This is a genomic window from Streptomyces sp. NPDC021115, from assembly GCF_044333065.1.
In the GTDB taxonomy this organism is placed as follows: domain Bacteria; phylum Actinomycetota; class Actinomycetes; order Streptomycetales; family Streptomycetaceae; genus Streptomyces.
Genome location: NZ_JBIRQF010000007.1, coordinates 347,217 through 404,700, shown reverse-complemented (window position 1 = coordinate 404,700; position 57,484 = coordinate 347,217). Strand labels below are relative to the sequence as shown.

The 57,484-nt window shown below is 68.3% G+C and carries 49 protein-coding genes and 2 pseudogenes; 27 read left to right on the top strand and 24 right to left on the bottom strand.

Features of this window, described 5'->3' with window-relative positions:
* Positions 1-20 precede the first annotated feature (20 nt).
* Positions 21-374, top strand: a pseudogene (locus tag ACH4TL_RS24155) (lysine--tRNA ligase); the annotation flags it as partial.
* A 366-nt stretch (positions 375-740) separates the two neighbouring features.
* Here the strand turns inward: ACH4TL_RS24155 and ACH4TL_RS24150 are convergent.
* Positions 741-1,820, bottom strand: a complete 1,080-nt coding sequence (locus tag ACH4TL_RS24150) for an integrase core domain-containing protein (protein WP_398317688.1) — start codon at positions 1,818-1,820, stop codon at positions 741-743.
* A gap of 74 nt (positions 1,821-1,894) precedes the next feature.
* Here ACH4TL_RS24150 and ACH4TL_RS24145 point away from each other — a divergent pair, with 74 nt between their 5' ends.
* The 3 genes from ACH4TL_RS24145 (at position 1,895) to ACH4TL_RS24135 (ending at position 5,025) form a co-directional block, all read left to right on the top strand.
* On the top strand, positions 1,895-2,317 hold the full coding sequence (locus tag ACH4TL_RS24145) for a hypothetical protein (RefSeq protein WP_398317685.1): 423 nt from the start codon (positions 1,895-1,897) through the stop codon (positions 2,315-2,317).
* A 20-nt stretch (positions 2,318-2,337) separates the two neighbouring features.
* The gene (locus ACH4TL_RS24140; RefSeq protein ID WP_398317682.1) at positions 2,338-3,207 is read left to right on the top strand and encodes an SDR family oxidoreductase; all 870 of its coding nucleotides are present in this window, start codon (positions 2,338-2,340) and stop codon (positions 3,205-3,207) included.
* 294 nt (positions 3,208-3,501) lie between these two features.
* On the top strand, positions 3,502-5,025 hold the full coding sequence (locus tag ACH4TL_RS24135; RefSeq protein ID WP_398317679.1) for a gamma-glutamyltransferase: 1,524 nt from the start codon (positions 3,502-3,504) through the stop codon (positions 5,023-5,025).
* A gap of 195 nt (positions 5,026-5,220) precedes the next feature.
* Here the strand turns inward: ACH4TL_RS24135 and ACH4TL_RS24130 are convergent, their stop codons facing one another.
* The 5 genes from ACH4TL_RS24130 to ACH4TL_RS24110 form a co-directional block, all read right to left on the bottom strand.
* The gene (locus ACH4TL_RS24130; RefSeq protein ID WP_398317676.1) at positions 5,221-6,465 is read right to left on the bottom strand and encodes a PP2C family protein-serine/threonine phosphatase; all 1,245 of its coding nucleotides are present in this window, start codon (positions 6,463-6,465) and stop codon (positions 5,221-5,223) included.
* 941 nt (positions 6,466-7,406) lie between these two features.
* On the bottom strand, positions 7,407-8,315 hold the full coding sequence (locus ACH4TL_RS24125; protein ID WP_398317673.1) for an SDR family oxidoreductase: 909 nt from the start codon (positions 8,313-8,315) through the stop codon (positions 7,407-7,409).
* 496 nt (positions 8,316-8,811) lie between these two features.
* Positions 8,812-9,291, bottom strand: coding sequence for a MarR family winged helix-turn-helix transcriptional regulator (locus tag ACH4TL_RS24120; RefSeq protein ID WP_398317670.1), 480 nt, complete (start codon positions 9,289-9,291; stop codon positions 8,812-8,814).
* A gap of 8 nt (positions 9,292-9,299) precedes the next feature.
* Positions 9,300-10,361 carry an alkene reductase gene (locus ACH4TL_RS24115; RefSeq protein ID WP_398317667.1) on the bottom strand — a complete coding sequence of 354 codons (1,062 nt, stop codon included), beginning with the start codon at positions 10,359-10,361 and terminating at the stop codon, positions 9,300-9,302.
* Positions 10,362-10,414: 53 nt separating this feature from the next.
* Complete coding sequence (locus ACH4TL_RS24110; protein WP_398317664.1) at positions 10,415-11,320, bottom strand: NADP-dependent oxidoreductase; 906 nt, start codon at positions 11,318-11,320, stop codon at positions 10,415-10,417.
* A 300-nt stretch (positions 11,321-11,620) separates the two neighbouring features.
* On the opposite strand from ACH4TL_RS24110, the gene ACH4TL_RS24105 reads away from it, so the two are divergent.
* Entirely contained in the window at positions 11,621-12,976 is a 1,356-nt protein-coding gene (locus tag ACH4TL_RS24105; RefSeq protein ID WP_398317661.1) for a hypothetical protein, read from the top strand.
* Positions 12,977-13,214: 238 nt separating this feature from the next.
* On the opposite strand, the gene ACH4TL_RS24100 is transcribed toward ACH4TL_RS24105, so the two are convergent.
* On the bottom strand, positions 13,215-13,610 hold the full coding sequence (locus ACH4TL_RS24100) for a hypothetical protein (RefSeq protein WP_398317658.1): 396 nt from the start codon (positions 13,608-13,610) through the stop codon (positions 13,215-13,217).
* A gap of 155 nt (positions 13,611-13,765) precedes the next feature.
* Between ACH4TL_RS24100 and ACH4TL_RS24095 the strand changes: the two genes are divergently transcribed.
* From ACH4TL_RS24095 to ACH4TL_RS24085, 3 genes are all read left to right on the top strand, one after another.
* Positions 13,766-14,068, top strand: a complete 303-nt coding sequence (locus tag ACH4TL_RS24095; RefSeq protein ID WP_398425322.1) for a DUF6233 domain-containing protein — start codon at positions 13,766-13,768, stop codon at positions 14,066-14,068.
* 275 nt (positions 14,069-14,343) lie between these two features.
* Entirely contained in the window at positions 14,344-15,441 is a 1,098-nt protein-coding gene (locus tag ACH4TL_RS24090) for an integrase core domain-containing protein (protein ID WP_398317652.1), read from the top strand.
* Positions 15,442-15,901: 460 nt separating this feature from the next.
* Positions 15,902-16,354, top strand: coding sequence for a lamin tail domain-containing protein (locus ACH4TL_RS24085; protein ID WP_398317649.1), 453 nt, complete (start codon positions 15,902-15,904; stop codon positions 16,352-16,354).
* 48 nt (positions 16,355-16,402) lie between these two features.
* Here ACH4TL_RS24085 and ACH4TL_RS24080 read toward each other — a convergent pair whose 3' ends face one another.
* Positions 16,403-16,735, bottom strand: coding sequence for a hypothetical protein (locus ACH4TL_RS24080; RefSeq protein WP_398317646.1), 333 nt, complete (start codon positions 16,733-16,735; stop codon positions 16,403-16,405).
* Positions 16,736-16,752: 17 nt separating this feature from the next.
* Here ACH4TL_RS24080 and ACH4TL_RS24075 point away from each other — a divergent pair, with 17 nt between their 5' ends.
* Positions 16,753-17,403: an HNH endonuclease family protein gene (locus tag ACH4TL_RS24075; protein WP_398317643.1), complete on the top strand. Its 651-nt coding sequence runs from the start codon at positions 16,753-16,755 to the stop codon at positions 17,401-17,403.
* A 291-nt stretch (positions 17,404-17,694) separates the two neighbouring features.
* Here ACH4TL_RS24075 and ACH4TL_RS24070 read toward each other — a convergent pair.
* Positions 17,695-18,776: pseudogene (locus tag ACH4TL_RS24070) on the bottom strand (integrase core domain-containing protein).
* 118 nt (positions 18,777-18,894) lie between these two features.
* A complete protein-coding gene (locus ACH4TL_RS24065; protein WP_398317640.1) occupies positions 18,895-19,839 on the bottom strand; it encodes an aminoglycoside phosphotransferase family protein in 945 nt (314 codons plus the stop codon).
* 454 nt (positions 19,840-20,293) lie between these two features.
* Here ACH4TL_RS24065 and ACH4TL_RS24060 point away from each other — a divergent pair, with 454 nt between their 5' ends.
* The 4 genes from ACH4TL_RS24060 (at position 20,294) to ACH4TL_RS24045 (ending at position 22,964) form a co-directional block, all read left to right on the top strand.
* Positions 20,294-21,325: a NucA/NucB deoxyribonuclease domain-containing protein gene (locus ACH4TL_RS24060; RefSeq protein WP_398317637.1), complete on the top strand. Its 1,032-nt coding sequence runs from the start codon at positions 20,294-20,296 to the stop codon at positions 21,323-21,325.
* A gap of 84 nt (positions 21,326-21,409) precedes the next feature.
* Entirely contained in the window at positions 21,410-21,907 is a 498-nt protein-coding gene (locus ACH4TL_RS24055; protein ID WP_398317634.1) for a hypothetical protein, read from the top strand.
* Positions 21,908-21,963: 56 nt separating this feature from the next.
* Positions 21,964-22,683 carry an HNH endonuclease family protein gene (locus tag ACH4TL_RS24050; protein ID WP_398317631.1) on the top strand — a complete coding sequence of 240 codons (720 nt, stop codon included), beginning with the start codon at positions 21,964-21,966 and terminating at the stop codon, positions 22,681-22,683.
* On the top strand, positions 22,680-22,964 hold the full coding sequence (locus ACH4TL_RS24045) for a hypothetical protein (protein WP_398317628.1): 285 nt from the start codon (positions 22,680-22,682) through the stop codon (positions 22,962-22,964). The genes ACH4TL_RS24050 and ACH4TL_RS24045 overlap by 4 nt, the downstream gene beginning before the upstream one ends.
* 640 nt (positions 22,965-23,604) lie before the next feature.
* On the opposite strand, the gene ACH4TL_RS24040 is transcribed toward ACH4TL_RS24045, so the two are convergent.
* Positions 23,605-24,153: a hypothetical protein gene (locus ACH4TL_RS24040; RefSeq protein ID WP_398317626.1), complete on the bottom strand. Its 549-nt coding sequence runs from the start codon at positions 24,151-24,153 to the stop codon at positions 23,605-23,607.
* Positions 24,154-24,650: 497 nt separating this feature from the next.
* Here ACH4TL_RS24040 and ACH4TL_RS24035 point away from each other — a divergent pair, with 497 nt between their 5' ends.
* Both ACH4TL_RS24035 and ACH4TL_RS24030 read left to right on the top strand, forming a co-directional pair.
* Positions 24,651-27,257: a DEAD/DEAH box helicase gene (locus tag ACH4TL_RS24035; RefSeq protein WP_398317623.1), complete on the top strand. Its 2,607-nt coding sequence runs from the start codon at positions 24,651-24,653 to the stop codon at positions 27,255-27,257.
* A gap of 310 nt (positions 27,258-27,567) precedes the next feature.
* The gene (locus tag ACH4TL_RS24030) at positions 27,568-28,038 is read left to right on the top strand and encodes a hypothetical protein (protein ID WP_398317620.1); all 471 of its coding nucleotides are present in this window, start codon (positions 27,568-27,570) and stop codon (positions 28,036-28,038) included.
* Between the two features lie 500 nt (positions 28,039-28,538).
* On the opposite strand, the gene ACH4TL_RS24025 is transcribed toward ACH4TL_RS24030, so the two are convergent.
* Complete coding sequence (locus ACH4TL_RS24025; protein ID WP_398317774.1) at positions 28,539-29,210, bottom strand: HNH endonuclease family protein; 672 nt, start codon at positions 29,208-29,210, stop codon at positions 28,539-28,541.
* A gap of 172 nt (positions 29,211-29,382) precedes the next feature.
* Between ACH4TL_RS24025 and ACH4TL_RS24020 the strand changes: the two genes are divergently transcribed.
* Positions 29,383-29,916 carry a hypothetical protein gene (locus tag ACH4TL_RS24020; RefSeq protein WP_398317618.1) on the top strand — a complete coding sequence of 178 codons (534 nt, stop codon included), beginning with the start codon at positions 29,383-29,385 and terminating at the stop codon, positions 29,914-29,916.
* 93 nt (positions 29,917-30,009) lie between these two features.
* Here the strand turns inward: ACH4TL_RS24020 and ACH4TL_RS24015 are convergent, their stop codons facing one another.
* Complete coding sequence (locus tag ACH4TL_RS24015; protein WP_398317616.1) at positions 30,010-30,570, bottom strand: hypothetical protein; 561 nt, start codon at positions 30,568-30,570, stop codon at positions 30,010-30,012.
* A 269-nt stretch (positions 30,571-30,839) separates the two neighbouring features.
* On the opposite strand from ACH4TL_RS24015, the gene ACH4TL_RS24010 reads away from it, so the two are divergent.
* Complete coding sequence (locus tag ACH4TL_RS24010; RefSeq protein WP_398317613.1) at positions 30,840-31,214, top strand: hypothetical protein; 375 nt, start codon at positions 30,840-30,842, stop codon at positions 31,212-31,214.
* A 232-nt stretch (positions 31,215-31,446) separates the two neighbouring features.
* Here ACH4TL_RS24010 and ACH4TL_RS24005 read toward each other — a convergent pair whose 3' ends face one another.
* The 4 genes from ACH4TL_RS24005 to ACH4TL_RS23990 all read right to left on the bottom strand — a co-directional run bounded on the left by ACH4TL_RS24005 (position 31,447) and on the right by ACH4TL_RS23990 (position 35,203).
* A complete protein-coding gene (locus ACH4TL_RS24005; RefSeq protein WP_398317610.1) occupies positions 31,447-32,685 on the bottom strand; it encodes a tyrosine-type recombinase/integrase in 1,239 nt (412 codons plus the stop codon).
* Between the two features lie 109 nt (positions 32,686-32,794).
* Entirely contained in the window at positions 32,795-33,196 is a 402-nt protein-coding gene (locus ACH4TL_RS24000; protein ID WP_398317607.1) for a helix-turn-helix domain-containing protein, read from the bottom strand.
* Between the two features lie 497 nt (positions 33,197-33,693).
* Positions 33,694-34,635, bottom strand: a complete 942-nt coding sequence (locus tag ACH4TL_RS23995; RefSeq protein ID WP_398317604.1) for a TRM11 family SAM-dependent methyltransferase — start codon at positions 34,633-34,635, stop codon at positions 33,694-33,696.
* Positions 34,636-34,654: 19 nt separating this feature from the next.
* Positions 34,655-35,203, bottom strand: coding sequence for a hypothetical protein (locus ACH4TL_RS23990; RefSeq protein ID WP_398317601.1), 549 nt, complete (start codon positions 35,201-35,203; stop codon positions 34,655-34,657).
* Between the two features lie 975 nt (positions 35,204-36,178).
* On the opposite strand from ACH4TL_RS23990, the gene ACH4TL_RS23985 reads away from it, so the two are divergent.
* The 10 genes from ACH4TL_RS23985 (at position 36,179) to ACH4TL_RS23940 (ending at position 48,618) form a co-directional block, all read left to right on the top strand.
* Complete coding sequence (locus ACH4TL_RS23985; RefSeq protein ID WP_398317598.1) at positions 36,179-36,958, top strand: hypothetical protein; 780 nt, start codon at positions 36,179-36,181, stop codon at positions 36,956-36,958.
* Between the two features lie 315 nt (positions 36,959-37,273).
* The gene (locus tag ACH4TL_RS23980) at positions 37,274-37,645 is read left to right on the top strand and encodes a pilin (protein WP_398317595.1); all 372 of its coding nucleotides are present in this window, start codon (positions 37,274-37,276) and stop codon (positions 37,643-37,645) included.
* 272 nt (positions 37,646-37,917) lie between these two features.
* The gene (locus ACH4TL_RS23975; RefSeq protein WP_398317592.1) at positions 37,918-39,579 is read left to right on the top strand and encodes a hypothetical protein; all 1,662 of its coding nucleotides are present in this window, start codon (positions 37,918-37,920) and stop codon (positions 39,577-39,579) included.
* 6 nt (positions 39,580-39,585) lie between these two features.
* Positions 39,586-40,533 carry a PrgI family mobile element protein gene (locus ACH4TL_RS23970; protein ID WP_398317589.1) on the top strand — a complete coding sequence of 316 codons (948 nt, stop codon included), beginning with the start codon at positions 39,586-39,588 and terminating at the stop codon, positions 40,531-40,533.
* Positions 40,530-42,380, top strand: coding sequence for a VirB4 family type IV secretion system protein (locus ACH4TL_RS23965; RefSeq protein WP_398317586.1), 1,851 nt, complete (start codon positions 40,530-40,532; stop codon positions 42,378-42,380). Before ACH4TL_RS23970 ends, ACH4TL_RS23965 begins: the two co-directional genes overlap by 4 nt.
* Entirely contained in the window at positions 42,368-44,776 is a 2,409-nt protein-coding gene (locus tag ACH4TL_RS23960) for a type IV secretory system conjugative DNA transfer family protein (RefSeq protein WP_398317583.1), read from the top strand. The genes ACH4TL_RS23965 and ACH4TL_RS23960 overlap by 13 nt, the downstream gene beginning before the upstream one ends.
* Positions 44,777-44,846: 70 nt before the next feature.
* Complete coding sequence (locus tag ACH4TL_RS23955) at positions 44,847-45,875, top strand: replication-relaxation family protein (protein WP_398317580.1); 1,029 nt, start codon at positions 44,847-44,849, stop codon at positions 45,873-45,875.
* Complete coding sequence (locus tag ACH4TL_RS23950; RefSeq protein WP_398317577.1) at positions 45,875-46,816, top strand: NlpC/P60 family protein; 942 nt, start codon at positions 45,875-45,877, stop codon at positions 46,814-46,816. The genes ACH4TL_RS23955 and ACH4TL_RS23950 overlap by 1 nt, the downstream gene beginning before the upstream one ends.
* Complete coding sequence (locus ACH4TL_RS23945) at positions 46,813-47,700, top strand: hypothetical protein (protein ID WP_398317574.1); 888 nt, start codon at positions 46,813-46,815, stop codon at positions 47,698-47,700. The genes ACH4TL_RS23950 and ACH4TL_RS23945 overlap by 4 nt, the downstream gene beginning before the upstream one ends.
* Before the next feature lie 123 nt (positions 47,701-47,823).
* Entirely contained in the window at positions 47,824-48,618 is a 795-nt protein-coding gene (locus tag ACH4TL_RS23940; protein ID WP_398317571.1) for a hypothetical protein, read from the top strand.
* Between the two features lie 1,240 nt (positions 48,619-49,858).
* On the opposite strand, the gene ACH4TL_RS23935 is transcribed toward ACH4TL_RS23940, so the two are convergent.
* From ACH4TL_RS23935 to ACH4TL_RS23905, 7 genes are all read right to left on the bottom strand, one after another.
* Positions 49,859-50,392, bottom strand: coding sequence for a GNAT family N-acetyltransferase (locus ACH4TL_RS23935; RefSeq protein ID WP_398317568.1), 534 nt, complete (start codon positions 50,390-50,392; stop codon positions 49,859-49,861).
* Between the two features lie 606 nt (positions 50,393-50,998).
* Positions 50,999-51,496, bottom strand: a complete 498-nt coding sequence (locus tag ACH4TL_RS23930) for a hypothetical protein (RefSeq protein WP_398317565.1) — start codon at positions 51,494-51,496, stop codon at positions 50,999-51,001.
* A 211-nt stretch (positions 51,497-51,707) separates the two neighbouring features.
* Positions 51,708-52,112 carry a hypothetical protein gene (locus ACH4TL_RS23925; protein WP_398317562.1) on the bottom strand — a complete coding sequence of 135 codons (405 nt, stop codon included), beginning with the start codon at positions 52,110-52,112 and terminating at the stop codon, positions 51,708-51,710.
* 32 nt (positions 52,113-52,144) lie between these two features.
* Positions 52,145-52,612, bottom strand: a complete 468-nt coding sequence (locus ACH4TL_RS23920; protein ID WP_398317559.1) for a hypothetical protein — start codon at positions 52,610-52,612, stop codon at positions 52,145-52,147.
* Between the two features lie 142 nt (positions 52,613-52,754).
* Positions 52,755-53,471 (bottom strand): DUF317 domain-containing protein, encoded by a 717-nt coding sequence (locus tag ACH4TL_RS23915; protein WP_398317556.1) that lies wholly within the window; start codon positions 53,469-53,471, stop codon positions 52,755-52,757.
* Positions 53,472-54,144: 673 nt separating this feature from the next.
* Positions 54,145-55,956 (bottom strand): VWA domain-containing protein, encoded by a 1,812-nt coding sequence (locus ACH4TL_RS23910; protein ID WP_398317553.1) that lies wholly within the window; start codon positions 55,954-55,956, stop codon positions 54,145-54,147.
* A 44-nt stretch (positions 55,957-56,000) separates the two neighbouring features.
* Positions 56,001-57,023 carry an AAA family ATPase gene (locus ACH4TL_RS23905; protein ID WP_398317771.1) on the bottom strand — a complete coding sequence of 341 codons (1,023 nt, stop codon included), beginning with the start codon at positions 57,021-57,023 and terminating at the stop codon, positions 56,001-56,003.
* Between the last annotated feature and the right edge of the window lie 461 nt (positions 57,024-57,484).

Here is a 57,484-nt window from a genome sequence, read left to right as displayed (position 1 = left end):
GCGGTCAGGCCCCTGAGCACCCGGCCGATCAGGAGACCATCGTGCGGGAGGAGCCAGACGCTGAGCGGCTCGCTCTACTCGACGGGGATGAGCGGGAGTCACTCCGACTACTACTCGACAACCTACAAGCGCATTGGTCGCTAGATGGTCTGACGCATCTGGTGAACTCGGTGCCGCTTGTCCAAGCCGGGTTCCCAGCCGACGCCACGCCCAAGGAGATGCCGCCGGAAATCAAGACCTTCCAGCGGGCGTACGCCGCATTGCTGTACCAGCTGCTGATCGGGCAAGATACCGGGCCCCCTCTACCTACGCTCTTGTTGGAGATCGGCGCCGAGAAGGTGCGTAGGTTGCTGGGGCATTCAGCGGATTTCTGATCCAAGAGCCAGAGCGATGCGCTCGTTCAAGGGATAGGATCACGAGACGGACGCGCCGTGACCTGAAGGGTGTCTTTATTGCCCTACTATGGTTGGCCTGGGGCTTTGCGATCGCCCGAGTATGGGCATGATCAGTGATCGTGGGTCTGCGACTGCTCTACCTGATCTTCTGCCGACTACTGAGCTGCCTCCTCCTGGTGGGCCGCTCGACCGCCGCGAAGAACGCCGAGATCCTTGCCCTTCGTCATGAGGTCGCTGTGCTGCGTCGGCAGGTCGAGCGGCCGCGGCTCTCATGGGCTGATCGTGCCGTGCTCACCGAAGACCGGCCCGGCCCTCGTGGTTGTGGGTGCCGGAATCTGTGTCACCCTATGCGACCTGCGAGTATTCATGGATAAGGCCGCCAAGTCGGTCGCGTCGACGAATGCGAGTGTTGCCCCTGGCGATGGGCGGCTCGGGGCTGGTGAGTTGGTCTGGTGGCCGTTGTCCGAGGAATCGGTGCGGCCGGTGTCTGTTGTAGTGCTTCGCGTACTCGCCGACGACGAGACGCAGGTGGCGTTCTCCGGTGATCAGGACGCGGTCGGTTGCCTCGCGTCGGCATGATCCGATCCAGCGTTCGGCGATGGCGTTCATCCGTGGCACAGCGGGCAGTGTGGGTATCACGCGTATGCCTTCCGCCTGGAAGACGGCGTCGAAGCTGTCGGTGAAGTAGGCGCCGCGGTCCCGGATGAGGAATCTGATCGACTCTGCGCGGTCACCGAGGTCCATGAGGTAGTTCCGCGCTTGCTGGGTGATCCAGGGGCCGGTCGGGTGCCGGGTGACACCGGCGATGTGCACGCGGCGGGTGCCGTGGTCAATGAAGAACAGCACGAACCAGCGCCGCAGGAAGACCGTGTCGATGTGGAAGAGGTCGGTGGCCACGATGGCGGAGGCCTGGGCTTTGAGGAAGGCGGGCCAGGACTGGTTGGTGCGCTGGGGTGCGGGGTCGATCCCGGCCTTCTGCAAGATCTCCCAGACGGTCGAGGCGCCGAGTTTCCGTCCCAGGCCGCGCAGTTCGCCGTGGATCCGTCGATATCCCCACCCCGGGTTCTCCCGTGCCAGGCCCAGGACCAGCTGCCGCAGTGCTTCCGGCGTCGGTGGTCGGCCTGGAGGGCGGTGTGGACAGGTCCACTTCCGGGCGACGAGGCGTGCGTGCCAGCGCAGGACCGACCGTGGAGTGACCAGCAACGCCAGCCGTGCACGCTGCCTCTTGTTCACCATCCGGAGCAGCGCTGCCATGACAGCCCGATCGGTCCAGGAAAATTGAGGTCGTGGCTGGGTGCGTTGCGCGACAGTGAGCTGGTGCCGGAGCATCAAGATCTCGACGTCCTTCGCCGCACTTGACCGGGCAAGCAGCGCAAGCCATCGGAAGAGCTGACACGCGAGCTGATAGACCAGACGTATCGCCACGACCCAGCATGATGCCGCACAGCACTCGCTGGCTTCCTGTGCCCTGGCAGATCCGAATCCGCAGGTCACCTCGGGTGACACAGTTTCCGGCACCCACACGGTCTGGCGGGCTCATCGCCGCGGCGGCGATCTCCCGCTATTCGCCCCTCCTCGACTACATCGCGACCACCGGTATCACCGAGTCCGCGATCCAGGACGAGGTCCGTGACACCCTGGCCCAGGGCCGCTACGCCGGCCAGCGCGGCTTCACCGTCGCCTACTTCCAGACCTCCACCGAGCTGCGCGCGGAGGTCACGGAGGCCGGTCTTACCGATCCCAGCCTCTACGGAATCGAAGGACCCGGCTGGGTGGCGGTCAAGGCCATCGAGAAGTACACCAGCGCCAACCTCATGGGCACGGACATGTACGAAGCGGCCCTCGCTGCGGCGCGCATCGCGGAACCGCACGCGGCCCTCACCGACGCCTCCGCCCACTTTCTCGCCATCACCGGGCCCTGACCGGTCTAGGGTGTCGCCTCATGACGCTGCTGATCGTGGGTGGGTCCGGGTTCCTGGGCACCGAGCTGGTCCGGCAAGCTGTATCGGCGGGGCGCCCAACGGTCGCGACCTATACGACCATCCCCGGCGGTGCTCCAGGGGTTACTTGGCGCAGCCTCGACCTGCGGGATCCAGGGAGCGTGGAAGCGGTCGTGGCCGAGGTGAACCCTCGCGTCATCGTCAATGCATCGAGCGGCGGGGCCGATTGGGCAGTCACAGCCGAGGGCCCCGTCCGCCTCGCGATCGCCGCGGCGAAGGCCGGAAGCAGAATGATCCAGGTCTCCACCGACGCCGTCTTCTCCGGCAAGAGCCACGCTCCCTACGACGAACACTGCAGGCCCGACCCCATCACCCCGTACGGAGCGGCGAAGGCCGCCGCGGAAACGGTGCTTCTGCTCCATCCGGACGCTGCCGTGGCCCGCACCTCGCTGATCATCGGTGACGGACAGTCCGAGCACGAACGCACCGTCCACGAACTGGCCACCGGCACCCGCGAAGGCGTCCTCTTCACAGACGACTTCCGATGCCCGGTCCACGCGAGCGATCTGGCCGCAGCGCTCCTCGAACTCGCGTCGGGCGACACGACCGGCGTCCACCACCTCGGCGGGAGCCAGGCTCTCAGCCGGCACGAGCTCGGCGTGCTCATCGCCCGACGCGACGGACTCGACGCATCGCGACTGCCCACCGGCCTACGGGCCGACAGCACACTTCCCGGGCCCCTCGACATCCGCCTCGACAGCCGCTCGACACAGCGCAAGTTGCGCACCACGCTGCGCGGCGCGCACCAGTTCCTCGCCCCCACGGCCTGGACGCCGCAGCCCGCCGACCGCGCGCCACGCGGGCGCCGGTAGAAGGACGACACACGTGCAGTTCGGCAAGAGCGCATCGGGCGCTTCGGCATTGACGCTGAATACGACTGATGCGGCCAGCCATGGGGATCCGCCACTGTAGTGAGACTGATCAACCCCAACGGACAGTGGGACAGGGTTGAGAGCGCCAGGTCGCAGCGCTGGCCTCTGACACGCGCCGCGAGACCCTACATCAGGTGTGTCCGAACACCAGCCGGATCACTCCCGCCGTGGCCCCATAGACGGTTCAATACCCGGAGCCGGGAGCGGCATGGGGCCCGTGCCAGAGTGATCCGCATGATCCCAGCACACGTTCCCGACGAGCCACCGCTTACCTACGCCGACAGCTTCGACATACCGGTCCTGTTCCGAAATGGGCCTGCGAAGAAGCCCCGGAGGCAGTGGCGGACGGCCAAGCACAAGGCGTGGACCGGGTCGGACGGGTTCCCGGCGACCGACGGCTGGTACGCCCCGACCACCACGTGGCGGGAGATCACCAAGGCTGCCACCGAAGTCGGCCGCGACGTCACCCCGCACCTGCAGAACCAGCCGCGCTACGCACACGGGGAACTCGTCGCCCGGGTCTCCCCGCTGTACGCCTACCTCGGCGCGCACCCCGTCAAGCCCCGGTATCCCGTAGCGGGAGCCAAGGACCGGCGCCTGACCCTAAACCCGGTGTACGCGCACGGCACCGAGCGCAGCGCGAAGAGCGCCGCCGCCTACCGGCTGGGCATGACGATGACCGAGTGGGCATGCCGCTCGCTGCTGGGCCTCGGCCAGACCGAACACCTCGAACTCGGCGGCCCCATCCCCGCCCTGCTCAATACGTTCAAAGACCCGAAGAAGAAGCTGCCCGACCTATGGGGGCACCACGAGGCAGAGGAGCTGTACTGGCTGATCGAGGCCAAGGGCGGCGACGTCGGCCTCGGCACACTCCGCAAGGGGTGGGCGCAGCTGGCGGCCGGCAGCACGGTCCTCGGTGGGTACGCGCACCGCACCGTCCTGGTTGGGGCGTCCGTGCGGCCCGGAGACGACCTCTTCCTCACCATCGACCACAACCTGCACCCCGGCCAGCCACCCCTCACCCCTGCCGGATCTAACACCAACGACGAGGCGGCGGGCCCGGGCAACCTGGAAGACCACCTCGCCGACAGCGACGACGCGCTCATCGGCGCGGCCCGCGCCCAGATGCTCACCTACCTGGCGCTTCGCTCGGCCCCTGCCTCGCAGTTGCGCACCGTCCCCGTTCCCGCCGACCGCGCTTCCCGTCACCGGCGCGCCGGGCTTACCACGCCCCTGGAAGACGATGGCCTCACCCTCGCCATGCGGGCCGACGCCCGCGGAGCAGCACCTCACACCGAGCAGCACACCCTGCGCGCCGGAATCCGCTCCATGGGTCTCGACGACTTCCTGACCTGCCGCATCCCCGGAACCGAGGTCCACCTCGGCATGTCCCGGAAACTGTTCGCCGCCTGTGAGCGCCTCCATGAGGAAGACCTCGCCATCGCGCAGCGCACCCCAGAACTGCGCGTCGAGGACCAGCCGACCACCGACCTGGAACTCAGCGACGAAGCTCAGGAACGACAGCGACTCACTCAGCGGCGGATCTTCCGCGAACAGCAGGAGGAAGCCCGTCAACGGCTGCGCCCCCTGCTCCGCAACGCCTACGAGGAGGGCGCGACGAGCGACTGGAGCGACCTGCTGCGCCGCCCCCAGGAGCCGGATCTCGACCTGGAGGGCGACGAGGGTCTTCTCGAAGCGGCGACGCCGGAAACGTACCTGGCCGTCAGCCGCTACGACCTGCCCCCTGCACGCGCCTAGCCCCGCCACCGCCCGGAGGGCGTGACGAGGGCGTGGCCAGAGAGCCTGCCGCTGTGACTGAGCGCCGTAGTTGGCGAGTCTGAGCGCGATAGTTGGCGGCCGCGAGGGACAAGGATCCCCTCCAAGAGTCGGCTCAGTGGGATGCGGCCGAAGATCGGGAAGTGGTTCGGCCGTGAAGCGGTCCTCAAGGTCGGCTTACTGCATAACGGCGAGGTGGTCGGCAGCGCCCCCGCGCCATTCGATCAAGAACAGGGTCGCGTCGTCGCTGGTGAGCCCACCCCGCTCCGCCATCAGTGCCTGGGAGAGCCAACGCACCTCGGCGCGTACCCCGCACGCCTGGCCCATCATGCGATTGACGCAGCGGATGAGCTGTTCCTCACCGAACGGCTCCTGTCCGGCAACGTGCTCCTCGATGACGCCGTCCGTGAAGCACAGCAGCCGGTCGCCGCGCTGGAGCTGGTGCTCGTTCATCCGGGGCTGCTCGCCGCCGAAGCCGACCGGCAGAGTAGTCGGGCCCTCCAGAGGGTGGAGCACCCGGCCGTCGCGGATCAGCAGCGGTGCCGGGTGGCCCGCGTTGACCCACTGCAGATGGCCCGTCGCGGTGTCCAGACGCATCATCTGCGCGGTGACGAAGCGATCGGGACCGAACTGCTCGTCGATCGCCCGGTCCATGAATGCGTAGATCTCGACCAGGTCGACGTCGGCGCGCCTGGCGTGGCGGTAGGTGCCGATGGCGATGGTGGCCATCGCGGCGGCCCCGAGATCGTGGCCCATCGCATCGATCACGGCCACGTGCAGGACGTTTTCGTTGAGGGCGTAGTCGAAGCTGTCGCCGGCGATGCGGTAGGCGGGTTCGAGCATCCCGGCCAACGCGACCTGCGGAACGGCCATGGACAGTGGCGGCAGCAGGGACCACTGGATCTCGGCGGCCACGCTCATCGGTTCCCGGCGCCGGGCCTGGAAGAACTGGTCGGTGTAGGTGTGCTTGGTGACCACCATGTCGGCGACCAGACCGGCCAGCCTGCGCAGCAGCCGCCGGTCGTCGTCATCGACGGAGTCCAGGGTGACGCCCATCACCCCGACCTGGTCGCTGCCGTCCAGCAACGGCAGGTACATCCGGACGCCGCCGTCGTCACGCGCTACCTCGACGGTAGCCGCCGTCAGGAACGCCGTTCCTGCGTGGGAATCGCTGATCAGCTCGGGCTCGCCGACCACCAGCCGTCGGCCCGGCAGCGGGGCGAGCACCACCTGCGCGTAGTCCTGAAGGAGGATCGAGACGTCACGGCCACCGACCCTGGCCACCTCTTCCGCGATCAGCGGAGCGATCAGCTGCGGCGGCATCTCGTGGGCCCGGTCCAGCAGCACCCCCAACAGACGCTCACCGAACCCCTCCGACCGGTCCACCATGCCCCTGCCGGGCTCGCGCTCACCTTCAGCCATAGCCGCAGAGTGCCGCAGCCGCCTGGCACGGCCAGTCGATTACGCCAAAAGCGGCCACGTCGCGCGCGCGGGGGAAGCGTCGAACGACTGACCAGCTCCAAACGCACAACGGACAAGACGCTACGGCAGCCTTAGACACGTGCTCGTACTCCCCACTGAGAAACAAGAGCACCTCTGGCCGATCTCAACAAGTCCCATCAGCCCGCCAAGTACAACGCTCAGGACTCGCCGACTACGGCGCTCAGTCACAATCCGCCAAGTACAACGCTCAGGGGCCGCCAACTAAAGCGCTCACTCGCCAACTACGGCGCTCAGTCACAGCCGCACTTGCGCCCTGTACCTGCAAGGATGCGCCGTAAATCGAACACATGATGCAATAGCTGGTATGCGTTGCTCTGCTCTTCCCAAGGATCTGGTTGCCGCGCAGTGCGCCTGGGAGCGGACCTACCGGAGCCTTGCCAACCCGGCCAACCGCGGGCGCACGACAGCCTTGCGGAGGCGTCTGCTGGAGCTGTCGGTCCAGGTGTGGTGGCACCCCTACTGGCGTCAGGCCGGGACCGGGCAGCGGGCAACACTGCGCTCCTCGGCGCGGGAGCTGGATCCTGGGGCCGGGTAGATGACCAGCCCGCACGGTGGCCGCCGGACGGGCCGGATCCGTTCCGGCCGAGATAACCCTGACGCTCCCTGACGGGCAGACCTTCTCTAGGGGAGCGACTGTGGCGCGAGGCTACCCTAGAGGGCTCCATGCAGCTCAGCGCCGGTTCCGTTGACGCTAACAGGTGCAACAGGTGTCGCAGTATCGCCAGTTCAGGTTAAGCCCGGCTGCAGCCAGCCCGGACAGGTCCCATTCCTGGTGCGGTAGGAACGTGTGGCGATCTGTCACAGCGGTCCTGCACTCACCGTTGGCCCCGCCCGGGCAGGGGGACCGGGATGCGGGCCCGTCACCGATGCTGCGCCGTGCCCAGCTCGTCGGTGTACCGGCCGAGGGCGTCGTCGGCCGTGGGGACGGGGCCGAACAACTGCTCCTGGCGGCGGGTGTCGGCGACGTAGCGGCCCGTGTGGAACCAGCTGAACATCGCGGCCATGTCCTTGACCAGGGGCATGAAGCGGCCGGCGACGGCTCCTGCGGCGCGGGCGACGGTGGAAGGGACGGCCCACACCTTGATCTTCTTTCCGGCCCGGTTGCCCATCAGGTCGGCCATCTCGCGCATGCTGACCGGACGGTCCCAGCCGATGTCGATGCGCTCACCGTTGTCGGCCTCGGCGTCGACGGCGGCCGCCAGGTAGGCCGCGAGATCGGAGGTGTGGACGAAGGTCAGCGGGACGGTGGTCTTGCCGATCCACATCAGGCGGCCCTTGTCAATTGGGTCGCCCGCCATAGTCGCGATCTGGTCGAGGAATGCCCCCGGGCGCAGTGCGACGAACGGGACGCCGAGCTGTTCGAGCTTGTCCTCGGCGACCTTCTTGTGCCAGAAGTGCGGGACTTGGGGGGTCTGGTCGCTGGTGAGAATGCTGGTCAGGACGAACCGCCGGATGCCGGTGCGGTGGGCGGCCTCGGCGAGGTTGGCGTTGCCGACGGTGTCGATGTCGTGCGCGTTCTTGCCCCCGCGGGTGTAGCCGGCAGCGGTGGTGATGACGGCATCGGCGCCGGTCATGGCGGCGACGAGCGAGTCGAGGTCGAGCATGTCGCCGCGGGCGATCTCGACACCCCGGCTTTCAAGCCTGCTCGCGTCGGTGGTCGGCCGGACCAGGGCGCGGACGTTCTTACCGCGCTTGAGCAGTTCGTCGACGACCTTGCCGCCGAGGGAGCCGGTCGCGCCGACGACGAGGACGGGGAGGGTGGTGGTCATGAGGGTCTCACTTTCCATCAGGTCAGTGGTGGGGGGGGAGTAAAGGTGGCCGCGGACGTGGGCACCGTCGGCCCGGGTTACTCAAGGGGGCGGGCCGGTGATGGGTGGATGCGCGGCGCGGGTCATCGCCGGCCTGCAGACCCGGACGCGGGTGATGCGGCCGTCCTCGATGTGCGGCCGGCCAGTGACGGAGAAGGGATCGGCATTCCGTGGAAGGGGTGTTGCCCTTTCCTCCAGACGAGTTCCGCCTGCCTGCACCGGGATGGCTCGCTTGCCCCTGACACTGAGGCCCCGCTCAGCCCGTTCTTCCTGAGGTATCGGGGTGAGCGGGGGCCCGGCACATCCGCCGGCTTGACTCACCGGGCTTCCGACAGTTGGGGAGCCTGGCTCCGTTCAGCACGGGCCTTCGTGAGCCCAGTGCGCTGCAGTAACTGTCCACTTCGCAGGAACGCCGGAAGCGATTCGCACTCCAGGCCGAAGCCGGGGTGCAAGCCAGTTACTCAGACTGTTCCCGCGGACGAGCGCGGCTGTTGATCGCGTCGGCGATGGCGTAGGCGGTGCGGACGAAGGATTCCGCCTGCTCCGCTGACAGGTTCAGCGCGGAGGTCTCCTCCAGGGCCCGCCACATCGCTGCCAGGGGCTCTCGCATGGCACGGCCCTTGTCGGTGAGGTGGACGACCATGACGCGCCGGTCGTGTTCGGCCGGCTCGCGGACGAGCAGGCCGGCGTCCTGCATGCGGCGCAGGGACTTGGAGAGGGTGGAGTGGTCCAGGCCGACGCTTTCGAGGAGCTCGGACTGGGTCTGGCCGTCCCGGTCCAGCAGTTGCATCAGCAGTAGTTCCTGTCCGGGATGCAGGTCCATCTCGCGGAGCATGGCGGCGGCGCGGGCCCGGTGAGCACGGGCGAGCTGGAAGATCGCGTAGCTCATCGGCCCCTCGCTGGCCGTGCTGGGGGTGCGGGGTGTGGGGACGGACATGCGGTTCCTCAGACGGTGTAGGTGGGGTAGTCGGTGTAGCCGGCCACTCCGCCGCCGTAGAAGGTCGCCGGGTCGGGGGTGTTCAGCGGCGCGTCAGAGCGTAGCCGCTCGACCAGGTCCGGGTTGGCGAGTGCGAGGGCGCCGACGGAGACGAGGTCGGCCGTGCCGTGGTCGATGTCCATGGCGCGGGTGGGCAGGTCGGTGCCGGCCCGGTTGAGGATCAGCGTGGTCGGCCACAGCGCGCGCAGGGTGCCCAGCAGCTCCTCGTCGCCCGCGTGCAGCACGTGGAGGTAGGCCAGACCGAGCGGACTGAGGGCGCCCAGGAGTGCCGGATACAGCTCGGCAGTGTCGGACTCGGCGATGTCGTTATAGGGGTTGCCGGGAGAGATGCGCAGGCCAGTGCGGTCGGCGCCGATCTCGTCGGCCACAGCAGCGGCCACCTCGACGGCGAAGCGAATGCGGTTATCGACGGACCCGCCGTAGTGGTCGGTGCGCTGGTTGGTGTTGTCGGACAGGAACTGGTGCACCAGGTAGCCGTTGGCGCCGTGGATCTCCACGCCGTCGGCGCCTGCCGCGACGGCGGCCGCTGCGGCGCGGCGGAAGTCGTCGACGGTCGCCGCGACCTCCTGCGTCGACAGAGCCCGGGGCGTCGGCATCTCCTGGGGCCCGGACGCGGTGAACATCGCACCCTGCGGCCGGATCGCCGAAGGGGCGACCGGCCGGCGCCCGTGGGGGGTGTTGTCGGGGTGGGAGATGCGTCCGGTGTGCATCAGCTGGATGACGATCCGGCCGTCGGCCGCGTGCACGGCGTCGGTGACCTTGCGCCACCCGGCGATCTGATCGTCATTGTGGATGCCGGGGGTGAGGAGATAGCCCTGGCCGTCGGCATTCGGCTGGCTTCCCTCGGTGATGATGAGCGCGTGCGAGGCCCGCTGGGCGTAGTACTCGGCGTTCAGCTCGGTCGGTACGCCTTCAGGGGTGGAGCGGTCACGGGTCATGGGGGCCATGACCAGGCGGTGAGGGAGGGAGATGCCACCGACGATGGTCGGCGTCCACAGGGCGTTCAGCATGAGGGTCCTTCGGTGCGGTGATGATCGGAACGGGTGGGGAAAAGCGGACGTGATCAGTCGACGGTGAGGACGAGCTTGCCCCGGCCGTGCCCGGCGTCGCTGACCTGCTGGGCCGTGGCGGCCTCGGTGAGCGGGTAGGCGGTGACGGTGGTGACGAGCTTGCCGGTCGCCGCGTCCTGCGCCAGCTCGGCCAGACGGGCGGCCGAGCGCTCCTGGCCACCGCTGGAGAAGGTGACGCCGAGCTGGTGCGCGCGGAAGTCGGCGATCGTGACGATGCGCTCGGTGCCGCCCCGCAGGGCGATGGAGTCCTCCAGGGCGCCCTTCCCGGCCAGGTCGAACACCGCGTCCACGCCGTCGGGGGCGAGCGCCCTCACCCGCTCGACCAGGCCCTCGCCGTACAGGGTCGCGGTGGCGCCGAGCGAGGCGAGGTATTCCTGGTTGGCGGGGCCGGCGGTGCCGATGACACGCGCTCCGCGGGCCGTGGCGAGCTGGACCGCCAGGGTTCCGACCGCTCCGGCCGCGCCGTGCATCAGCACGGTCTCCCCCGCGGTGACGCCGAGCAGGTTCAGGACCCGCTCGGCCGTCTCGCCCGCCACCGGCAGGGCGACCGCGTGCTGCCAGTCGAGGCCGGCGGGCTTGGGGGCCACGGTGGTGGCCAGCGCGTACTCGGCGTACGAGCCGGTGTCCGACCAGCCCAGCACCTCGTCACCCACCCGCACGTCCTGCACGCCCTCACCCAGGGCGTCCACCACGCCGGCGAGCTCGTGACCGGGGACGGAGGGAAGCGGCGTGGGGAACACGGCCTCCAGTGCCCCCGAGCGGATCTTGCCGTCCAGCGCGTTCAGCCCGGCCGCCTTGACGCGGACGCGGATCTGCCCGGGGCCCGGCTGCGGGACCTCGATGTCCGCCTCGCGCAGCACTTCCGTGCCTCCGAAACGGTCGAACAGGATGGCTTTCATGACGACTCCTCTCATGCCCTCACCCATTTAGGTGGCTGGCCACATAAATACCGTAACAGCAAACATGTGGCTAGCCAAGTATTTGCTGCCGCCCGGGCTGCGCAAGAACTTTGAGGCAGTCACGCGGGATTCGGCCTTGCCGCGAGCTGGACATCGCTACTGTATGTGTACAAGTCAACACATTCAGTGCTGATCTGTGCGAACCGATTAAGGCGAGCAGTGGGCAGGGCTTGGACCGTCTGCGAGGGCCGGGGCAGGTTTGGGCTGTGACTCTGCTGCCACAGCAGACAGGAGCGCAGGGTGGCGACAGAAGAACAAGCAGCGCAAGAGAGCGGCGTCCTTGAGGACGGCAGCCGGGCGACACCCCCGTCACAGGAGGAGGTCGCCACGGCAGAGGCGGCCCGCACGGAGCTCGGTGCATGGGGCTATGACGTCTCGGTCAAGACGTTCTGGTGGGGCTTTGAGATCCACCTCAACGCCGAGGCGGCCGCGTTGGCGGGCGACATCGCGGAACTGATCGGTGACGTGGCGGGAGAGGCGCTGCCCTCGCCGATGAACAAGATCGTTGAGGCGTACTGCAAGCTCAAGGCATTGTGGATCAAGGAGGTGGGCAGCACTTACGGCTGCAAGCTGGTCTCCCCCTGGATCGCCCCGGGCATGCTCATCCCGATCAGCCTGAAGCCCAACGAGGACACCAACCTGTGGTGGACGGTCTACGAGACCCGGGAGGAATGGAGCAAGGACGAGAAGTTCACCGCCCATCACAGTGCCGCGAACCCAGCACTGGCCGAACACCAGGGCAAGCTGTACTGCGCCCACCGCGGCTCCCCGTCCGACTCCAGGCTCTGGTGGACGGTCTACGACCCGGACAAGGGATGGAGCGAGGACACCTTGTTCGGGGCCCATTCGAGCGAAGGCGGACCGGCACTGGCCTCCTTCGAAGGGCGGCTCCACTGTGTGCACCGGGGCAGCAACAACGACAAGCAACTGTGGCACACCACCTTTGACCCGGCCACGGGAAGGTGGAGCACAGACACCCGTCTCGACGCCCACTCCAGCTCCGTGGGCCCAGCCCTGGCGGTGTTCGACCGCATGCTTCACTGCGTCCACCGGGGCAGCGACTCGGCGCACCTGTGGCACACCACCTGGACCCCATCCACGGGATGGACTCGCGACGTCAGGCTGAACGTCGGTACCTCGGCGAACCCGGCCCTGGCGGTCTACGACGGCAAGCTCCACTGCGTGTACCGCGGCAACAACACCACCGCCCTGCAGCACATCAGCTACAGCACCAATGCCGGATGGGGTACTGAGCGCCAACTGGACGCCCATCACAGCTTGGAAGGGCCGGGCCTGGCCGTGTTCGACAGCAAGCTGTACTGCATCCACCGCGGCCACGGCGGCAACGACCAGAAACTGTGGTGGGCCACCTACACCACCAACGGCGGCTGGAGCACCGATAAGCAGTTCCCCGCCCACTCCAGCGGAGCCGGCCCCGCGGTGATCGCCTACCGCGACAGGTACGGGGACAAAAACCAGCTCCTCGTCGTCCACCGCGGCTACGGCAACCGCGCCGCCGGCACCGACACCGCCGAAGACGAAGCACGCCTCGCCGAAGAACAACGCGCATGGGCCGCAGAAACGGCCACATCCTGATCTGAGCCCAGGACGATCCGGCGGGGTCGTCCTGGGCGAGTGCCGGGCTACGGCCGGATCCTGCGACTGCACCCGATAGGCGTGCGGGGGATGGACGCCGAACGGCAGATCGGCTCCCGGTGTCGTGGGCGGTGGAGGTGGCGGCGATGGTGACGTCGATGCCGAGGCGGTCGGCGTCGGATGAGGCGACGTCGAGGACGGTGACCGAGCCGCCCGGCGCGTCCCTGATGCAGGGGGCCTATCGGTCCGCGGCTCCTTTGTGGTTCAGAGCCCGGGTCAGTTCGCGGTTAGCCGCGCGGGCAGCCTCCAGCTCCGCGTCTTTCTCCTCCAGTCGCGCCGACAGATCGGTGTTCGCCTGTTCCAGGCGGGTGACTTGGCGGTGCAGTTCTTCCTTGTCGGCTGAGGCGCCGAGTCCCGATTCCCGCCACGCTTGCTCGCCCATCAGCTCGGAGAGCCGCCGTTCCAGGCGCCGGGTCTGGGTGACGAGCCGGGTGTTGCGGGCGTGCGCGTTGGCGAGGTCGGCCTGGAGGGAGGCCAGGCTGACCGGCGGCCCGGCCGCGGCATCCGATGCGGAGGGCTGTAGTTCTGCGGCGTGGATGAGGGCGAGCAGGTCGCGGTTCCCCTGCCACGTCACACCACAGCCCCACCCACCCCAGAAAACAGACCGTGCGGGTCCGGCTCCACGAACGCCAGGAGGTCCACGGCGCATTCCGGTGGCGATACCTCATCGGTGTGCCGGCCTGGGTCGCCACATCTGAGGGGGGCGACGCCGCCGAGTACACGGTCTGGGTGACCGACCAGCAGCTCACGCCGATCGAGGGCGCGGACCTCGAAGCAGTGCCGACCCGCCGACTGCCCGGGCGTCCGCCTCCACCAGCTCCTGGCTGGCTGGTATGGCCCGCGCCGGAGGGGCGCGGACGTACGATCGTGCACGATGCCGCCTGCCGCCACATCGCCGACAACGACGGCAAGGAGCTGGGCACAATGGAAGCCCTGGATGCCTTGATGCGGCCAGGTGCGCGGGCCTGCCACGACTGCGATGCTGCGACCGTTCTCATTCCAGCGCTCGAACTCGGCGAGGGCTACGCCTAGCAGGGCCAGAGGCCGACCTGCGGAGGCCGCTTCTCTACGCGGCAGGCCCCCGGGCGTTCCCGGGGGCCTGCCGTTCGAGGGGAATCACCGGCGTCATACCAGCTCGCCTCCTCCGCCCCTGGATACTCTGACGACGAGCTAACGCCCCAGTTGCGCTTGCCGGAATCCTCATCCGCCCTGGTGGGGGCGGTGCATCGGGTTTCCCGAAAGCTGGCCGCGGTCGCTCGAGTCGGCGCTCTCGCGCAGTTGCTGTCAGCGCGTCATGATGATCGATCGTGCTGCTGCGATTGGCTTACCTGGGTGTGTCGAACGCGTTCGTGATGCTTCGCCTGCTGCCGATGACCGACCGGGACAAGGACGCGGAGATCCTCGCTCTGCGCCATCAGATCACCGTGCTGGAACGCCAACTCGGCAAGGCCAAGATCCGGTTCACGCCGAGCGATCGGGCGTTCCTTGCGGCGCTGCTGCACCGGCTGCCACCGCACGTCCTGCGAAGATTACGGCTACTCGTCCGCCCCGACACGGTACTGCGCCTGCACCGCAACCTCGTCAAACGCCGCCATGCCGCCTCCTGCCGACCCAAACGCCCGGGACGACCGCGCACCGTGCGCTCGATCCGCCTCCTGGTGCTGCGGCTGGCGAAGGAGAACCCGAACTGGGGGTACCGGCGCCTGCACGGCGAGCTGCTTGTGCTGGGGGTGAAGGTGGGCGCGTCCACCGTCTGGGAGATCTTGAAGGAGGTCGGCATCGATCCTGCGCCCGAGCGGAACTCCAGTACCTGGGCCACCTTCCTCCGCGCTCAGGCTGATGCCCTGGTGGCCTGTGACTTCATGGAGACAGTCACCCTGTCGGGGTTACGGATGTACGTGCTCGTGGTGATCGAACACGGCAGTCGCCGGATCCGCGTCCTGGGCGCCACCGCGCACCCAAGCACCTCCTGGGTAGCGCAAGCGGCGAAGAACCTCGTCATGGACCTCGAAGACCTCGACTGCCGCGCACGGTTCATGATCCGAGACAGAGACGGGAAGTTCCCCGACCTCTTCAATGCCGTCCTCAAGGACGCGGGGATCAAAGTCGTCCTCAGCGGCATCCAGATGCCACGAATGAACTCGATCATGGAGCGCTGGATACAGACCTGTCGCCGCGAGCTCCTGGACCGGACATTGATCTGGAACCAGCGACATCTCCTCCACACGCTGCGCGAGTTCGAGCAGTTCTACAACGGACACCGACCACACCAGGGCATCGCGAACGCCAGGCCGCTGCACCCCTTGCCCCCACCGATCGACGACCCTGACGCGATAGCCCAACTCGACATACGCCGACACCATCGCCTCGGCGGCATCCTCCACGCATATCAACATGCGGCGTGACCTGCACGGATGAGTTTTCCAGCAAGGGCACAGTCAGCAGTCGCGATGGTGAAGAGGACAACTCGGGTTGCAGGACGTGGAGGGCCCGCGCTACGCATGCGGAGATGAGCGGGGCGCTCGGAGCGTTGCCACAGTGGCTGCGCCTCGGCCACAGCTCGCTCGGTACGGCTGGCGAGGCAGTTCCGCCCGGTGTTATCCAAGTGGAGTGCGGCCTTGAGCGGGTCAACAGCTGGCGGCTCCTGGAAGAGTGCCGTCTCGTGTCTGCTGCGACAGGGTGGGCGTTCGGAGCGCCTCTCCCGGTCTCCCTATGGGAAGCCGACAAGTGTCTGCCGGTTTCGAACGGCTCGCACCGTGTGTCCCGGATCGGTAACGGTACCCCGTTGATGCCGCTGTACCCGTAGCGTGATCGTCCTCGCCGGGACCATGGGGGGGGTGCCCGGCCTGATCACGAGGACGAGTCTTGCTTCGTACCCGCATGCTCGCTGCCGCTGTTGCCGCGGCGGCTTCCGCCAGCGTCGCTCTGCTGCCCACCCAGGCGCAGGCCGCCGGCTCGATCCACCTGTACAAGGTCTACTACGACTCGCCCGGCTCGGACACCCGCTCCAACGCAAGCCTCAACGCCGAGTACGTACAGATCAAAAACTCGACGAGCAGCGCCGTGCAGCTCAAGGGCTACACACTCCGCGAGAAGACCGGCTACACCTACCGCTTCCCGTCCTACCGGATCAGCGCGGGCAAGACAGTGAAGGTCCACACCGGCCGCGGCAGCCAGAGCGCTGGCCACGTCTACTGGGGCCGCAGGGCCTACGTGTGGAACGACGACCGGGACACCGCCACACTCCGCACGCCGAGCGGCGCGTTCCGGGACTCCTGCTCGTACAACAGCACCAGGGTCGACTCCAAGATGTGCTGACCTGAGCGGTTGCGAGGCTCCGTCTCCCCGAGGCGGGGCCTCGTAGTGTCAGGATGCCGATCGCTTCCTGGCCGTCTTCTTCGCCGGGGCCTTCTTGGCAGTCTTCTTTCCGGCCTGCTTCTTGGCCGGGGTATTCGTCTTCGGCCGTATCTCCCGCACCTCGCTCTCGCCGCCTGACTCGCCGCGGCTCTTCTTGGGTGCGCGCACGCTGTCCTGGAGGGCGGACATTAGGTCGACGAGGCGCCCCTTGGGCTCGGCCGGTGTCTCCGTCTCGGGCGACTCGCGGCCTTCGGCTTCCAGCAGGGCTTCGTGGTCATCACAGTGGTGTGCATTCACTCCCTCGGGGCATCTTTTGCCTCTGGCGGCATAGACCGTGGCCATCCGCCCATGTTCAGGACATGAAGCTCGCAATTCGCGCTGGTGTGGCCAGTGTTCTGACTGCAGTGTCGCTCGCTACCGCCAGTCCCGCTCAGGCCGAGGACATCACTATCCCCCTGCGTTCAGCCGTCGCCACCCTTCCGGTGGCCGAGGAGGACCGCAGCGGCTACGACCGGGATTTGTTTAACCACTGGATCGACGCCGACCGCGACGGGTGCTCGACCCGGTCGGAGGTATTACTGGAAGAGGCCACGGTGGCGCCGCAGGTGATCGGCCGGTGCACGCTCAACGGCGGGCGCTGGTACTCCTGGTACGACAACCAGGAGGTCGAGGGCGCCCGCGGCCTCGACATCGACCACCTCATCCCGCTCGCCGAGGCCTGGGATTCGGGCGCCTCGGCCTGGACCAGCAAGCGGCGCGAACGGTACGCCAACGACCTCGCAGACCCTCGCGCCCTGGTAGCGGTGACCGCACGTTCCAACCGCCAAAAGAGCGATCAGGACGTGGCCGAGTGGCTGCCTGACAACGCGGCGGTGTGCCGGTACGTGACCGACTGGACGGCGATCAAACTCCGCTGGAACCTCAGCGTCGACCCGGCCGAACAGCAGACCCTGACCAACCTCGCCGCCAACTGCCCCAACGCCCCGGTCACCGTCACCACCGCTGGCTGACCCCGGCCTCCCTCGGCCGGAATGCGGCACCGTCTCGTTCGGCGAAGGACAGCAGTACTTCGCCAACCCTTCCGGCAACGCCAATTTGCACAGCGAAGATCACTGAACCCCGACCAGCGTCCAGGCGGTAAGCGCCGCGTTACGGCCCGGCCCGCTCGTCCCGGCTTCTCCAGCGGGACGAGCGAGCCGGGCTCCACCACGACCGGGCACTGGTAGAGGGGCTCAGGCCAGCCTTCGCCATCACCGATGTCCGCCCCGACCTTGTGCCGCTCGAAAAGTCATCGCTGCATGTCATGCCGCATATCTGTACTCGTTGATGACGCCGCCGAGGATCCGGGTGCGCAGGACTTTGCTGGTGCTGAGGGCATGTGCCGCGGCGGGTTGTTCGTAGGCGTCGGGTGGTAGCTGGTTGCGGGTTTGGTGGGGTCAGTGTTCGTTGTAGTGCCGCTCGTAGGCCGCGAGGACGTGGCGGGCGTGGGCGTCGTTCATGATGAGGACGTGGTCAAGGGCCTCGCGCCGGATGCTGCCGATGATGCGTTCGCAGTGCAGGTTCATACGGGGAGCCTGTGGCGCACTTTTGAGGATCTCCATCTCCTCAGCTTGGAAGACAGCGTCGAATGCCTCCCCGTACTTGCCATCGCGGTCGCGTAACAAGAAGCGCAGGGTCTCGATGCGCATGCCCAGGTCGGCGGTGAGATTCCGCGCCTGCTGCACCGCCCAGTCCCGGGTCGGGTGGGCGGTGACCCCAGTGATGTGCAGCCGCCGGGTGTCGTGCTCAAGGAACACCAGCGCGTACAACCGCCTGCCGAGTGCGGTGTCAATGTGAAAGAAGTCTGCCGCGATGATGCCCTCGGCTTGCGCGGTCAGGGACTCGCGCCAGGTGGGGCCTGAGCGACGTGGCGCGGGGTCGACGCCGGCCGCGTTGAGGATCTCCCACACCGTCGAGGCGGCGATCCGATGCCCGAGTCGGACCAGCTCCCCTTGGATCCTCCGGTGCCCCCACGTCGGATTCTCCCTCGCCAGCCGCACGACGAGCTTCTTGACCGCTGCCGGGGCGGGTGGGCGACCGGTGCCCCGGCGCGCGGCGTAATCCATTTCACGGCGATGAACCTGCGGTGCCAGGCAAGCAGGGTGCCAGGGGCGACAGGGAAGATCTTGAGCCAGTGGCGCCGGGGTATCAGCCCGGACACGGCGGCGAACCAGAACCGGTCGGCAGGCTCATAACGGACCGGCCCGGGCAACTGGCGACGCAGGACCGCGTTCTCGTGCCGCAGCACCAGAAGTTCCGCCTCCTTCGCCGTCCCGCGACGCAGGAGCACCGATGGAACAGTGAGCAACTTCCGGGTCACCTTGTACAACAAGGACACGATCACGGAGGACATGATCCCAGCGGACTGACCGCATCCCGCTCACCTGCGGCGATGACTTTTCGAGCGGCACAGGGTCACGCCAGGCGGGGTGGTGGGCGCAGGGAGGCCGATGAACTTGTCGTCACGCTCTCAGCAGAGCATGGGCGATCGCGGTCTGTTGTGTGTCGAGTGGGGCGAAGCGCTCTTCGAGATCCCATAGTCCGTTTTGCAGGATGCGGGCGAGCGTCCAGGCGGTGGCTCGTTGGCGGTCGAGTCCGACAACCTCGGTCATCAGGTCGAAGCGACGGCGCACAGCCCTGGAGACGTCGGCAGTGTCGGTGATGTCGTTCCAGCGGTTGCACAGGGCCGGCAGAAGTTCGAATCCGGGGTCGCCGGCGAGGGGCTTGGGGTCGATGGCAAGCCAATCGGCCCGTTGCTGCGCCGGAGAGCCGGGGAGCGGGGCGAGCACGTTGGCGTAGTGGAGGTCCCAGTGCAGAAGGCGGTCGCCCGGCTCATCCATGACCTCCTCCATCGCGGCCGCGCAGGTGGTGAGCAGCCGCCGCTGGGCTGTGTCGGTCACGTGCCCGGTGCTGGTGGGGAGCCGGTCGAGCATGGCTCGTGCGATGTCAGACAGCCGTGGCAGGCCATGCGGGGCCGGGACGGCGGCGAGGTGGGCCAGCAGTTCCGACAGGTCCTGGAGGGCGCGTGTGCTGTCCGGGATGGACTCCAGGGACCGGGAGGCATCCAGGCGTTCCAGGAGCATGGTTCCGCTGTCGGGGTCGTGGTCCAGGAGGCCGACGGCGTAGTGGTTGCCCCAGGTGCGTAGGGCGAGCGGTTCACCGCGGGTCTCCTCGTCCGCGGGCTGGAGCTTCAGCACTGCGGGAGTACCGTCCGACCGCAGTACGGGCAGGACCAGTGCCACGATTCCGTGAGCGGCGGGGCCGTCCGGTCGCAGGTCCCAGTGGTCCATGAAGTGTTCGGCCAGTGACGGCAGAGCGTCGATCCAGGCCTGGCGGGCGTCCCTGCCCAGCGATGCGGCCAGCGCGGCAGGCACTTGGATCTGGTGGTGTGCTCGGCCGGCAGTCATCGTGTGATTGTTGCGGCTCAGCCGTACCAGGGCAACATCCTCCGCGCCCCCGGCACCCCGCGACGACAAGAAGGCGTTCGGCGGCCCCATTGCGTCACCCGTGATCCGGCTCAGTGGTCGGCCAGCTACGGTCGCTTGCGGCGAGCCGTTGCGGTTCGCGCCAGCCAGGACATTCCAGCGGCAAGCACTCCGCCGTCGACCAGGCCAAGGCGGCCCAGATCGCTCGGCCATCCGCGATGGCTGCGGGTGGCCTGAGCATCTCCCTAACGGCATTCCAGACAGCGCTCTCCGTCGACACGCCGTCCGTCGCGCGACACGCCGAGGGCGTGACAAGCGCGAACTCGCTGTTCCTGGCAGCTAAGTTGATCGTTGGCCGCTACAGCGGACGCATCCGGCGTCCCTCTGCGGCAGCAGAATAAGGGGGAGCACCATCTCAGCAATTCGTACCACCGTCATGCGCGCCGTCGCCGGAACGGCGGTGGCCTTTGCCATGCTCGGCAGCCTGTCCACCGGAGTGGCGCAGGCGGCCGATCAGAAGCGGGAGATCGAGGTCACCATCGATCCGGTGGCCAAGGCAGCGGCGTCTGGTGATGACGCGGCGCTGTGCGCGTCCTCGGTGCCGCGCACCGAGGTGTGGGCGCGTACTCATTCGTGCCAGACCATCAATGCCACCGTGCACGTACGGCTCAACGGGCGGCCCGTGGGGATGGCGAAGTTCACTGTGCAGCACACGATGGACCTGGATATCGAGTCCACCAAGTTCACCGAAGAGGTGAAGATCAGCAAGGCCCAGCTGTCCGGTGAGGCGCGCGGCATCACCGCCAGCTTCGGCGCGAACTGCGGTTCCGGCTGCTCGGCGAAGGACAGCATTTCCCCGTTCACGCTCGGATCGTCCGCGAAGACCGGGAAGATCGATTACTCCAATCCAGTCGGCCAGGGCAAGCGGGAAAAGCGCACCACGGGCTACCGGTTCAGTCTCGTCAAGCCCGGCTACAGCCCTGGCTCGGTGGCCTACAACTCGCCGTTCTGGCGGTGCGATGACACCTTCTACAAGGGCCTGTTCCCCAAGCCGGCCGGATGCGTCTTCCCCGGGCACTCCACCACCGTCATCGGCATGGGGGTCCTGCCGAGCATCGGGCAGAACATCCGAGGCGTGCAGGCCAAGGGCATCCACATCGGAGAGCCCGGCTCGGGCCATCCCCTGCACCGCATCACCAACAAGAACAAGATCATCGACAACCGGAACGCCGTCTGCGACGACAAGGACAAGCCCGACTGGGGCGTCATCCTCGACCCGCTGCTGCGCCCGTCGTGCGATGAGTACCCCTTCGCCTCCACCAAGGAAGGCGGCACTGCCATGTCCCCGACCAACCGCGCCACCAAATGGGTGCCGCGCTGGGAGAACAACACTCAGGGGACTATCCTCTCCAGCCACTACAAGAACTACCGCGTCCTCAACGGCGACCCCTACTACGTAGCCGCCTGACCGCCACCAGCGGCACGGACCACCGTCGGCCCCGTACGATCATGTACGGGGCCGTACCCGTCCCCGAAGCAAGGAGCCACCGGCATGGACACCCGCGTCTTCACCTCCCACGGGATGATCCACCTCGGCAGCCAGGCCAGCAGTCAGCCAGACCAACCCGCCGCAGGCGACCTCCTCGGAGGCAACGGCCTCATCCGCGTCAGCCACGACCACACCCACGCCACCATCCACACCGGCGCCACCTACGGCGACACCGACATCACTGTCCACACCTTCGACAGCCCTCCCCCACTGCACACCGCGGACTGGGACGACGTCGTCGAAGTCAGCGTGATCATCCAGGGAGCCATCCTCTACCTGCAGTCCCCCGAAGACGACGCCGAAGACATCACCGAAGTCCCCCTCCCCGACGAGGTCAAAGAACCTCAATGGTGGCGCGTACGCATCCATGCCCGCGGACGCGACACCGCCCGAACTCTCGACGTCACCAGCGCTGAGGACGGCGACCCACTCGAACAGCACCTGCTCCAGATGTGGCCCGCCCCCCAAGACATAGAAGCCCGGCACAAGCTCGCCCAGTAACGAGACCGGCTAGGCTGCGCGCGTACATCCACCGGGTGAGGGGAAAACGGCAAGCCATGGGGCGTCCGCAGAGTCGGTGGGGGCAGGGCTTGGCGGCCGTGGCGGTACTCGCGGTGGTCAGCTGCTCGGCCATCGACGATCCGGCGGCCCCTCAGACGGGCGACGCCAAGCCGTCTACCTCGTCCTCGGCCGGGGCACCGGGCAACAGGGCCGACACGGGCACGCTCCCGGGCGTGCCGACGGCTGAGCGGGCGCGTACAGAGCTGGCGGAGCTGAAGGTGGCGCCGCACGGCTCGATGTCCGGTTACAGCCGCAGCAAGTTCCCCCACTGGGCGGAGCATGGGGAGAGCTGCGACACCCGTGAGACGGTCCTCGAGCGCGACGGCACGAACGTCACCCAGGACGACGAATGCCGGGCGGTGTCGGGTCGGTGGGTGAGCGTGTACGACGGCAAGACGTTCAACGACGCCTCTCATCTCGACATTGACCACATGGTGCCGCTGGCGAACGCCTGGCGGTCCGGTGCGAACGCCTGGACGCAGGAGAAGCGGAAGGCCTTCGCGAACGACCTGACGCACCCGCAACTGCTGGCCGTCTCCGCCGCCTCGAACCGGTCGAAGGGCGACCAGGGCCCGGACGAGTGGCAGCCGCCGTCCAAAACCTACTGGTGCACCTACGCTCGCGCCTGGGTATCGGTGAAGTCCACCTACAAGTTGTCAGTGACCGAGAACGAGAAGACCACGCTGACCGACATGCTGGGTACCTGCCGTTCATGAACGCACACCCCCCGCTGCCGGAGCAGCTCATCAGCAAGGTGAGGGCCGGCTCCGGTGGCGCGATGACGGACGAGGTCGGCGTCATCACCGGCGACCTCACCATCGCCACCCGCCTGCTGCCCGACGGGCACGCCGGCGTTGCCATCCAGTACACGGACGCAGACGAGTGGTACACCCTCACTGGCAGCCCCGCCTCGGTGCCGCCGGAGGGTCTGGCTGCCCTGCACGAGCAGATCCTGGAACGGATCCGCCATGGCGGCGGCGCCGAAGTTCCACGCTGAACGGGTGAACCGATGGGGTTGCCGGACGCCGCTCGTGCCCGCTCCAGGTACGGGCCCGCATTCCCCGTGTGTGCGCGTCGAGCTCCTGCTGGCCGGACCCGCCGTTCCGCTTCGCGAGGGAAGGGTTGATGCGAGTTGGAGGCACGACGGCGTAGTGCGCGGCGAGGGCTTTGCGGTAGCCCGCTTCAGAAGTTTCAATGAGCACGTGGATGACGCATTGTGGGTTGCCTGTTGCCCATGGCGCAGGCAGAGGTCGATGATCTGATCACCGCTGGCCGTCACGTGCAGGCCATCGCGCTGATGCGCGAATGCGTCGGATTGCCTCAGCCGGGTCTCCACGAATGCGTGGACCTTCTGGAGCATCGTGCCAGAGTCCTGCGGGGGTAGCTGGGCCTGGTGATGGTGCCCTCCGCAGGGTGCGCAGATCGGGTCACGACCGGAGCGTGGGCGATCTCGGACTTCGAGCGACGAGCGACGCTGCGCGCAGCCGCGCTGACCGACCACTACAACGTCATCGCGCTCGGCCACCTCGGGCCTCGGTTTCTCCCTGTGTCGACTTGGCCGACGACTTCTTCGACGGCGGCCTCCCCCGACCGGACTGTGCGGGTGCCGATAAATCATCCACGCAGGTCGAGGGCCGTTACGGGTTGGGCTCGCCGCTGATGCGGGCGAGGGTCTCGGCAAAGGCTCTGCGGTCGGCGAGGGCGTGACGCGCTCGTGCCCAGGGCCAGCCGAAGAACTGGCGCTGGACCGGCAGGGTCAGCGCGAGCAGTAACTCCAGCTTGGCGGCCTCCTCCCGTTCAGACAGCACCACCATGCGGGCGTTGCCGGCGTAGTCGACGGCGAACTGGATGAGGTGAGACGTGGGCCAACCGCCAGCGTATGTCGCGACGTTGTCGATCAGCCAGCAGGTGGCGTCGTCGATCTGCTGCCACCAGCGTTCCCGCTCGCCTGTCAGCCGTTCGCGCATCACAGGCGTCCAGTCGGGTTCTTCGTCAGCCGGCGGCTGGACCTTCCCGAGCAGGCCGCATGCCGAGACGATCCGCGTCATGCTCGCACTGAAGGTGTCGCGGGCGGCATGGGCGTCGCCCAGCCGCTTCTTGCGGGCTTCCATGCGCGGGGTGACGAACAGGCCGGTTATCAGGGCGGTGGCGGCAGCCACCAGGATGGTCCACACGGTACTGGGCATGGCGCACATGCTTCCCCACCGCGAGCCTCCCCGGCGCTCAAGTGACCGACCCCTCGGCCTCTCCCTGGTCCGACCAGGTCTTGCGTACGCGTCGGCGGCCGTCTGTCTCTTTGATGAGCCCGGATCACTACACCCGGGTTGGTTCCGTAGAGCCCGACCCACTCCCTGTACCGATCCTGGGCGGTGCGGGGCCGGTCCATTCGCCCTCGACGGTCGGGCCACCCACAGCGAACTGAAGCGTGGCGAGGTGCTTGGTCACCATGCCGCGTTCCCCGTCTCAGTGCTGGGGCTTGCCTCCATCATGCGCGGCCTGATCACCGCAGGCCGTCTTCGGCATGACATGCGTCTCCCCTGTCAAGTTCAGACGTGTTGCGTTGGCCCTCGAGGCGTAGGTGCTGACGTCTGACTGAATGCGTCAGTTGACGGATAAACGTCCCGGTTGGCGGGTAGTGCCGCTACCGTCAGTGGCCACATTGACGTGGACAGAAGGGGACGCAGTGGCATTCAAGGGAGGTGCGACGGGGGCAACGAAGTACCCGACGCCCGAAGCGTTGTATCCAGACCTGCCCCGCAAATCCGGTGCTGTACCGGGCTTGCTAGTGCACCAGGGTGACTTGCTGCGTCGCTATGCAGCAGACAGCCACGTCGCTACTGCAGATCTTGCGCTGGAGCTACCTACCGGCACTGGCAAGACAATCCCGGCGTTGGTGATCGCAGAATGGCGGAGGCGCACGCGCAAGGAGCGGGTGGTGTACGCCTGTCCGACGGAGCAGCTGACCAAGCAGGTCGCGGCAGCGGCAAACCGGGAGGGCATTCCGGCTGTGACTCTGACGGGCTCCCACACTGCATGGGATCCTTCGGACGATGCGCGTTACGTGTCGGGCAAGGCAGTCGCCATCACGACCTACACCACCGTGTTCAACAGCAGCCCGAAACTCGCCCCACCCCAGCTCCTGATCTTTGACGACGCACACAACGGTGAGCAGTACGTCGCGAACCAGTACAGTGTCACCGTTGACAGGTGGGGCGGCGACTCACCGAATCCCGACCTCTACATCAAGCTTCTGGAGATTCTGACCCCCGCCCTGGACGGCATAGTGGCCCAGCGGCTGTTCAAGCCCAAGGCCGAGTCCGGTCATCACAACGCCGTCCAGTTCATCGTGCCCGCCCGTCACGACCAGATGCCCGAGCGGCTTTCCCGCACTTTGTCCCAGACCGGCTCGCCATGGTGTTTCCGCTACGCCATGATCCGGGATGTGCTGGCCTCGTGCCTCGTCTACGTCACACACAGCAGCATCCAGATCCGCCCGCTTATCCCGCCCACCCGCGAAAACACCTTGTTCTCTGAGGCTAGCCAGCGCCTGTACCTGTCGGCCACGCTGGGCGCGGCGGGCGAGCTTGAGCGTGCATTCGGGCGTACCGGCATCAAGCGGCTGGGCCTGCCCGAGACCGCGCCTGAGCCCCGTTCTGGCCGGCGATTCTTCGTCTTTCCAGGTCTCCTCAACGGCGGCGACTCCAATGAGCTGACCAAGGAGATCGTCAAGCTGGCCGGCAAAGCCATCATGATAGCGCCGGACAGGGAAACCGCCGTGCGTACTGCCGGCAACGTCCGTCAACCGTCCTGGCCGCTGCTCACCATCGACGACGTCGCTCACGGGATGGGCCCGTTCGTCGCTCAGCGGAACGCGGTATGTGCACTGGCCAGCCGCTATGACGGCCTCGACCTGCCCGACCATGCTTGCCGTCTGGAGGTCATCGAGAACGTCCCCGACCGCGACCATCTACAGGAGCGGTTCCTGTCGAGTCGGGTCCGCGCTGGCGCCGCTTTGTCGGAGCGGGTCCGCACTCGTGTCGTTCAAGGTGTCGGTCGCTGCACACGTGGTTCGTCGGACTGGGCGGTCGTCGTCGTTCTCGGGGACCTCACCAAGTACCTGCTCCGTCAGGAGAATCTGACAGCCCTGTCAGCCGAGTTGCAGGCTGAGATCAACTTCGGGGTGGAGAACAGCACCAATACCACTCAGGCCGAGATCTTGGAGAACGTGTCGGCCTTTCTGTCTCAGGAGACTGACGACACCTGGCGCGAGAATGGTGAGCCGATCGTCGCCCAGCTACGCGCCGAGGCCGTCCGCGAACTGCCAGATGGTAGCGAGATTCTCCTCTCCGCAGTTCCCGTGGAGATCCAGGCATGCGCACTCGCCGGGCAGGGCCGGTGGCAGGACGCCAGTGCCAAAGCCCAACAGGTCTCACAAGCGCTCTCCTTCGGTGGCGCCACCACTAAGGGCTACCGCGGGTTCTGGCTCTACCTGGCCGGGATCTGGGCCTACCGCGCTGCCTCCAACGGTGCACCTGCTGCCAGTGGCAATCTCGCGAATGCTCATGCCCTGATCCGTCAGGCAGAGCAAACCGCCGAAGGCACTTGGGCGAGGTACATGCCGCTGCTGCCCGCCATGGAGGCTCCTGCCCTGCCTGCCCATGACGACCAGGCAGTGGCTACTGCCATGAACCTCCTACAGAAAATCGCCCCCGGCCAACTCAACAAGCGTCTGGGGAACATGATCGAGGGGCTCAAGGAAACCGCAGCGTCAGCCTACGAGCCGGCCCTCACCCAACTCGGGATCTTCCTCGGCGCAGAAGCGAACAAGCCGTCCGGCACAGGCCGCTGCGACTCCACCTGGTGCTGGGGCAATCACCTGTGGGCCGTTGTCGAGGCCAAATCCGACCAGGAGCCCGACGGTGTCATGGCCCACAAGGACATCCGTCAGGTCAACGACCAACTCCGAATCCTCCAGAACGACCGCAAACACAAGGTCATCCCGGACGGCAGTTTCACTGCCCTCATCTCCCCAAAGCCTGCCGTCGACCCGACAGGCGCCATCGGGGCCGAAGACCACGCCTACCTCGTCCATCCGGAAACCATCTGGGAGATCGGCCAAGACGTGCAACACGCCTGGGAGGAACTCCTCGCGGGTCGGACAGGCCGTGACGCCTCCGGGCTCACACCGTTCATCGCTACGACGTTCCAGCGCTACGGCCTCCTGCCTTCACAACTCCGCGAGCGCCTCACCGAGTACCCGGTCGGTGCCGCCGGAACAGCCACTTCCTGAGTGAGGGCCTTGCCCGTGATGAGCGCTCTGCTCGGCCCGGTTCTCGTATAGCTATGGCAGACAGACGTGTAGCGGAGAGTGATGGGGCAGCTGAGCCTGTCGCGGTAATGCGTACACCTCACCTGTGGAAACGCGGCCGTTGTCCCTGATGGAGCAGCCCGCCGCCGCAGAAAATACCCGGTTTACCGCGACGGACGGCCCGGCCCCTGACCAGGACGGATACCCCGCAGACGACACCTGGCCGTAGCTATACGAGAACCGAGCCAACTACTCTGGCGGCAGATCTTCTGAACCGGAAAGGGAGGCCGCCGTGCCCGACTCGAGAACCCCCGACGAAGACGGGGAAAACGCCTCCTCCGTCGAGACCGCCAAGCCCCTGTCCAAGAAGAAGATCCTCCTCGTCCTCGGCATCGGCGCCGTGGCCGTCGTCGCGGTCGGCGGCCTGCTCATCAAGCTCGCCCAGAAGAACTACGCCCCCGAGGACGTCGAGACCGACGAGTCACTCGATGCCAGGGTTCCGACACCCGCGGAGCTTGAGTTCGCCGCCATCGTGCGCGCTGCCGCAGAAAGCGTGGGGAAGATCATGAGTGTCTCCACGAGCGGCTTCAACGTGGAAGCAAAGATCCGATCCAACTCCGGCAGGGGAACGTGGACGGCGCACTTCGCGTTTGATGAGGAGACAGGCCACTGCCACTACTCCCATCCTTACCGGGGCGCGACCGCACCTCTGTTCTTCATCGAGGAGGTCCAACGGCGACTCAGCGAAGCAGCGGCCGCCTGACAGCCAGTTCGCCGCTCAGTCGGCGCGGTAGTACACCTGAAGGTAGGTTCCCTCGTTGCCCGCGCCGTCGTCGGGGATCAAGTAGTTGGTGTGCGCCACGCTGGTGATCACAACCGGGTAGCCGGGCGCGGCTGCTGGTGCGGCGTGGGCGGCACCGGTGAGGGGTGAGGCTCAGCAGCGCCGCGACCGCGGCACCGAAGGTCAGGATGCGTCGTCGGAACAGTTCTCTGGCGTGAGCGCGGGCGGCCCCGCGGCCGGGACCGGTACGGGCAAGACGGATGAGCATAGAGACCTCTCGAAGCGAAACTGGAATTGATGCTTCAGGTTTCCGGTGTCCACTTGAGGCAGGGTGGGTAGAGGGTCGAACACCTCGTTGGGCCATCGCGACGGCAACGCCCCGGCGAGCCGCCACCCCGCCCCACCCCTCTGCCGACCGCGACCTGGCCCACGCGGTGGCGTGCTCCCGGCGCGCCAAGGGCTCAGCGCGCCGGGAAGGTTTCTCAGGAGCAGGTGGCGAGCATGCCCTCCAGCGCTGAGCGTTCGGCGGTGTCGATGGTCAGGCCGTAGACGTGCTTCACCGAGATCCAGGCGCGGCTGTAGGTGCAGCGGTAGTCGGCGAGCGGCGGCTGCCAGCGTGCGGGGTCCTTGTCAGCTTTCGACCGGTTGGAGCGGGCGGAGACCGCGACGAGTTGCGAGTGGGTGAGGTCGTTGGCGAAGGCGCGGCGGTCCTCCGTGGTCCACTCCGCCGCGCCGGACCGCCAGGCCTCCTTAAGCGGGACGACATGGTCGACGTCCAGTTGACCAGCCGCGTCGGCCGTCACGCCGTCGTACGGCGAGACCCAGTGCCCGGCGGTCGCGCGGCACTGGTCGTCCTGGGCGATGTCTTCGCCATCCCGGGCGAGGACGGTCTCGCGGGTGTCGCAGGTGTCCTGCTGGATGATCCAGTGGGGGAATTTCGCTCGGCTGTAGCCTGGAATGTCCGCCTCGGGAGCGACGGTCAACTCGGCCAGTTCCGCCCGTGCTTCATCGGCGGCTGGGGGTTCAGGGAGCTCGGCGGATGCGGTGGCCGAGGAGGGAGCGCTGGGGGCGGCCCAGCTCGGTGAGCCGAAGGCGAGGAGACTGCTCGTGGCCAGCACGGTGGCCACGGCAGTGACCCAGCGGCGCATCATCATCGTCATGCCCACCACCGTGGCCGGGCTGGCCGCGGTGGTGGGCTTCACCTCAGGGGATTCACCCTCACGGGCGGCTGCCTCCAGAGCCCCTCCAGCCCGGTGTGCAGAGCAGGCACACCTCCGGCATGCGCCATGAAGAAGAATGCCGACCGCGATCACGAGGGGGAGCGTCGTGCGGCTGACGATCGACACCGAGACGGACACCTACGAGCAGGCGATAGCCGCCGTGCAGACCGTCTATGGGCTACGCCCCGTCACCCCTGCCGACTGGCCGGAACCGCCACCCGTCGAACCACGCCCCGACCCGCAGGACCTGAGCGGCGACGACATCATCAACGGCTGGAGCGAACAGACACTCTTCCGGATGATCGCCTCGCTGATGCCCGGGGCCCGCGCGGTGCTGCGACGAATCACCGAATTGGGCGGCACCGCCTCGTTCGACGAGGTCCAACAGCACTTCGCCGACCATCCGACCACCCCGATCCCGAAGGCAAAGATCGGCGGGACCCTGACCAGTGTCCAGGCGGTCCAGCGCCGCGTCGCCCCGGCCGGTTCGATCAGCTCGGCCCAGCTGCTCCAGCGGGACGAGCGAGCCCGGCGCTACCACATCGACCGAGTGCTGGTAGAGGCGCTCAGGCGGGCCTTCGCGATCGCCGATGCCCGCCCCGACCTGCTGCGCGGTGGACCCGCCACACGCATCACCTGACGCGGCCGCTGGGCGTCTATGGCGTTCCAGTGGCATCCTCACCACCCCAGCACGTTGACGTCAGTCCCGGAGGGCTTCTCCACCATGCGCTGGTCAGCGGCGGGTGACGGTGTAGCCAGCATCGTTGACCGCGCGAGTCCACGCCTCACGGTCGAACCACTTGGCGATGTCCGGTTGCAACTCGGTGATGGTGCGCATCCGGGCCTCCCAGTCGTGACCAGCCGGACCACGGCTGCCGTCACAACCGGTGAAGCCGTCCTCGCCATGGATGTGGCCGGCCAACCAGGCATTGACCGCCACGTTGACGATGACGCCGTACAGGTCGCCGCCGGTCTGCGCCAGGACGTCCGGGACGCCGGCGAGGACCAGCGCCAGCTCGGGGTTGCCGACCAGCGGCATCGGCGCGTGCCCGGCGCCCTCCGCCGCACTGCTCTCTTCGAAGGCGCGCGCGTCGTGGGCAAGACGGACAGCGAGCGCTGAGGCGTCGAAGTACCGCCAGGCGGAACGCGCCTGGATCCCGAGCCGCTCAGCCACGGTGCTGATGTTCTTCTCGATAGTGGCCTCAACGGTCGACGGGGCGAGCGTCACCCCACGGTGAGCCAGCTCAGCGAGCGTCTGGGCAACGGCTTCCTTGAACGCCTTCGTGTTCCGCACGACCGCTTCGTAGAGGTGCAGGTGAAGCCGTCGGACGGCTTTCCTGAATTTCCTTGCTAAATATTCCGGTCGCCCGAACGGTCGACCACAGCCAGACCCTGAGTGAAGCCTTTGATGGCCTGGTTCTGAACGGCACAGGCACGATCGTCCGCACTGAGCCGATCCCCTACCACGCCTCCGGGCAACAGCGCGGGCACGTCTCTCAGCCTCTTGAGTGATAAGCAGTCAACCACCGTAATCTTGCGCTTGAGTACACCGTTGAACCGGCTATGAGGAAGATGATCTGCACTGCGGTTGCGACAGTCTGTGCTCTGATCGGCCTTGCCCTCCCCGCGCACGCCGACGCCACCGTCAAGAAGGGCAAGGTCGGGCTAACGGTCAGGGGTAAGAAGCTGTCCGTCGACCGTGCCGGTGGCTGGATGGATGGCCACGGCACCGGAGTCAAGGCCCGTCTCTACACCGTCCATGGGGGTGTGCGAGCTGATATCACCCGTTGGAAGGACGCAACTCCCGTATCCGCGGGTATGAGGAAGTTCTCGAATGTGGGGTGGAAGTTCAACGGTCGGAAGTTCTCGAACGGGATGTGGTTGTGCATCGAGTTCAACAAGTCTGGCAGTCAGCCCTGCGCGAAGATCCACCGCTGACCTGAGGCGGCTTGCCGGCACAGCTGCCGGGAGCTCCAACTGGATGCTGCTGGCCCGGCTCAAACTGGGAGAGCTGCGTTGGCGCTGACTGCGTCGCTCCGGAGGTTCACCGCTTGTTCGCTCTCTGTGTTGGACTGGTGTCGGCCGCCTTGCGCCTCCGTGATTCGGCTCTGCCGGGGCGAATGAGGCCACGCGTTGCGCACGAGTACCCCTGACGTGGCGGCACCATTCCTCAAGAGGCGATCGACTGAGGTCCTTGGCCGTTGAGGTTGTGTCGATAGCGTTCGAGGGAGCGGTTCCAGCGAGTTTCGAGACCTGCCAGGAGACGGGCATCGATGCTCGCGGCGACGTGGGAGTACACGTCGTCGACCTTGTCCTTCATGATGTGTCCGAGGCGGCGTGCCTGAGCGACTTCGGGGACGCCGTCTTCGATCAGCCAGGTCTTGTGCGAGTGGCGTAGTCCGTGAAAGGTGAGTCCCTGTCGGACGGGCGCCCATGTCTCGTCGAGGTAGCGCCCGCCATTCACAGCTGGGGCCCAGAGGCGACGTTGGAAGCCGGAGCGGCGGAGGTGTTTGCCGCGCAGTGTGGTGAAGACGAAGGGGCGGGTGGAGGCGGCCAGGTCGGTAGTCAGGAGTTGAGTGAGGAAGGGCGGGAGGGTGATGCTGCGGACGCTCGCATGGGTCTTTGGGTGACCGAGGGTGAGACGGCCGTTGACTTCGTGGAGGGCGCCGGCGTTGGCGGTGATGTGAATGCGGCCGTGGGTGAGGTCGAGGTTGTCGCGGTGGAGGCCGGCGAGTTCTCCCCAGCGCATACCGGTGTAGGCGGCGGTGATGACCAGTAGGCACTGGTTGCGGGAGGACAGGCGCAGGATGCGGTGGGCGATAGTCAGGACTTGGTATTCGTCAGCCCAGGGGCGCTCACGGCGTGGTTCGATGCGGCCTCTGCCGCGTTTGCGGGGGCGTACCGGGTTAGTGGTCAGGAGACGGTTGTCGACGGCGTCGGCCATGAGCATGGCAAAGAGTTTGCGGAGGCTGGTGATGGTGCTGGCGGCGTAGGTGTCGCGTAGTCGGTTGAGCCAGACCTGGACGTCGGCGGGGGTGATCTCGTCGACGGGGATGGTGCCCCAGTGTGTCAGGATGTGGCGGGTGAGCAGGCTGCGGTAGAACGCTTCAGTGTTGGGGCCGACGTCCATGGTCTGCCACCAGATCTCGGCCCATTCGGCGACCGATGCTGCGGGCTTCGGTTTGGGCTCCTGGTGGGTAGGCCGGGGCGGGATGGTCGGCGCAGCGTGTGGGGTTGATGGCTGCGTTTTCTGCGTTGATGTGTTGGTTTCGGGTGTGGTGGTGAGCTGTTTGGCGTGGTCGAGGGCGGCTGTTTCGGTTTCAAAGGTGCCGGGGACGCTGCCTGCTCTGCCGTCGGGCTTCCAGTACCGCACGCGCCATTTGTTGCCGCGTCGTTCGACCCATGCCATGAGCAGACTCCTTGTGACGTGATGGGTTGGGGCGTCATGTCTGGCGCCGGGCGTCCATGAACGCTCCGTGGGGTGGCAGAGCGGAGCCACCCAGTCGGGTGATTGGCGGTCAGGAACGGGAGTGGTGGCGCGGGCCTCGCGCGCCGTCGCGGATGATCGCGTTCAGGTCGTCTGCGGAGAACCTGAGATGGCGTCCGATCTTGGTGTATGGGATGTGGCCCGCTGCTGCCTTCTTCCGCAGCCAGGAGGCTGGGACTTGGAGCAGCACGGCAGCCTGTTCTGCGGTGTTGAGTAGGCGGTTCGAGTCGTGCTGGGTTTGATGGGGCCGCGTCTTGGAAGGCGTGGACGTGGCTGACTCGTCGTCCGGGTGATGGAGTGGAGTGGTAGCGGTCGACGCAGTGTGGTGTGTGGTTTGAAGGGAAGCGCCGTGCGAGGTGCTGGCTGGCCGGTCCGTCAGCAGCAGGGGTCGTTTCCTGCTGGGGGCGCCGCCTGTGGTGTGCGGTCTCTTCATGGTGTTCCTCGGAGTGGGTCTCCAGGGACGTGTGAGATGTTCGATGGGGTTGATCTGGGACATGGTGTTGGCGCGCTAGACAGCCGTGTTCTGAGGCTCACATGGCCCGAGACCAGGGGTGGGGAGGTACAGGCCTGCCGGTTGCCCGTTCCGGCCGACGGCAGCGGTGTGCCTTCTGCGGTCGCAGTGTCCGGAGTCGGCGCTCTATTCAGCGGCACTACCAGGCACGGGTTGAAGGCCAATGATGTGATGCGAGAGACCGGAGCGAGTTCTGGTGGCCGGGACTGTCTGGGCCCAGCAGCGGAGAGGTGGGCCACCTGTGAGGACACGGACGGGTTCCGCCTAGCGTCGGTCGGTGGCTCTCACATGGGCCGAGGTTGGGCACGTCCGCCGCAGACTGGGCCAGGGCATGGGCAGTCCGCGGGTGGGTCTGGGCATGCCGCCAGGCGATGTAGCGCCCGAGGCAAGCCTGAACGCCCGGGCCCAGTCTGCTCGGTTCACCGTCTGGTCCGGCGACTGGTCTGCCGGTAGCCGCAGCGCCCAGGCTTGGGGGGCTGCTGGCGGTTGGCGCAGAGCGGGCGGGGCGCGGCGGAGGGCTTCTCGGGACAGGTGAAGATGAGGACGTCTTCGTGTTGCACGAGGTGGAGGGGGATGCCTTGGCGGCGGGCGTCGCGCACGTTCTTCAGCTGGAAGAACGAGGGACGGGCGATGAGCCGGTTGCCGCGGATGCCAGCGAGGAGAGCGACGCAGCGCTCAGCGGGGACGAGCCCTGCGGCTCGTCCGGCGGCCAGGACGGCGGAGGGCAGGTCGATCAGTTCACCGTGGGTGCGCCAGGGCCGGGTGGTAACGACGACAGTGCCGCCGGGACGTAGAACCGCCCGGCACTGTACGAGGATCTTGGAGAAGCCGTCGAGGAGTTGGTCGGTGGTGACGTGGGCGAGGTTGTGCGGGTCGCGGCCGTAGCGGTAGTCCGTTTTGACCACGCCGCGCTCGCCGGTTTCGCTCGTGCAGTGGACCCGGCCGTGCGCTGATCGTCCGTATGGGGGTGAGGTGACCACCAGCGCGACGTTGCCGTGAAGGTCGGCGTCGACGAGCTGGGTGAGTTGTCGGGCGTCGCCGCATACCACCCGGCCGCTGCCCTGCTCAACCTGTCGTGTGGTGTGGGCGACGTTGGCCCGGGCGAGCCGGGCCCAGCGGGACTCGTACTCGACTCCGAGGGCGCGGCGGTGGAACCGGATGGCCTCGACCAGGGTGGTGCCGATGCCGCACATCGGGTCCAGGACCAGGTCACCCGGTTTGGTGTAGGTGCGGATGGCGTGGGCCGCGATCGCGGGCAGCATCTTGGCGGGATGCGCGTTCGAGCCGGGTACGTAGCGGTCGGCGCGCTGGGCGGGGGCGGAGGTGGGTGCGGTGTTCCACACCGATTCACGGTCGGCCATGGCGTACCCCTTCGGTCGGTCAGGCACTGGTGATCGCGGACAGGACGAGCAGGTCGGAATGGATGAGTCCGGGCGGCGCTCCCTCGGGCGGGATAGGTGTGATGTGGCCGTCGGTGGGGTGTCCGTGGACGATCACGATGTGCTGCAGGTAGCGGAATCCGGCGGTGCGGGCGAAGGCGATGAGCAAGCCGAGCGGGTCGGTCAGGCGTCCGGCGTCGCGGCGCTGCCTGGTGGCGAGCAGCAAAATGCCGTCGCGAGGCAGAAGGCGGTGGGCGCGGTGGAAGAAGCCGGACCAGCCGTTCTCCATCGCCGCTGGCATCTGATCACAGCCAGGGGCTGGTTCGTCGCCGGGAGCGGGGAGGGCGTCGGGGTGCAGTTCCGCAAGCAGCACCGGCTCCGTACGGGGTCTCTTGCCGTCTTCGCGAGCGGCGAGGTAGGTGACGTGGGCCCGGGTGTCCATGCCCGGTTCGGTGTCGCGAATACGGATCTTGATCAGACGCGCGGGAGGGTGGCCAGGCTGGTGGGTGAACTCGGCGCGGATCTTGTCCAAAGCCCAGCCGGGCAGCACCCCGCCGGGAGCGGAGACTCCGTCCGGGTCGTCGGCGGCAGGCGTCCAAACGGTAGTCGGCAGCGGGCTGGATGTGTCGGAACGGCTCGTGGTGCTGCAGTGGTGGTCGGACTTCGACATTGGTTGATGGCGCCCGGGGGAAGGGTCCGGCCATCTGGTGCTGACGTGATCAATAGAGATTCAGTACCTGCCCCTTTGCCATCGGCTGTGCAGGTCCGCTGTCAGTGGATCTTGTGTCACGGAGGTCTGGCCGACTAGGGAAATCTCCTCGAACCCGCAGGTGAGCGACGGCGCGAGCCAGCTGCGAGCCATCAACGAGCCACGTCGGGCAGGCCGAACCCGAATCGTGCTGGCGAGGCTCACGTCTGACGACGACCTCTGACCTCCCTCTCGGATCACCCCGGGCGCCCGTCACCGATGCCACCGCCACATCGGGCATGACGGGAGACATATCCGATGTGCACAGAACCCGCGTAGTGACTCCGGCGCAGCGGCCTCCCTCCCGTTACCAGCCGCGCCAAACTCGCGGCGGGCGCATAGCTCGGGAGGGCGTTTTACTCATGAACGGTCGGATGGATCAGTTCATGGCGCTGTTGCTGCTGCAGGCAGCATCACGGTGTATGCCGCCTTCGAGCATCCTTCGTTCGGCACTGTGTCCGTTGTCGGCGTGGGAGTAGTGAGGCTGCTCCGCCTTCTCCTGAATGACCGTTGATCCGTGTTTTCGGTGGCGTGCGAGGTCCTCCGGGGCGCCAGCCGGGGAATCGTCTCCGAGATTTTTTATGTTCGATTCGCTTGGCCCTGACTCGAGCGTTGGCCCTGCTCATGGCTGACGGGCCGGAGGCGGGCCATCGCACGTGGCGGGCCATGAGGCGGGGTGTTGTCCGGTGGTGGTGCGCGGGTGGGTCGGTGCTGGCGCGGCGGGGTGAAAGGGCTGGCGGCGGAAGTTGTCCGAACCCCTTCTCGCAGGAGGCCGCCATGTACAACCGCCCCGTCGCCCGCTGCCCGCGCACGACCATGCTGTCGCCGCTGGAGGAGCTGGAGCAGTCCTTTCTCGCCCTGGCTCGTAGTGTCACGCCGCTGACCATGCCCGCACGCCTGGTCTGTGACGAGCCGTCGGAAGAGGCGTGGCCGGTGGATCAGGTCCGTATCCGACTGGCTCACCCCAGCACTCGGCCCGAGTTGCGGGCACAAACGTGGTGCGAGGTCGTGCGTCGTGCGCACGGCCTCGGTGAGCCGTGGCCGGTGGTTGCGATGGCTATGACGATTCCGGTGCTGCGCCGGATGCTGTCCCGATTGGCCCGTCCAGCGCATCTGGAGCGTCAGGAAGTCGAGCAGGAAGCTCTCGCCGCGGTCGCTGTCGCCCTTGCGGAGGTGGACGCGGGTGATCCGGGGGTGGACCGGGAGCTGTTCGCGGCGGCGGACCGCGCGGTTCACCGTCTGGTCTACGCGGCTCGCTGCCGCGGTGAGCGGGAGGCGGGCGAGCCGGCGGTGCATTTGGGACGCCTGCGCGCCCGTGCAAGCGTCGAGGACATGGAGGGCTCGATGGTGTCGGATGAGTACCAGGTGTTGGCTCGCGCGGTACGGGCCCGGGTCGTGGACTTGGCCGAGGCGCAGTTGATCGCCCGTACCCGGCTGCACGGCGAGTCGATGGGGGCGCTCGCCGGCGAGCGTGGGGTGAGTATGCGTCAGCTGTACCGGCATCGCTCCGCGGCCGAGCAGCGCCTGGCTTCTCACCTGCGTCATCAGGCTGGGTAAGGAGCCATACGAGGGACGTCCGGCGCTGGGGCGTCAACGCTCCGGCGCCGGATTCTCTATCAGAAGGCAGACGGGGCCTCTTCCGATTTTCTGGATCGGAAGAGGCTCCGGGGCCTGGCAGGGGCCGTTGCCTCAACGCTCCTGTGCTGTCGGGCCGTGTGCTGGGTGGGGTGTGCGCTCCGTCTCGTGCTGACACCCCGAGAGCCATCCGGTAGCCGCCGAAGGAGGCCGGCCCCGGGCGAAGGATCCGGCTCACCCTCACCCAGCTTCCCGCTTGTCTTTCGTTGTTCTTGTGCCTGATGGAGGTGTCCTGCCATGTTCAGCCGCTTCCGTCGGCCGCCCGGCGTACGTCACGTCGTGCGCCGTGGGGTCCTGGTGGTGTTCACCGTGGCGGTGACGGCCGTGGTGCTGTTGGCGGACCCGCCAGTGGTGTGGGCCGTGGCCACTATCCCGCAGGTGATCTCGAATTTGCGGGACTGGATCGTGGGACTGCTGACCGGGCTGGCCACGCTCTTCCTCACCTTCGGCGGCCTGCGCTATCTCATGGCCGGTGGTGACCCGGGGGAGGTCGAAGCCTCCAAACGGGCTCTGAGGGCCGCAGCGGTCGGGTACGGGCTGGCGATGCTCGCCCCCGTCGTGGTGGGAGTCTTGCAGCAGATTGTGGGCGTGGATGGCGGCGGGCAATGACCCGCACCCGCCTCCTCCTCATCCTGTTGCTGACGTCCATCGGGCTCGTCATCGGTGCCGGGCCGCCTACCGTGCCGGTTGCCCATGCGGTATCCCTGCCGGAAGCGACTGCTCGAGTGCCTGGTGTGCCGGCCGATCCAGAGCCGCGGCCCGAGCCGGGGCCCGCTGCTGGTGCCTCCGCATCTGGGGCGGCTCCTGCTCGGCCTCGGGCCACGCCGGGGCCGAGTCCCGTGCCCGGCCGCCCGTCGCACAAGCCTTCGCGGCATCCGAAGTTGGAGCCCGCTCCTGGGCTGACGCCGCCTGCCTGCAAGGTCACCGGCGGTGATTGTTCTCCCGTCGGCTGGGGTCTGGACGGGCTCTTCGACATCCCCGGCATGATCGTGAACGCGGTCACTTCTTTTCTGGGGACGATCGTCGAGCAGATCATGAAGCCGGTGCGGGAACTGCTCGCTGACACTCTGCTTGCCACACCCGATGTCACCCGGCACGCGGACTTGAAGCGGTTGTGGGCCGGGGCGCTGGAGATCACGGCTGGGATCTACGTGCTGTTCGTGGTCGCGGGCGGGATCACGGTGATGGGCTACGAGACTGTCCAGACCCGGTACGCGCTCAAGCAGATCGCTCCGCGCCTGCTGACCGGGGTGATCGCCTCGGCGATGTCTCTGACCGTGATGGGCAAGGCCATCACGCTGGGCAACGCCCTCTCCCACGCGATCATGGGCCTGGGTATGGCGGATGCCGGGCAGGGGCTGGTCGAACGCGTCCTTCCTTTCGCTCTGTTCGGCACCACCGGGCTGAAGATCTATCTGCTGATCCTTGCGATCGTGCTGCTCGTGCTGGTCCTGGCTGTGCTGATCGGCTTCGTGGTGCGGGTCACGGTCATGGCCCTGCTCGCCATCTCCGGCCCCCTGGCGCTGGCCTGCCACGCCCACCCGCTCACCGACCCGGTGGCCCGGCTGTGGTGGCGTGGCCTGGCCGGATGCCTGGTCATCCAGGTCGCGCAATCTATGACCTTCATCGTCGCCCTCAAACTGTTCTTCGCCCCCGGCGCCACCGCGCTGGGGATTCCGTACTCCGACCAGCTGGGCACGATGCTGGCCGGGCTCGCCCTGTTCTGGGTGCTGTTCAAAATCCCCGGCTGGACGATGCAGGTCGTCTTCCGGGCCACCCCGATCCACAACCCCCACGCGCCCACTGCGGTGCGCCTCCTGCGGACCCTGGCCCTGTACCGGCTCATGGACCGCTATCTCCCCGGCACATCCCTACTGCGTCGCGGCCCCGGTAGAGGCGGCGGACCAACTGGCGGCGGGCCCACTGGTCGCGGCGGTGGCCCCGCGCCACGGCCAGGGCCAGGGCTCACCCCTGGTTCGCGACCGGGTCGCGTCCGGCTCGGTCGTGGCTCGGCCGGTCCGAGGAGCGGGACATCAGGTACGGGACCTGGAGCGGGCACTGGCTCTCCTGGACAGGGTGGTTCTTCGGGCCCCGCAGGTTCATGGGCGGCCCGGGCCGGAGGCCCGGTGACCGGCTCGGCAGCAGCGCTCACGCTCCCAAGGGGACCGGCGGGCCGCCTGAGTGCCGGCTCGCGGCTGGCCTCATCTGATACGTCTCGGCAGAAGGGTCCGCTCACCGTGGTCCATCCCGCACAGGCGCGCCGCCGGTGGCAGCTGACGCTGCCCGTGGCCGCGCAGCGCGTCCCCATCCGTACGCCGCGGCCGGTCCAGACCTGGCTGCCGATCCGGGCCGAGCGCATTCCGCGACCGCACACCGCGGACAGCGGCTCGGCCTCCCGGCCTTCCACGCGACCGCCCGTCGGCCCGGCCGTTCCGCGGATGGCCTCGCGGCAGATGGTGCTGCGGATTCCGGCGGAGCGGGTGCGTTCCCGGCCGGTGCGTCCCGTGCAGTTGCGGCTGCCTCTCGAACCGCCCCGGAGGTGAGTGTTCATGACAGATGTGAACGACGACGGCGTTGCCGTGACCCGGATTCCCGCGGATATCGCGCGCCCTGACCGCGTCCTGGGTCCGCTCACCGCGCGGCAGACCGCGATCCTGGCCGGGTGCGTGCTGGTGCTGTACGGCGGGTACTGGCTCGCGCGGCCGTTCATGCCGCCGCTGGCGTATCTGGTCATGGTGCTGCCCGTGGCCGGAGCCGTCACCGCGATCGCGGTGGGCGCCCGGGAGGGCATCGGCCTGGACCGTTTCCTCCTCGCCGCCCTCGCCCACGCCCGTGCCCCCAAACGGCAAGTGCACGCTCCGGAAGGCGTGCCCGCGCTGCCCGAGATCGTGAACAAGACGTTGGGCACGGCATCCGGACCGATGCCGGTGCCGGTGCGGATGCCGTGTCGTGGTGTCGGCCCGGCGGGGACGGTGGATCTGGCCGGGCAGGGGCAGGCGGCGCTGGGGGTCTGCTCGCCGGTCAACTTCGACCTGCACAGCGGTGCTGAGCAGCAGGGCCTGGTCGCGGCGTACGGGCGCTGGCTCAACTCGCTGACCGGCCCGACCCAACTCCTGCTCCGCTGCCACCGCACCGACCTCACGCCTCTGGTCGACCAGCTCCACCACTGTGCCCCGGCCCTGCCGCACCCGGCGCTCGAGCAGGCGGCCCGCGCGCACGCCGACTACCTTGCCCACCTCGCCGGGACAGGAGACCTGCTGACCCGCCAGATCGTCCTTGTCGCACGGGAAGCAACATCGCCGCGGTGGGCCCGGCCTTCGGCCTGTAGCGGGCGGGCCGTCCAGCGCCTCCAGGAAGCGGCTCGCGGGCTCGCTCCCGCCGGCATCAGCGTCACCCCACTCGACCATGGGCAGACCACGGCACTGATTGCCGCCGCCTGCAATCCCGATCCACCCATCCCGCCGCTCGCTACGGAAGTGCAAGGAGACGAGGCATGATCCTTCGTTCCCGAAACTGGCGCCGGGCGGACCACGAGGTCGTCCGGGCCGGGGAACTGCTGCACCTTGCGGGCCCGGAGGCTCTTGAGGTGCATGCCCGCACCCTCGCGATCGGGGGCCATGTGGCCTGCTCGCTGGTCGTGACCGGCTACCCGGCCGAGGTCAGCCCCGGCTGGCTGGCACCCCTGCTCGCCTTCCCTGGGCACCTGGACATCGCACTCCACATCGAACCGGTCCCGAACCCGGTCGCGGCGGCCGGGCTGAAGAAGCAGCGTGCCCGGCTGGAATCCGGCCGCCGGGGCGCATTCGACAAAGGGCACCTGGACAACCCGGAGGTCGAAGCCGCCGCCGCGGACGCGGCCGACCTCGCCTACCGGATCGCCCGTGGTGAGGGAAAACTCTTCCACGTCGGCCTGTACATGACCATCCACGCCGCGGACGAGGAGACCCTGCTCGAGCAGGTCGCCGCCGTCAGGGCGGTCGCGGAGTCACTGCTGATGACGGTCGCACCAACGACGTACCGGGCACTGCCCGGCTGGCTGGCCACGCTCCCACTGGGCATCGACACGCTGAAGATCCGGCGCACCTTTGACACCGCGGCGCTCGCCGCCTGTTTCCCTTTCGCCAGCCCCGAGCTGCCCGCCCCTGCGGGCGCGGCCGGAGTGGGGTCGCAGGTGCTGTACGGGCTGAACGCCGTCTCCGGCGCGCCGGTGTTGTGGGACCGCTTCGGGTGCGACAACTACAACTCGGTCACCCTCGCCCGCTCCGGGGCGGGAAAGTCCTACCTGGCCAAGCTGGAGCTGTTGCGGCTGCTGTTCACCGGGGTCACCGCCTCGGTCATCGACCCGGAAAACGAATACGTACGCCTGGCAGAGACCGTCGGCGGCAGCGTCGTCGCGCTCGGCGCCGACGGCGTACACCTGAACCCCTTCGACCTCCCCCGCCACGACAAGGCCGACGACGGAGACGACGTACTGACGCGACGCGTGCTGTTCCTGCACCGTTTCCTGGCAGTGCTCTTCGGCACCGAGGTGAAGGGCGCGGAGGAAGCCGCGCTCGACCGGGCGCTCCTACGCACCTACGCCCGGGCGGGGATCACGGCGGATGCGCGGACCTGGAGCCGGACCCCGCCGGTACTTGCCGACCTCGCGGAGGTTCTTGACGAAGACGGGAGCGAGGCGGCCGCCGGGCTGGTGGAGCGGCTCGCCCCGTATGTCACCGGTTCACATTCCTGTGTCTTCAACGGCCACAGCACAGCGAGCACCTCCGGGCATCTGGTGGTCTTCGCGCTCCGGCAGCTGCCGGAGGAGATCAAGACTCCGGCGATGCTGCTCGCCCTGGATGCCATCTGGCGCCAGGTCACCGACCAGGGCAGGAGCGGTAAACATCTGGTGATCGTGGACGAGGCATGGCGGCTGATGGGCGACGAGACCGGGGCACGCTTCCTGTTCCGGATGTCCAAGGCCGCTCGCAAGAACTGGACGGGGCTGGCCGTCATCACTCAGGACGCAGATGACGTCCTCGCCTCGCCACTGGGAAGGGCGGTGGTGGCGAACGCGGCGACCCAGATTCTGCTCCGGCAGGCCCCACAGGCGATCGACCGCATCAGCGAGTCATTCCGGCTCTCTCATGGCGAGCGGGAGTTCCTGCTATCCGCCGGGAGGGGCGAGGCGTTGCTGCTGGCCGGGGAACGCCGCAAGGTCGCTGTGATTTCCGTGGCCGCGCCGGGTGAGCACGAGATCATCACCACCGACCCCGGAGAACTCGCCGCCCAGCAGTGGACCGAGGACACCGATCCCGACGCCACCGCCACCCACGATCTCGGCGACGAGACGTGGAACCAGTGACCGTCACCACACTCGTCGCCGGGGCAGTACCCCATGGCCCGGTGGTGGACTTCCTCACCGACCCCGCTGCCTTCTGGGCTACTGCCGCCCGAACGGTTCTCGGCTGGGCCGTCCCGTACACGCCCGTGCTCGTGCCGGTCGCGACAGCAGTCGCCGTGTGCGTCACCACCGCCTGCGGCCGGATGCGACGAAGACGCCAGCAGCGCTTCGCCGACGACGCACGCTGCGTCGAAATCCTTGCCCCGCCCCAGGTACCCGCCAAGGGAGGCGACGTGCTGTGGGCGCAGCTCGCCGGTCTGCTCCGGCCGTGGTGGCGACGCCTCACCGATGGCCAACCACATCTGGGGTTCGAGTACGCCTGGTCGCCGGCGGGACTGGCGATCCGCTTGTGGGTGCCGGGGACAGTGCCACTGGGATTGGTACGCCGGGCGGTGGAAGCGGCCTGGCCCGGGGCCCACACCCGCGTCCAGGAACCACCTGTACTCATTCCGCCTGGCCACGTGGTGACCGCAGGGCGGCTGCGCCCGGCCCGGCCGGAGGTGCTGCCGCTGCGCACCGAGCACGCGGCCGACCCGCTCCGGGCCCTGCTGCAGGCAGCCACCGCCATGAGCGAGGGCGAGACCGCGCTCGTGCAGATCCTCGTCCGCCCGGCAACCGGCGCCGCTGTGCGGCGGGCCCGACGGGCCGCGCGACGGTTGAAGGCCGGAAGCTCGGCCCCTCGGCTGCCCGCTCTCGGCGCGCTCCTGCAGCACCGGCCACAACCGGTACTGGCCCAGCGGCAGGACGTCGAGCACGGTGCCGCGGTCCGCCAGTCCGCCGCCAAACTCACCGGCCCCCAATGGCACACGGCCATCACCTACGCCGCCACCTGCACGCCTGAGGAAAAGCGCGCCCGGGATGTGGTGCGGGGACGTGCGCACGCACTCGCCTCCGCGTTCGGCCTGTACGCGGAGCACAACTGGCTCGCCCGCACCCGGCTCGCCCGCCCCGAGCGATGGCTGGCGGGCCGGGTCTTCCCCCAGCGCGCGGCGCTGCTGTCAGTCTCGGAACTGGCGGCCCTGGCCCATCTGCCCGTCGATGCGGACGCCCCCGGAGTACGGCGTGCGGGAGCCCGCTCGGTCCTCCCACCACCCACGGTCCCCGAGCCGGCCCCCGGCGCCGGGGTCAAGCCCCTCGGCCACTCCGACACCGGCGCCCGCCGCCCGATCGGTCTCGCAGTCCCGGACGCCCGCCACCACGTCCATCTCATGGGCGCCACCGGTTCCGGTAAATCCACCCTCGTCGCCCACCTTGTCCTCGACGACGTCCGCCACCACCGGGGCGCGATCGTCATCGATCCCAAGGGCGATCTCGTCACCGACCTCCTGCACCGCCTGCCCGACACCTGCGCTGACCGCCTCGTCCTCATCGACCCCGACGACTCCCATGCCCCGCCCTGCCTGAACGTCCTCGACGGGGCGGACATCGACGTGGTCGTCGACAACATCACCGGCATCTTCCGCCGCATCTTCACCGCCTTCTGGGGACCGAGAACCGACGACGTCATGCGCGCCGCCTGCCTCACCCTCCTCAAACACCGCACCCACAGCGGCCAGCTGGTCACCCTCGCCGACGTGCCCCGCCTCCTGGGCGAGCCCGCCTACCGTCTCCGTCTGATCCCCACCATCAAAGACCCCGTCCTCCGCGGCTTCTGGGCCTGGTACGAATCAATGTCCGAACCCTCCCGCGCGGCCGTGGTCGGCCCGGTGATGAACAAGCTGCGCGCCTTCCTGCTGCGCGACTTCGCCCGCCGCACCATCTCCGCCGGCCCCTCCACCTTCGACCTCGCCCAGGTCCTCGACGGCGGAATCCTCCTGGCCCGCCTGCCCAAGGGAGCCCTCGGCGAAGAGACCGCCCGGCTGCTCGGCTCGTTCATCGTCGCCGGCACCTGGCAGGCCGCCTCAGCCCGCGCCCGCACCCCCGAACACCAGCGCATCGACGCCGGCCTCTACATCGACGAGGCCCACAACTTCCTCACCCTGCCCTACCCGCTGGAGGACATGCTCGCCGAAGCCCGCGGCTACCGCCTGTCCATGACACTCGCCCACCAGCACCTCGCCCAGCTCCCACGCGACCTGCGCGAAGGCATCTCCGCCAACGCCCGCAACAAGATCTTCTTCAACACCTCCCCCGAAGACGCCACCGCCCTGGAACGCCACACCCTCCCCACCCTCACCGCCCACGACCTCGCCCACCTCGGCCCCTACCAAGCCGCCGCCCACCTGCTGACAGGCGGTGCCGAATCAGCCGCCTTCACCCTTACCACCCGCCCCCTGCCACCATGCGTCCCCGGTCGCGCAGCCGACCTCCGTACGGCCGCAGCGGCCCGCGCATACACCCGGGCCACCCGCCCCTGACCGCCCGATCGCCGCACGCCATTTGTCGCTTATCCGACCTTTCCGATCGATGCCCTGGTGGTGAACCGCCATGCCCGCTCTGCCCCGCCCCGCCTCCGGGCCCGGCTCGCGTTACACCGCGCGCGCCGCACTCACCCGGCTCCGGCCAACACCAGCACGGCACCGTACGGACGCCGCCGCCCTCACCCGCGCTCTCACCGCCCGCGACCTGTGGATCACCGCCATGGTCCACGAACACCGCGTCCTGACCACCCCACAGATCGCCCGCATCGCCTTCAACAGCCAACGCTCCGCCCAGCGCCGCCTGCGCGTCCTCCACCAGCACGCCGTCCTGGACTCCTTCCGTCCCCTGACCCAGAACGGCTCCGCACCCGAGCACTACACCCTCGGTCCCACCGGCGTCAGCGTGATCGCCGCTCACGCCGGATGCGAACCCGCGGCCCTCGGCTGGCGCCCCACCACCACCGGCCGCATCGCCTACTCCCCGTCCCTGGGCCACGACATTGGCGTCAACGAACTCCTCACCCACCTCGCCGCCCCCACCTCATCCGCCACCCACGGCCGCCTGACCGTGTGGCTGTCGGAACGGTCCTGCGCAAGACGCTGGGACGACATGATCCGCCCCGACGCCTACGCCCACTGGCACAACCCCACCGGCACCGGCACCGGCACCGGCACCGGCACCGAGAGCCCAGGTCTGCTGCCGTTCTTCCTCGAATACGACACCGGCTCCCAGCCCCTGCCCCGCGTCGAAGCCAAACTCGTCGGCTACGCCGCCTTCACCACCTCCACCAACACCCGCCCCGCCCTCCTCATCCACACCCGCACCGCCTCCCGCGACCGAGCCCTCCGCCACCGCCTCGCCCAACCCGCCCGCGACCTGGGACTGTACGTCGCGACCTCCTCCGCGGACTTCACCACCCACACCCCCTGGGGCCCCTGGTGGGCACCCCTCGAACCACCAGCGCGACGCACCACCCTCACCGGCCTCACCATCCACTGGCCCGACCTCGTCCCGGCCAACATCGACCCCACCGACGCCGACACCGCCCTCACTCTCCCCATCCCGCCCCGCCCGCCCACGGCGCCGGGCCTCTGATGAGTCTGCTCGCCAAGACCGCCACCGGAATCGGCTGCGTCACCATCGCCCTTCCCCTGCTCGGAGCCATCGTGGTCGCCGCACTCCTCAACTCCCTCATCCCCGGCTCCAACGGCACCACGACCGCCCCCGGCAGGAACGCGCTGCAGGACATCCCCGCGAGCATGCTGGCGCTCTACCAACGGGCCGCCCCCGAGTGCCCAGGCCTGTCCTGGACGATCCTCGCCGCGATCGGTAAAGCTGAGACCGACCATGGACGCCACCCCACCATGCGATCCTCCGCAGGAGCCGTGGGGCCCATGCAATTCCTGCCGTCCACCTTCACGTCGTACGCGGAACCAGTACCGGCTGGTGGACGCACCCCTCCGACACCGTGGGATCCGGTCGACGCGGTGTTCGCCGCGGCCCGCATGCTGTGCGCACACGGTGCCCGACACAACAAGAACATCCGTAAGGCGATCTACGCCTACAACCACTCCCCCGCCTACGTCGCAGATGTGCTGCGGATCGCACGACGCTACGCCGCAGCCGACCCCGCCACCTCCACAAAGTCCGCAACCGCCCTGAAGGTGGTGGCCTTTGCCCGCCGCCAGCTCGGCACTCCCTACGTCTGGGGCGGCGACGGCCCCGCCGACGGCGGCTTCGACTGCTCCGGCCTCACCAAAGCCGCCTACGCCACCATCCAGGTAACCCTCCCGCGCGTGGCACAGGCCCAGTACGATGCCGGCCCCCGCCTCCCCGCCAGAACACCTCTCCTGCCAGGCGACCTGCTGTACTTCGGCACCAGCACCCGCGACATCACCCACGTCGGCATCTACAGCGGCCACCACCGCATGATCGACGCACCCCGCCCCGGCGCCGTGGTCAGAGAAACCCGCGTCCACCTGGCCGGCCCCAGGTACCAGGGAGCAACCCGCCCGAGCCCGCGCGGTACGCAGTGAGCACACAGCCCACCCCCGACGACATCGACACCTTGCTGCGCACGCTCGTCCGCATCCTGGCCGGCGTCGCCGCCCTCGCCCTCATCTTCACCGCCGTCAACGTCACCCTCTTCGCCGTCGACCACCACATCCCCTGGCCGATCGCCGTCCTCCTCGACCCGATGGTCGCCCTCACCCTCACCAGCGTCCTCTACGCCGACGCACGCCTCGCCGCCTGGGGCATCCCCCCACCACACTGGTCCACCGCCCTGCGCTGGTCCGCAGGACTTGCCGCCACCGTGATGAACACCTGGACCTCCCTCTGGCCCGACGACCACATCGGCTGGCCCCGCCACGCGGACCCCGCCGGGGTGCTCCTCCACGCGGTACCGCCCCTGCTCCTCATCGGCCTGACCGAAACCGTCGCCGCCTACCGCCGCTGCACCTCCCAGGCTCATCCGCACCCCATCACCGCACCCCACGACGACCCTTGCGAGGAGCAGCCCGGGAATACCCCGGGAGCACCCCCACCCCCCACTCCACCACCATCCGAGCGCAGCGACAGGGAGGGCGATGGCCCGACAACGGCCGTTATGGGCACCGACGGCCCCGATCCGACGCCCGGTGGGCCCGTGGACCAGCCCGATACGCCAAGCCGCGCAGACGCCGATCTGTACGTCCGGGCTCTCGCACTGGATCTCGCCACCCGCGAACACACCGGTCAGCCGATGAGCATCCGCCAGCTCCGCCGCCACCTGCACCTGGGCCAACACCGCGCCCGAGAACTCCGCACCCGACTCGACACCGAGCGCACCCCGGGAGCACCCGCACCTCACCCCGCACCCCAAACCGCACCCGGCGAGCCGCTCCAAGAAGCACCCGCGAGGGTGACGGGAGCGGCTTGACTAGTCGGCCACCGCAGAGCGTTCATTGTCGTCGCCGCGGACCACCGCGTAGGCCACGCGCCGCGAGCACCCCGGCCGGGGCTCTCTCCACAACCACCCACCACGCACACGGGAGACCCCACCATGCCCACCACCAACACCGACAACACCACACTCGACCCCAGCGAACCCGTCCAGCCTCAGCTGTCCGGCGCCCACGCCGCCGTATGGGCCGCGCTGAACAACCGGCCTGGCGTCACCAGCACCGCTCTCGCCCAAGCCGCCGATGTCGGCCGATCCACCACGGCCAAGGCCCTCCGCCACTTCGAACAGACCGGCCTCGCCCGCCGCGAAAGCGCCGCCCCCGTGGGCACCGGCCGCCCCACCAGCCACTGGTACCCGACCCTCGCGCCCGACCACGAGGCCAACGCCCCAGCGAAAACTCCTGACGAACCGCCGACCGATCACCCCACCCACACCACCGAGCCACTCTCATCCAGCGACGACCCGTCGGAGGACGCCGCCGCTGACGATAGTGGAAACGAGCAGCAAGCCCACGAAGGCCAGACCGAGTCCCCGGACGAACCGGCACCAGAGACAGAAGACAACGACACACCGCCCCCGGCACCCGCACCCGAGCCCCCGGCGGAGGAGGCCGCACCGCCCGCGGCCCCCGACGTCATCCAGCCGACCAACCTCCCCACCAGCCATAAGACCCGCCTCGCCCCCGGTGCCCTGCGGAACATGGTGATCGAGCACCTGACCGCCCACCCCAACGAGGCATTCACAGCCACCCGCATCAGCCGGGCCATCGAAAAGAGCTCCGGCGCCATCGCCAACGCCCTGGTCACCCTGACCAAGCAGGGCACCACCGAGCAGATCACCGAACGCCCACGCACTTACCGACTCACCACCACACCCAGCAGCGGCCACAAGTAGGCCGGTACGGAGCAGACCACGGCCGGGTGCCACCCAGCGAGCTGGGTGGCACCCGGCCGAGCGTCTGAAAGATCGCGTAAGTCCGTGGTGTGTAAGGCTGGCCGGGGCCCGGTTCTGGGTCTTGACCAGCCGGGACGGACGGACATGAACGACAACAGGACCCCGGCTGTCAAACCAGTCGAGGATGAGCTGGTGGACGGGGTCGTCGAGCGGCGAACGGACCGCGCCGCGTTTCGGGTACGGCCCTGCTGGGTGAAGGCGGGCTGCTGACGGAGATCACCCGGAGCTGTGCTGGAGCAGGCCCTGGACGCGGAGCTGACCGAACCCCTCGGCGACGAGAAGAACGACCCGGTGGGCTTCAGCTGCTCGATCCGTGCCAGGCCCAGGGTGCTGATCCACAGATCGCCGCCCCAGTGCGCGCCGCCGGGGACCACCGGGATGCGCCGGCTGCCGAGCTCGATGCGGCGTGGGCATAGCCCTGCCAGGACCAGCCCGGGGAGGCGCCAAAAGGGTCCATGATCCGGTCGCGCAGTACCTCGGGCAGAGGCCGGCGCAGCATCATGGTGAGCGCGAGGGCAGTCAGGTTCACCCAGACGTCGTTGTAGGCCCAGCCGGCTCCGGGCGGACCGCCTGCCGACTCCCGCGCTGCCACTGGCTGGTCGGGTCCAGCCGGTGCCGCCAGGTGATCTCTGAGCCGTACGCGTCACCCAACCGCCGCAGGGCCAGCGACCAGCACACGGGCTCGTCCAGTCGGAGGAGTTCATCGTCGAAGGCCAGCCCGGCGAGCAGGGACAGGACGCTCTTGGGGCGCTGAAGGCCATCCCGCCCGTCTCGGGACTCCCCAGGAGGCCAGGACCACGCCCCGCGGCACGACGACCTCGCTCGCTCCCTGCCCGTCGAGGAACGGGCCCGCCATCTCCCAATGGGAGGCGTCAGCGGCCTGGAAAGCCAGGTAGGACCTCATGTCCCGGATACCCGGAACCGGGCGGTCGGCCTGCTCCTTCGCAGCATGTGAAAGCCGGGCAGCATCCAACCCCACCCACGGGTCGCCGGTCTACCCGCCCCCGTCAAGGAACTCCTGATGGCACTCTTTGAAAACGGCTCTAGCCGCAGTTCCGTGAAAGCGCAGGTCAGAGACGGAAATGTGACATCCTTCGCCTGGGTGTCCGCTCCGTGGCGATCACGCGGGGACACATGGACAGCGACCGGCTGTCTTGTGATGACCGATGGCGCGGCCGGTTCACGCCTGGAACTCGGTGAGATCGATGGTTCGAACGCGCAGCGGATAGGCATAAACCGGGTGCGCCGTCTCTCGCTCGGGCACCATGCCGAGCTTTCGGATGACGTTCTCGGAGGCGTCGTCACCCACCCGGTTGATGCTGATGATGCGGTCGAGGCCGCGGTCCTGGAGCGCGAACTCCAGCGTGGCGTGGGCGGCTTCGGACGCGTATCCCTGGCCCCAGAACTGTGATCCGAGCCGCCAGCTGATTGCCACGCCGGGCAGTACCTCCGGCAGGAACTCGGGCACGGACAGACCCGTGAAGCCTGCCAGTTCACCCGAGGCCAGCAGCTCGACGACGAAGAGTCCGAAGCCCTCCTCGTCCCACTCCTCCTCCCACCGCTCGATCGCCTCTGCCGTGTGGTCCAGATCGCGCACCGAGCCATCGTCAATCCAGCGCATGACCCGCGGGTCCGCGTTGATGTCCGCCATCGGCGCGAGGTCGTCCTCATACCAGCGACGGAGGAGGAGGCGGGGTGTACGGATCTCGGTCATGGCGCCCATCCTGCCGAAGGCAACGGTCGTATCGGTAATCCGGCGCTCGCCCGTGCCGCGGCTCCGGGACGCAAGGCATCAAACCGCCTGCGCCGCACACCGTGACGAGGGAAACATCGGGCCGACGGTCAGCCGGATGACGTGCCACTTCGGCAGCGCGGTCGTGAGGTGAAACCGATTCGGCGGCAGCCTGCTGCAGCACCAAGATCGTTCACGGAATCGCGGTCAGCGCCGTTTTCAGAGAGCCTCATCACTCCCCACCGCTGTCCATCAACCCGCCCCCTGCGTGTCCACGGACCCTGTCGGCACACTTACCCACCGAGCCACCCGCCCGACACCGGCACGCCCCACCGGCTGGCCGCGGAATCGTCCCATCACAGCACCGGAGCCAACCTGGATAGGCCGTTCACCGGGTTGAACCCATGGGCTCTCATCAGGCTGCTTGCCACACCGTGCCGGGAGGACGCCGGTCCGCCCCGGCCGGGCCAGCCGTCGTTGCGGCAGCTGAACGATCTCGACGTGGGAGGGTGCGGTTTCTTCGGATACGAGTGTCTGCGCAGTGTCCCGCCCGGGCGGGACACTGCGCAGACACTCGTATCTCTTGGCTTATCGGCGCTTGCCGCATCCTGCGTGTCCGCAGCCGCCGCAGGAACCGCCGCTGTTGCACGCGCACGGGCAGGGGCTTACCCCTCTGCGGTTTGCCGTGGAGGCGGCGGTGCGTTGGCGGGGCAGGGAGACAGTGGGCAGTGCGGTGGGGCGGTCGGGGTCGGCACGGTGGGCTGCGGTGTCCAGCAGACGTAGCCGAGCCTGGTAAGGGCGTTGGTCGAGGCGGGTCAGGTAGTGCGGGAGGGTGGGGTCGGTCAGGCCGACGAGCTGCCATCCGGCGGCGTTGATGAGGTGGGAGGCGGCTTCTGCTTCGAGCCATGCGGCGTGGTGGGGTGAGACGCGGGTGGCGTGCTTGTTGCAGACGTGTTCGGTCGCGGTGTTCAGCACGCTGGCGAGTGCGGATTGTGCGCTGACCGCGTCGCGCATGAGGAGGCGTTGGCTTTGAGTGAGGATTTTGTGGACCAGGACGCGGTGGTCGTGGAGGTCGGAGGTGGTCACGGGGCGGATTCCTTTCAATTGGTGTCCGGTGCTGTTCAGCGCGTGCGCGCATCAGCACATGGCGGTGGTGCGGGGGATGCGAGCTGCGGGTTGGCGCTGACCGTCCCAGCAGTCGCCAGGGCGCCGTGCGCTCGGCGGCGTTCGTACGCTGTGGCGGCTCGGGGTACGGCGGTGTCCCGCCTGAGACGGTGGGTTCGGGCAGATGCCCTGGTTACGCGGTGAGGAGGGCGAGTTTGTAGGCCTCGATGACCACGTTGAGCTGGTTCATCTGTTGCGCGTAGCGGGTGGAGTTCAAATCGATGGCGCGGCTGGTGTGTTGGAGGAATGCGAGCGGGGCGGCATCGGTGTGGTTCGTGTGAGCTGGAACGTGGCGAAGGTGGTCGCAGGTGTTCTGGGCGTAGAAGCGCAGTTCGGCGTGGAGGCGGTTGGCTTCTTGCGCGGTGGTCCAGAGCAGTTCGGCCAGAGGGCCGAGTGCGGTGTCGGTGAGGCGGCGGTGGCGGCGTAGCGTTGCGTAGCCGTCGTTGCCCAGGGCGGTGCGCAGGGTGGTTTCGCCGGGACCGGCGAAGGTGGGGGGTGGGCTGGTGTGGGTCCATGTGCTGTTGATGGGGTTGTTCATGGGGGCGTGCCCTTTCGAGCGGGGGTAGGGGCTTATACCGCGCCGTAGCGGCAGGTCGGGGTGTGTGCCTCGTCGGTGGCGAAGGTGTCGGGGTAGGTAGGCGGGACGGGGCCGTTGCCGAGTGGGGCTGGTCCGGTGACCAGGTGGGTGCCCAGGTCGGCGAGGTGGCGGACGGTGGCCACCGGTACGGGTGCGGCACATACGGGGCAGGGGCCGAGGAGTTCGAAGGCGTCGTCTTCGTAGAGGGGGTAGCGGGCGAGAAAGGTGTATCGGGTGCTGGTCGGGCAGGTGGCGGTGGCCAGGAGGGGCTCGCCGGGTGTGGTGCGGCGTGTGCTGTCCGGGGTGGTGGTGATGTGCTGGAAGCTGAGGCCGAGAGTGCTGGCGAGGCGTACGGCGGTGCGCGCGTGGAGAGCGCCGCGGTGCGGTCCGTAGGTGCTGGCGGCCGTGGACTGCTGAACGAAGGTGGCAGCTGCCTGAGCCTGTTCGGCGATGGAGGTCATGGGCGGTGTTCTCCTTGCGGCCCGGTACTGGTGGTGGCGGTTTAGTGCGCCGCCGGGAGGCAGGGGTGGTTGGCGGTCGGCGGTGGTGTCGGCACCGATGGCTCCGGTGAGTGTGGGGAACAGCTCTTGAGAAGGGCGGTGTTCAGGGGCATCGGGTGACGATCAGGGGGCCGATGCCGGGCCCGGGGAGGGTGTGGCGCGGAACGGGGGCCGGGTCGGCGACGGCGCGGCACAGGGCGGCGATCAGGTGGGTCGGGGTGGCCGGTGAGGCTACGGCGACCCATAGCACCGTGGCGTCGGTGGCGCGGCGGGCGGCGCACAGCCAGTTCGCTCCGCGTTGTCCGGTGTCCGGGGTGGTGGCGGTGACGACGACGGCCTGTTCGTTGGGGGCGTACCAGGAGTCGTCTTCGCGGCCGATGTCGCGGATCCATCCGGCTGTGGCCAGTGCCTCGGTGGCCTTGTGCGGGGATTGGGGTGGCAGGAGGTGGCGGGGGCCGTCTTCGGGGGTGAGGCCGGGGGTGTTGTCGGCCAGGGTGGCGGCGAATGCGGCGGTGATTTCGGGTGGGGTGTCGTGGGAGAACCACGCGGTCCAGGCCACACGTGCCCGGGGGCTGGGGCTGGCCGTGAATTCCCAGGCCATCAGAGGCTTGCAGGGGGGTTCGGCGCGGTCGTGGAGGTGGCGTGCGTGGCGCTGGCCGCTGGGGTCGCAGTAGTCGGTGTGGCCGTTGTCGTGGGTGGCGTTCCATCCGGCTGCTGCGAGCACGTCGTCGGGGGTGGTCACGGCGGCGGGGTCAGGGCCCGCGAGGTAACGGGGCGAGATCAGGTAGCGCGGTGCGTGGGGGCGGTTCTGGTTTTGCATGGCGAACTCCTGGCGGGATGTCGGAGAGAGGCTGGAGCTGTTGTTGTCGTTGCGGGTTGGGGTATTCGGCGCTCAGCCGTTCCGGTCGTCGAGGGGAAGGTGTTGTGCGTGGGGCACCGGTGGCGGGGGCGCGGGAATGCCTTGAAGGCTCTGACGTAATGGCGGGGTGACATGACGTGTCGCTCCTTGTGATCGGAATAGGGAAATCGGAGGTGGCGTGTTGCCATCCTTGCCGTCAGGCCAGAGCCGACGGCGATCACTCGGGGGCTCCCGTATGGGCTACTACACAGGTCAGGCGGCACTTGGTTCACCTCTCCTCTTCTGCATGGCACGTAAAACCGAATTCGGGTCCACCCTCCATCACTTCTCCTCGCGCACACACTTCTCCCGTAATGGATTATCGAGAAGGTTTGGCGCGAATTCCGTAACCCCGGTCGCCCGGGAATGCAACTAATGTAACTCGACACGGGCAATGAGCCAATATAAATCAGGGCTGTGAATTGCTGGAATTATCGCGAATTCGCGACGGTATCGGAGGGGTATCTCGGGGTGGGCGACGCATAGTGTCGTGGAGCGTGGTGCCCGGGTGTACGGGGCGGGTGAGCGGCGGGTTGGGGGTCCGGTGGGGCACGGTTCCCGGCCCGGTTGAGCCGGGGCTCCGTGTGTTGAGTGGTTAGCGGGTGGCGGTGAGGGCGGTGGTGGCGGCTTTGGCGATCGCGGTGATGGCGTCGGCGGGGTGGGTGAGTTCCAGGAGCGTGGTGCCGGGCAAGGGGCGGGGGTCAGGTGCGAAGGCGAGCCACAGGACCGCGCATCCGGCGTTCTTGACGGTGGCGATGCGTTGAGTGGCGCGGGTGGCTTCGTCGGGGTGGTAGTAGCCGTCGGAGGCGATGACCAGCAGACGGCCCGTTCCTGGTTGGGTGAGGGCGAGCCCGGCGGCGAGGGCGTCGATGGTCTCCGCGAGGCTGTGTCCCAGCCCATGGGCCTCGAACCGGGTAACTCTGGTAGGGGCACGGCCGGGTGCGGTGATGGCGGTCAGGGCCCGGTCGTAGGCCACGGTCGCGGTGCGTGAGTCGGGGTCGGTCAGCGCGGTGGCCTTGGCCAGGATCCAGGCAGCCGAGGAAATCGGGCTGGCTGCCGCGCTCATGGATCCGGAGACATCTACGGCGATCCCCACCCGCAGCGGGGGCGTGGGGTTGGGGCGGTGCAGGGTCTTGGTCCAGGGTGTGGCGGTGGGGGTGGCTCCGGCGGCCCTCTGCGCGTCGCGGGCGAGGGCTTGGCGCATGTTGAGGCGGCCGGGCGGGGCGGCCGAGGCGGCGATGGTGGTGGTGCGTTCGCGGTAGGCGGCGGCTCGCAGGGCCCGGGCGAGCTGCCCTGCGGCCGTCTTCTCCCCTGCGGTCGGCAGCCGGGTACCGATCACCGGGGACACGGCGCGGTGCCTGTTGGGTTTGCCCGCCGGTGTGAACGGGCGGGAGCCGGGTGAGAAGACTCGTTCGGCCGTCTTTGCCGCTTGCCGTTCGTGGGCGGCCTGGGTGGCTTTCGCCTCGGCTCGGGCGGCACGGGCAGCGGCGGCCCGCGCCTGCGCGGCGGCCTGTGCGGCCTCGTTCGCCCGCACACGCACCGTCACCTGACCAATGGCAGCGGCGAGTTCGCCTGCCCGTCCGCCGCCTGTGGGCTCGGGGCCGGTGGGTGGTGTGCTGAGGGCTTGGCACCATGCGTGCGCCTGATGCAGCATGCCGGGTGCGTCGTCGTCGGCGGTGGCGTGGGCGGCGGTCCAGATCCGTGTCAGGGTCTCCAGCAGGTCGGGGCCGAGGATGCTGGTGACAACCTGCTCGAGGGGTTCGGTTTCGTCCAGGTCGAGGATTCCGGCGTCCCTGCGGGCGAGGATCAGGCCTGCGGCTTGGGCGGCCTGCCAGCGGTTGCTGGGGGTCTGTGTGGTGATGTCGGCGAGGATGAGGGTGTGGGCGGCGGACCGCAGGAACGGGCGGTCGGCGGGGCGGCGGTTGAGGTGGGCGTGTTCGGCGCGGGACTCCTCCAGCAGTTGCGCCGCTGTGTCCAGGGCGGTTCCGCGTAGGCCGGGCGGGGTGGTCCAGACGCTGTGCGCGGCGTGTGCGGCCTCATGCACCAGGACTCCCCAGGCGGCCGGGTAGCGCTCCTCATCACCACGTTGCGCGGGGTTGATGGTGGCCGGTGGGATCGGGGCGAAGAGGCCGGTGTCGATCTCCAGCTCGGCTGTGGTGGGGTAGAAGGCGCCTGGGGCGCCGGAACGGGTGCCGTGCTGGCAGGTGACGATCACGTCTTTCCGGCCCGCGAGTTCGGGCAGCCGATCGGTCAGGGCTGCGGCGATCCGGATCCAGTGCCCGGCATGGGCGGCGGGACTGGGTTCGAACGGCGGGCCGCCGTCGTCCTCCCATCTGGCCTGGGCCCAGTCGGCCTCGGACAGTGCGGGCGGCTGGTGCTGTACGTGGGCTGTGGTCTGCGCGGGCATGACGGATCAGTCCCTCCTCGGGGAGTGCCGGGGGTTCGTGGGGGTCAGAGCTGGCGGCCGAGGGCCAGGGCCGTCACCGGCCTGCCGAGGGCCTTGGTGACGATTTCGGCGACCGTGTCGCGGTCTTCGAGCGGGGCGACGCCGACCAGGTTGGCGAAGGCCGCATCGGTGCCCAGGACATCGGCGATCTTCTGAAAGGCGATCAACTCGCGTAGCTGTGGCGCCCAGCCGACCTCTCCGGCCTGCTGGCAGGTGGCGAGGTTCCGGGCGATCCGCACCGCCGTCCTGTTGATCTGCAATGCGTTGGCCAGGTCGTAGTCGGATCCCACCTGGATCTGTACTGAGAACCGGCTGGCGAGGGCCTCGGTCAGGACCGCTCCGTGGACCCCGGGGTTGTGGCCCGCGATGACGTAGAAGCCCTCGGCGGCGGTGATCGTCTCACCTTTGTGTGCTTTGACCTGGATTTGGCGCCGCCCGTCCATTGCCGGATACAACGCTGCCAGCACCTTCGGGGAGATCAGGGTCGCGTCGTCCAGCAGCAGGGCCCGTCCCTCCTGCATGGCCGTCACCAGCGGGCCGTAGATGAACTCATAGCCCCCCTGCTGGTCCTGGGTGTACTCCCCGATGAGGTCACCGACTGTGGTGTCACCGTCCCCGGCAAGGGTGATCAGGTCCGGGAAGGCGGCCTCGATCAGCGAGGTCTTGCCCGTCCCCGGCGGCCCGTAGAGCAATACCGGCACACTCGCCTCGCGCAGCCGCCGCAACGCCTCGACATCGGGGAGGTTGGCCAGGGCCCGGGGGTGATAGCTCTGCCCGTTCGGGCGGGTCACCGGGCCAGGCCGCCCGCCGGGCGGACGCGCTGTGCTCGTTCGCCGAGGGGCGGGTGGCGAGGCCGGTGACGTATGGGCCAGGGCCGGTGGTCTGGGGGCCGTGGCCTGGGCGGCGGCTGCGGCGGTGGCCGATGTTGCCCGGTACGTGCGGGGGTTGGTGCCGACTCGTTCGGCTTCGCCTCGGCGTACGAGGGTTTCACAGGCGTTGCCGATCGCACCGCCGGAATGCCCCAGCATCTTGACCAGCTCCGTGACGCTGGATGCCGCGCCCGGCGGGCTTCCGGTCAGGGCCTTCGCGATCCGGGCCCGCAACTCGCCCGGGCGGGCCTTCCCGTTCGCGGTGGCTGTGGAGATCGAAGGGCCTGCCGGAGGGTTCGGAGTGGCCGAGTGGGGGGTCGGAGGCAACGGGGTGGCACTGGTCATCGCAGTCATTCCTTGTCGCGGCCCTGAGCCTTTTGGGCATACTCCACCTGTAATCCGTATTCAGGCGGACCCTGCTGGCTTGGATTTCTTTCCCGCAATTCCCGGGAACACGACTAATATAGCTCGACTCGCGGCCCATTTCGATATCGATCCCGGCTGGGAATTGCCGGAATTCTCGTGAATTCGCGACGGGAATTCATGGAAATTCGCGGGTGCACGACGCTTTGCGTCGTGCAGGGCGGGGTGGACGACGCTTCCCCAGGCCCCCGGCGCGG

Coding starts and splice junctions, on each gene's coding strand:
- ACH4TL_RS24130 (WP_398317676.1), bottom strand. CDS start 6,465: ATGGCTGAAGGTGAGCGCGAGCCCGGCAGGGGCATGGTGGACCGGTCG.
- ACH4TL_RS24065 (WP_398317640.1), bottom strand. CDS start 19,839: ATGACTGCCGGCCGAGCACACCACCAGATCCAAGTGCCTGCCGCGCTG.
- ACH4TL_RS23995 (WP_398317604.1), bottom strand. CDS start 34,635: ATGGCCGACCGTGAATCGGTGTGGAACACCGCACCCACCTCCGCCCCC.
- ACH4TL_RS23910 (WP_398317553.1), bottom strand. CDS start 55,956: ATGCCCGCGCAGACCACAGCCCACGTACAGCACCAGCCGCCCGCACTG.
- ACH4TL_RS23985 (WP_398317598.1), top strand. CDS start 36,179: ATGTACAACCGCCCCGTCGCCCGCTGCCCGCGCACGACCATGCTGTCG.
- ACH4TL_RS23920 (WP_398317559.1), bottom strand. CDS start 52,612: ATGACCTCCATCGCCGAACAGGCTCAGGCAGCTGCCACCTTCGTTCAG.
- ACH4TL_RS24135 (WP_398317679.1), top strand. CDS start 3,502: ATGATCCCAGCACACGTTCCCGACGAGCCACCGCTTACCTACGCCGAC.
- ACH4TL_RS24040 (WP_398317626.1), bottom strand. CDS start 24,153: ATGCCCAGTACCGTGTGGACCATCCTGGTGGCTGCCGCCACCGCCCTG.
- ACH4TL_RS23905 (WP_398317771.1), bottom strand. CDS start 57,023: ATGCTGGGGCATTCCGGCGGTGCGATCGGCAACGCCTGTGAAACCCTC.
- ACH4TL_RS24115 (WP_398317667.1), bottom strand. CDS start 10,361: ATGCTGAACGCCCTGTGGACGCCGACCATCGTCGGTGGCATCTCCCTC.
- ACH4TL_RS23980 (WP_398317595.1), top strand. CDS start 37,274: ATGTTCAGCCGCTTCCGTCGGCCGCCCGGCGTACGTCACGTCGTGCGC.
- ACH4TL_RS23970 (WP_398317589.1), top strand. CDS start 39,586: ATGACAGATGTGAACGACGACGGCGTTGCCGTGACCCGGATTCCCGCG.
- ACH4TL_RS24010 (WP_398317613.1), top strand. CDS start 30,840: ATGAGGAAGATGATCTGCACTGCGGTTGCGACAGTCTGTGCTCTGATC.
- ACH4TL_RS24120 (WP_398317670.1), bottom strand. CDS start 9,291: ATGTCCGTCCCCACACCCCGCACCCCCAGCACGGCCAGCGAGGGGCCG.
- ACH4TL_RS24045 (WP_398317628.1), top strand. CDS start 22,680: ATGAACGCACACCCCCCGCTGCCGGAGCAGCTCATCAGCAAGGTGAGG.
- ACH4TL_RS24055 (WP_398317634.1), top strand. CDS start 21,410: ATGGACACCCGCGTCTTCACCTCCCACGGGATGATCCACCTCGGCAGC.
- ACH4TL_RS24060 (WP_398317637.1), top strand. CDS start 20,294: ATGCGCGCCGTCGCCGGAACGGCGGTGGCCTTTGCCATGCTCGGCAGC.
- ACH4TL_RS23950 (WP_398317577.1), top strand. CDS start 45,875: ATGAGTCTGCTCGCCAAGACCGCCACCGGAATCGGCTGCGTCACCATC.
- ACH4TL_RS23940 (WP_398317571.1), top strand. CDS start 47,824: ATGCCCACCACCAACACCGACAACACCACACTCGACCCCAGCGAACCC.
- ACH4TL_RS23925 (WP_398317562.1), bottom strand. CDS start 52,112: ATGAACAACCCCATCAACAGCACATGGACCCACACCAGCCCACCCCCC.
- ACH4TL_RS23935 (WP_398317568.1), bottom strand. CDS start 50,392: ATGACCGAGATCCGTACACCCCGCCTCCTCCTCCGTCGCTGGTATGAG.
- ACH4TL_RS23965 (WP_398317586.1), top strand. CDS start 40,530: ATGATCCTTCGTTCCCGAAACTGGCGCCGGGCGGACCACGAGGTCGTC.
- ACH4TL_RS24110 (WP_398317664.1), bottom strand. CDS start 11,320: ATGAAAGCCATCCTGTTCGACCGTTTCGGAGGCACGGAAGTGCTGCGC.
- ACH4TL_RS24050 (WP_398317631.1), top strand. CDS start 21,964: ATGGGGCGTCCGCAGAGTCGGTGGGGGCAGGGCTTGGCGGCCGTGGCG.
- ACH4TL_RS23915 (WP_398317556.1), bottom strand. CDS start 53,471: ATGCAAAACCAGAACCGCCCCCACGCACCGCGCTACCTGATCTCGCCC.
- ACH4TL_RS24125 (WP_398317673.1), bottom strand. CDS start 8,315: ATGACCACCACCCTCCCCGTCCTCGTCGTCGGCGCGACCGGCTCCCTC.
- ACH4TL_RS24005 (WP_398317610.1), bottom strand. CDS start 32,685: ATGGCATGGGTCGAACGACGCGGCAACAAATGGCGCGTGCGGTACTGG.
- ACH4TL_RS24080 (WP_398317646.1), bottom strand. CDS start 16,735: ATGGCCACGGTCTATGCCGCCAGAGGCAAAAGATGCCCCGAGGGAGTG.
- ACH4TL_RS24000 (WP_398317607.1), bottom strand. CDS start 33,196: ATGAAGAGACCGCACACCACAGGCGGCGCCCCCAGCAGGAAACGACCC.
- ACH4TL_RS24075 (WP_398317643.1), top strand. CDS start 16,753: ATGAAGCTCGCAATTCGCGCTGGTGTGGCCAGTGTTCTGACTGCAGTG.
- ACH4TL_RS24140 (WP_398317682.1), top strand. CDS start 2,338: ATGACGCTGCTGATCGTGGGTGGGTCCGGGTTCCTGGGCACCGAGCTG.
- ACH4TL_RS23955 (WP_398317580.1), top strand. CDS start 44,847: ATGCCCGCTCTGCCCCGCCCCGCCTCCGGGCCCGGCTCGCGTTACACC.
- ACH4TL_RS24025 (WP_398317774.1), bottom strand. CDS start 29,210: ATGATGATGCGCCGCTGGGTCACTGCCGTGGCCACCGTGCTGGCCACG.